Raw genomic sequence first — 57,671 nt, 5'->3', positions numbered from 1 at the left:
TCCCGCTTCACCTCGACCGGGTCGTCCCAGGGTCAAGGATCGGTCAACACGCAGAGGCCCCGGGGAACGTCGTTCAGAATGACAGCCGTTTTGACGGCCTCTCCTAGTGCTGTGACCGGAAACCTTCACCGGTCTCGCGTGTAGCCGCTGGCGTCGTTTGGATGTGTCCTACATGTCCGGCCGACGCGAGGAGGCGCGGTGGGAGAACCGGTCCGAGTACGAAGACTGATGGACGCCGAAGGGCAGAAACTCCAGCAGATCGTCCGCCGGGGCAGCACCAGTTCGGTCCGCTACCGGCGGGCGATGATCGTGCTGGCCTCGGCCGGGGGCAACACCGTCCCGGTGATCGCCCGCCTGGTGGCCGCTGATGAGGACACCGTCCGCGATGTCATCCACCGGTTCAACGAGATCGGGCTGGCCTGCCTGGACCCTCGGTGGGCGGGAGGCCGTCCCCGCCTGCTCAGCGATGACGAGGAAGCCTTCGTCATCCAGATGGCCACCACCCGCCCGGCCAAGCTCGGGCAGCCCTTCACCCGCTGGTCGATCCGCAAACTGGCCGCCTACCTGCACCGCCTGCCCTCCCGGCCGCTGGTCATCGGCCGGGAGGCCTTACGCACCCTGCTCGCCCGCCGGGGGATCACCTTCCAGCGCACCAAGACCTGGAAGGAATCCCCCGACCCAGGCTTCGACGCCAAGCTGGACCGGATCGAGTACGCCCTGACCCAGCGTCCGGAGCGGACTTTCGCCTTCGATGAGTTCGGCCCGCTGGGTATCCGCCCCACCGCCGGATCCGGGTGGGCCGAGCAGGGCCGGCCGGGCCGGTTGCCGGCCACCTACCGCCGCACCCAGGGGATCACCTATTTCCACGGCTGCTACTCCGTCGGCGATGACCTGCTCTGGGGCGTCAACCGGCGCCGCAAAGGCATCGACCACACCTGGGCGGCGCTCAGGTCGATCCGCGCGGCCCGGCCGGACGGCGCCCCCATCTACGTCATCTTGGACAACCTGTCGGCGCACAAGAACTGGCGCATCCGCACCTGGGCGAGGAAGCACAAGGTCGAGTTGTGTTTCACCCCGACCTACGCCTCCTGGGCCAACCCGATCGAGGCACACTTCGGGCCGCTGCGCCAGTTCACGATCGCCAACTCTGATCATCCCAACCACACCGTCCAGACCCGGGTTCTGCACGCATATCTGCGCTGGCGCAACCTCAACGCCCGCCATCCGGACGTGCTGGCCGCCCAAAGCCGTGAACGCGCCCGCGTCCGCAGCGAGAAAGGCATCAGGTGGGGCGGCCGACCGCTGTCACCTGCGGCCTGACCACCGTCCAACCCGGCAAACGTTTCCGGTCACAGCACTAGGTGTCACCGCGGTTCGTTACCACGGTTCGTCACCACGAACGTCGTACCTTCGAGCGTCTCGCCAACTGGAGTCGCCGCCCACTCAGCCAGTTGCTCAGGTTTTCTGCAACTGCGCTCCAGTACCTCTGCCAGCTCGGACATGCTAGGCGGGATGGCTCGGACACAGCGAAGGAGCGGCTCCCCTGTAGCTGGCCCGTCCTCGTTATCCGGGTCGTCAAGCACCCAGCGCCCCACGTCCAACCTCCATTCGTCGGTGTCGTCGTCACCGGGCATCGGGGTGAAGATGTTGAGGAAATGGCGTTCCGGATCGTCCAGTGGTTCGTAGTCCACAAACAGAGACCAGTCGATGACGAAATTGACCCCGGGGTGGCCGGCGCGACGATAGGCGCCGTAGAGGATTCGCAGATCATCGACTGCTCGCTTAAGGCCTCTTCCGTAAACCTTGCCTTCGAGGTGATCGAAACGGGAGTGCTCCGCTCCCAGGCAGTAAGGGTCGCCCAAGTAGATGTTTCCGCGGCTGCTGTCGAATGTGACGAACGGGTTTTCCGACTCGCATTTGCGGATGTCTTCTGGCGCCGATGGCTCCGGGTCCTCTGACGGGTCGATGAGTGAAGCGGCCTCAGCGTTGAGTTCGGCCCGGACCGCCGTCTGCACGGGCGAGGGCACAGACAGCATCGCCCTGTCCAGGTCAGTCAGCGCGTCGTGAAGCAGCAGCTTCACATACTCGTACCAGAGGCTGTGCGAGCCTTCAAGTAGGTGCTTTCGTGCGTCTTCATCGACGAGAGTGGTGATGTGGTCGGTAGGGTAAAACTCTTTTCGGCCTTTGCGGTCGTCGCTCACGACGATAGGGACTGTTGCGTAGGCGGAGATCCTGTTGAGTGCGCTCACCAGCGGCGTAGCGAGGCCAGCGTTCTCCACACTGGTGACCGTCACGGACCGCACACCACTTGGCGAACGATAGGTAGCTAGAATCTGAATTTTCCCACGATTCGCGTGCTGTGAGTAAATAGCCATAACAGCCATGCCCTTTCGGCCGAAGGACACGGCAAGTCCCAATCGGCCTGCAAAAAGAGAGAGTGCGACACCAATCGCATATGACAGACCGGCGCCTCGAAGCGTTTCGGCGGTGGCTCAGATCCGATTCCGAGCTCCATGCCTGTCTGGAAGGTACGCGGCATTGATGCCGAGGGCAACCGGATCGGACCAGAACATTGGTTCGCTCTGTGAGTCAGTACCATCCACCACCCCGCCCCGCCTCAGTTCGGCCATCTGGACTTCGCCCTTGGCGTAGCTTCTGGAGGAAGACGCCAGATCGCCGCAGCGCCCTCATAATAAAGCTGCCGTGCAAGGTATCCCCTGCTTCGACGACCAGACTGAGTTACTCACCGACCAGGGCTGGAAGAAGTTCCCACAGGTGATAGGAAACGAACGAGTCCTTACCCTCAACGGCGATGCCGCCGAGTGGGGACCCGTGACCGGGATGAGCTAGGCTCAGTTCGATGGCTACCTGAATCTGCATGACGGAGACAGAGTCAACTTCTGTGTCACGGACAACCACCGGTTTCTGGTCCGCAGCCTCAAGAAGGAATACAAGCGATATAGCCGAATCACCACCGGGCAGGGGCAGGACATCAAGGCGGCACGCGCTCGCGGCGTCTCCGCCAGCGAGTTAGCCAAGCAGTATGGCGTGAGCACAGCCCTCATCTACATGATTTCGCGAGGGAGCCGCGACCATGCGATGGTCGACGAACTGGGCGGACCGCGCTGGCGGCTGATCGAGTACAAGGACCTGCCCAACTCTTTCATTACCCGACGCACGAACACCTGGGGAGGCGGCTCCAACCCCGACACGGTCGCTTTTGCCCAATCGTCATGCCCAGGCCGGAAGGCGATCACCTATACATTCGGCTTCGAGGACTGGGCGCGATTCCTCGGCTGGTACGTGTCCGAAGGATGGACTTCTGTCTCCACAAACTCAAACTCGTATCGGATCGGCATCGCCCAGATGCAGGGAGACAAGTACGAGGAGATCGCCGCCCTGCTAACCCGCATGGGCATCACCTTCAGCCGCTTACGCCACCAGCTCAGGTTCAGCCACTACACGATGGGTGAATGGTTACGCGAGCACTGTGGTGTCGGGTCGGGCAACAAGCGCGTCCTACCTGCATTAAGGAAGCCCTACCCGAGAGCATTGAGGCGTTCCTCGACGCGTTCGGCAAGGGCGACGGCGCCCAGCACACCCACGAGGACAGCCGCCGCTATGTGACCTCAAGCGTGCAACTCGCCGACGACCTGCACGAGGTGTTGTGCAAGCTGGGGCGCGGCCGGAAGATGCGCGTCATGCACGAAGAGGGCAGCAAGTCGGTAGGCCCACAGGGAACACCGTTTCGGCGACGAAGAAGTACGTGGATGATCAACGACCCAGGTGTGCCCGTCGACAGCGACGTCCTGAAGAAGAAAGTGGTCAAGCACCACTACAAAGGCGTGATCTACTCCGTGTTCACCCCCCACCAGACCATCATGGTCCGCCGCAAGGGCTGCGCCATGTGGAGCGGAAACAGCGCAAATCCCCTCTTGGCAGTCGAGTAGATCACGGCCCCCAGACTCCCAATGCCCGGTCTGGGCGGCGGGGTCCGCCTGCGCGTGCTGCGTAAGAGCCTGTCCAATGACGACAACCGAGCGATCAAGGCCCTGCTCAGGCAGGGCGGTACCAGCTGAGCATCTGCTTTCCGCGCCGTTCCGTGCTTTGCCTGGATGTGACCGGGCGGAACACCAGGTCCCGCGCGAATGCGTGTTGCGCCAACAATCACAATGCACTGCTAAGGGGGCTAGCACCCCCTCGCGCGCCTTGGAAGCCTCGCAGATCAGCCGGCGGCGCTGAAAGCGGACGCCCCACCACTCCTAGTTTTCGAAGGCGACCCGGACCTGAAGATCCTGCAGATCATCAGGTAAGTCGCCCACGAATTAGATCTGCATCCACGGGTCCTCATCGAGGCGGACGATACCGACTATCACCGGCGACAGGTTCCGGTTTCGGACGATCGGCCCGTTCCAGATGGCCCCTGGCCTCCTCTGTTCGCGCCAGCCGCAGTTCACGGGGTGCTGGCTGCGATGCGGTACCAGCCGGGTGTGGCGGTCTGTGGGCTTCCGCCGGGGATCCAGGACCGTACCTGTGAGCGGGTAAGCCGCCCCGGGTCGCTGCCTCTACGGCCGACGGCTCTGTAGACATCCTTGCCGGTGTTCTCGACCCAGATGAGCGACCTCTGCTCGGCAGTGAGCCACCGTTCGAGCCACTCCGCGTCGACAAGAAGTTCGTTCTGCCCAACGTTGCCCGTATGACGAAGGGTCGCGATGAGCTGGCCCGCGTCGTCGGACCAGCCGTTGCGTCCATTCCAGTGGAGTTCGCCGGGCGCAACCCTGAAGAACTCAGGAGCGGGCATGTAGAGGGAGAAGCCCTTCTGGTTCCCCGGGGCATATTCGTACTCCCCGTGGAGCTGCCAGGAGGCGGGCTGGGTGGGGACGGATAGTGGTTCGTGCCGTTCATGGCGTATCAGGTTGAGGCCCACTCCGTGGTGGTGGCCGTAGGGAAATTCGCCGACGTACCCGTAATGCACCTCGGGGTTGCGAGCAATGCTCTCGCCGAGAAGATCGCGACTTTCGAGTTCGCTGATGGCCGCAGCAAGGTCCTTGGTCTCGACCATGTGGGTGCAAAGGTGGGTCCATACGCCCCTGGTGGGCTCCGTGGTGCCGGAGCCGTTCTTCCAGTCGTACGTGCCGGCTAGGACGATGTGAGGGCGCCCCCCGAAGGCGGCTCCGTTGATTGCGACGTCTGGTAGGTCGGTGTCGTCAGCGATCCACTCGGCGTCGGTCTTCGCGAAGGTGGATGCCCAGTCGTAGGCCGGTACCCATGGGCGCGGAGTCTGGTCAGCGGGGGCGTACTCGACGACGGTCGGGTCGACCTGCCGGGAGATGTCGGTCTGCGGGCCGGGGACGGCAGGCGGCGGCGGATCCCAGCTGTCGGGGGTTTTGGGGACGTGGTCGGAGACGATGCCGATGAGGCGGTTGAGCGCAATCCACTGGTACTTCTTGCCAATGCGTTCGATCCATGCAGGCTTGGGGCGCCCGCTGCCGAACTTGCTGAGGACATGCGCGTCGAAGGATGCGTGAAGTTCGGGCTGGTACCCGAGGCGGATGACTTCGGCAACGACCCATCGCGCGGCGGAGGGGAGGTCGATGCCGGGGCGATCTTCGAGTTCGAGGCTGAGTTGGTAGATGAAGAAGTCATCGCCCGTGGCTGACATGACCAGCTTCGGGTAGCTGCTGTTGTCGTACGCGGCAGTGTCTGTGTCGGTGGGCCAGGTCAGGGGCCAGTCACTCGTGTAGGGGGGTCGGAACTGATCGACGGTGACGCCAGGCGGGAGAGCTTCGCGGTCGTTCGCGGCTTCGAGGATGCTGCGGGCGGCATCACGTACGGCGGCGTTCGGGGTAACGGCCGATGGCACGGAAAAGATCTTCTTCCACACCGCTTCGGCCGCGGCAACCCAGTCACTTTGGGCACCGTTCGCGAGGAGGGCCGCGTACGCGGTCTCGAAGGCTCGCCCGACGACCCACTCGTCGTCGACCACGGCGAACCGGTCCAGCAGCCCGGCCACCAGCCCCGGGTGACGGGTGAGGAGGCGGACGGCGGCGATGGTTGCCGGGTCCCGGACGCGGCGGTCGCTGGCGCTGGTGGCCCACAGCAGCGTGGTCGCCCATAGGCGGGTGGTTTCTTCACCGACTCGGTCTAGCGGTTTCTCCCTAGCCCACCGGGTAAGCCGGTCGACAGCTCCGCCGGTGTCGTGCGTAATGTGGAACCAGCCAGGCAGGAACGAGTCCCGGGCCCCCATGTTCCAGCGGGTGAGGAACCCGTGGAGCCAGTCGGCGTTCAATGGGTGATCGGGGCGGGCGGCCAGGCGGAACAGCATCGTCAGCGCCTCGGAACACACACCAGCCCGGCGGAGCGCGTCAATGACGATCTTGCGGGTGACATCAATGATTGAACCGATGTCGCGCCATCCGATCCCGGCGATGACAGCTGCGGCGATGGCATCGTCGTCACCGATCTCAGTACGGAACTCGGTGAGCTCAAGCCCGAACCGCTCCGCGACCACGACGGAAGTTGCTTCAAGAAGGCCGATGTCGATCGTGCGGCCGAGGCCGATGACCGTGCCGAGACGGCCGCCGAGCTCGGCTGTGATGCCTGCGGCGTCTCTGACGTCAGAAAGGGCACCAGAGACGATGAGGTGGTGTCCGATGCGCTCAAACGTGATGGTGATGATGTCCTTGCCGTAGGGGCTGCCGTCGAGAACGACGTCCTCTTCGACGAGCCCTTGGGCGATGAGTGCGTCAAGGAGCGACTTCTCGGCGCTCCGGTCGGACCACATCGGTGTCAGCAGGGCTTGAGCCTTGGTACGAGTAAGCGACGGGTTGCCGCTGTCAGCGATGGCTGCGGCCAGGGCGTACATGGCCTCGTGCACGAGGCGGTCAGACGGTGGGGCGTCGATCCGGTCGCTGACGATGTCGTTCGCATTGCTGAGGACCATCCGACTCAGCTCGTCGAGACCCATGGCGGCCTGGTCAAGGGACAGCCGGGTGCTGTACTTGAGCGCTTCGCAGACCAGACGCAGGTAGAGCGGATTGTCGAACTCACCATGGATGGGCGGTGACGTTGGTGGTTCGAGGCCGTAGTGCGTGGCGTACTCGCTCACCGCTTCGAACTCGACCCCTTCAAATCCGGTGTGCTCGAACTGCGGCAGGGCGAGCCCGGGCGGGAGGACCTGGCTGACGTAGTGCGTGCGGGAGGTGAGAAGGAGTCGGACGTTCGGGTATCGGCGGACGGTGGTGATAAGCCGTTCAAGGTTGTCGCGCCATGTAGACCGCGGCCGGGTGTCGTTGAGCGCGTCGACGACGAGAAGCGTCGAAACGCCTGCGGTGCGTCCGCTCTCGTCGAGGAGCGCGATGATCTCCTCGCCCGTGAGGTCGGAAGGCATCTTCAGCACGTCACGCAGGTGAGTCAGTGGGTCGCGGTCGGTGAACCAGCGGCCGTGCATCATTACGCTGGGGCGGCCCTGGCCAAGGCGCCGGGCAACCACATCGATGGCGAGGTAGGTCTTCCCGATACCAGCCGTACCAGTCATAAGTGCCGCCGGGGCAGCGGCGAGCCGACCAGCCTGGCCAACGAAGAGTCCAGTAGCGTCAGAGAGCTTCTCACTCAGTTCTCGGAGGGCATCGACGGCTGCCGCCGGGAACGATATCTGGTACCCCGCCTGCCACTGTCTCCAGCTCGGGCTGTCCCAGTTCTCTTCGGGGTATTTGGCGTCTATCGCCGCGACTTCGACAGTTACTTGGTCGCTCACGATTCTCGAAGCCTCATCGAGTGCTCTAGCCAGACCGCCGAGGTCAACGGTCACGCGCGTAGCCTGCCAGGTGGCTACCGCGTCAGTGACCTTGGTGACGGCCGAGCGGACTGCGTTCAGGTCCGCGGCGAGTACATGGTCCTCGGCGTAGCGCAAGCGGCCGGCGGAGTCGTTAACTTTGCCGATCTGGTCGTTGACGAGCGTCCACCACTCGTTGTCGGCACAGAGTGCTGCGATGGAGCTGACGGCGGGAACCACAATGTGCAACTCGGGCTTGTACCGGGGTCGGGCGGCGTCGATCGCCTCCTGTAGCCGGTCTTCCCACCATTGGGGGGCGAGGATGTCGATGTCGAACCAGTACCGACGCTGAATGCCGGTGGGGTCAAGGCGTTCGAGTCGGGCGATGATGTTCGTCGCCCACTCCAGCTCAAACTCCACTGTCATACCGCGCTCTGTGGCCATGGCCTTCCAGGCATCGAGCCAGCCTCCCTCTTCCTCGATCTTCTCCAGGAGCGACTTGCCGCGGCCACCGGTTCGGCCGGTCGGGTCAGCGGGGATGGCAATCGTGTACTTGGTCAGGTTCGGATGGTTGTTCAGGGCAGCTCTGACGGACTTGTCGAGCTGGGCCCTGTCGACGTCGGCGTGGGCGGTCCAGAACTTGGCCTGCCAGCCGTGTTCAGTGCTGTCGGGCAGTGTCCAATAGCACTCGACGCCACCGTCGCCGCCGGCTCCGTGTAGTGAGACGAACTTGGCGTCAGCCGTGGGCGGCTCCTGCGCAACCTGCTGGCAGATGAACTGCTCGTACCCGTCGCGTTGCCCGCCAGGGCCGAGTGACCGAATCCGCTCGAATTCGATATCGGGAATGTTCACGGGAGTGCCCTTCGGGTGCGGCAGTCGGAATCCAGGAGGAACGCTATCGGCCCGCTCCGACAATCGTGGCCGGTCCCTGATGCACTAGATAGCATCAAATTGCACATACAAGCCTAATTATGGACAAATCAACCGGAACAACGTGTTGTTCCTCACGCAGTACCGACAGCCCTGTGCAGGCCAGCCGTTTTGTCGGCCCCTAGGCGTAGCCTCTAACATCATGACGCGGATATTGGGCAGCCGACGGACCACCCGACTGTTTGTCGGCGACACAGGCGGGCTGATGAACGACATCGTCCAGGCCGCTCGTCGCGAGAAGCTCACCAGCCTGCTCGCCGCTTTGCATCTGGAATCGGCCCTGCTTTATATTCCCAGGCACGTACTGATCGAAGTAGAACGCGACTTGGCCGAGTACGCCCTGAAGCCCCGCAAGCCGGTAAACCCAGAGAGCGCCATGAAGTGGTGGCGTGACTCGTACGCCCCATACATGCGAGTCGTGGACGTGCCGGACGACTGGGGAGCCGACGACCCGCGCGTCGAGGCTGTCGGCAACCGACATGACCCCAACGCGCCACCGGAGAAATTCTCCGACGCACCGACCGCCCGCCTAGCACTTGCCCTAGCCGAATGTTTTGTCATCTGCCGAGATGACGATCTCACCGATTACTCGTTCGGCCGGCACGAACATCTGGAGCTTCTGCATGCCGCCGCCAACGAGGGAGAGAAGCAATACGTTGACATGATGGCGGGGCTGCCGCTGATCATCGGCGGCTCGCTAGCAAAGGTTGGCGTTGACGGGTTCCGCCGCTTGTCACCAGTCGCCCAGATCTGTACGGCGATTGGGGCGGGAGCCCTCGCTTATCTATGGCAGCGCAACGGCCGAGCACGACGTCAGATCAAGCGGGTCGGCACCGAATTTAGTGGCCTACTCCAAACTGTCGGGCCGCCGCTCATGCAGATCCAGGCCAGACTGGCTGAGAATCAGGCCGTCTGGGAGCGGCACTCGGTGCGGCGAGATGGCCCGGCAAGCGTCAGCGAACAAGCGGCACGCATTCTGGCGTACGCACCTCATAGCGGAATGTTGGCAGTCGAGATCGCGAAAGAGCTGCAGGCGCCGGGTTCGCTGGCGGCCCGGACAACAGCAGTGCGGGCAACTCTAGAGAAAAGCGGTGCATTCACGCAGGTCAGCCGCGGCCGGTGGCAGCTGGGCGAACCAGTTATCGAGAATCGACCGACTCTGAAACCACAACTGATGGCCGACTGGGTGAAGCGCGCACATGAAGAGGTGGCCCTACATCAGTCGGAGAAGAAGACACGCTGACCGTAACCATGCCCGCCCTTCCGCAGCAAAGTATGACCGCGTTCGCGTCGCCGGGCGCAGGAATTTCGTTCAACGCTCAGCGAGCCTGGTCGCCCGTACCCGCAGATAGTCACGTAACGTTAATCTGACCACGACAAAGCTTCCCCCCGCCGCCGTGAGCATGAACAACCACGCGACTCCCCAAGGCAACGTCGCGATGGCCTCTGGGACTCCGTTCAGCACAATGCCCGCCCCGACGACTAGAAGGCCTCTCGCGTCTACGCGCGCAGCATATCGAGACTCCTGAACAGTGGGCTTCTTGAGTTCGTCTACCTCCTCGCGCAGGTCGAGGCGTAAGGCGTCAAGAGCAGATCTTGTACTGCTATGCATGGCGTGGTGTGTCCCGTCAACCCAATCCAACTTCTTATCGAGGTGCTTCACGTAGGTGGTGAGGAGGGCGAGGCGCTCTTCAAGCGAAGCGTCATCCACCGGAGCGAAGTTGAAACCGAAACCCACCTTCCCGCTGAAGTTCACCTGAAGCGCCGGCAACGCGCCATCCATTGCCCCAGTCACCGTGCGACGAAGCGCCGGAATGTACCGCGCAAGCCATCTGCGCATACTCTCCAGCAGCTCCTTCCCTCTCGCCTTGCAGGTACTCAGGAAAACGTCAGTTCCGGCAGGGGCGGTGATCCCCAGTCCTATGAGGGCGATGATGACGCCAGATACCTTACTGGCGTTGGTAACTACGGTTTCGCTGGTGAGCCAGAGGAGGATGTTCACACCTACTTCAACGCACGAACAACCGGGAGGTTCCAGCGCGCATGCACTGTATTTCTCAGGCAATTGTTCCGAGTTGCGCGTCTGAGCTCGGCCCGGGCATGTCGACCGGAGCTTGGGTCAGCTCGCATCCAGAAGGGATGCGAGCAGCTCATCAATTATCAGCCCACTCGCATCGGATGCTGATGTCGTCACCAGTGTCGCTGAAGGTGTAGCCGTGCAGTCCAAGGTTCCGTTCGCATGAGGTGATAGCTGTGCCGAACACTCCCGAGTAGCCCTTACTGTCCCAACGCCACGGATGGTTCTCACTGCCCGGCGGATGAGAGAGGTCCGGACCAGTCAAGATCAGAGGCATGTTCGGAAGCAGCCTTCCATCGGAGAGTTGAACGTCTTTTGAACGCTCGACGAGTCCACGCAGGCCGGAAATCTCCTCAGGTGACAGTTCCTCCTTGAGGGTCGCGAAAAGCAGAAGGCAGCGCACGTCTTTGTCAGACAGCTTTTTCTGAAGGAATTCCAGGTTGGCGATGTCATTTGCATCGATCCGATTTGCTGTCTTCACTTCGCCGAGCACCACAGTCCAGTCTCGATCGGGCAGGTGGGCCGCGACGTCAACTTCGATCTTGCGTCCGTCGATCGATACTTCGAGTCCGAGCATGTGAGGCAATGGAGGCTCTTCGGCGTGCCTAAGTTGTCTCAGCAGCGAGGTGGCCGCCAGCGCAGGAAGCAGGGCTTGGACCTGGTCGGCACGTAGATGCGCAGCGAGTCGGTAACGCCACTCAGGTTGGGTGAGCGAATGCGAGAGAGCAAGGTTGAACGTCTGCCCGCAGAACTCACAGATCATCGTCGCGGCGAGGTCGTCGGCCGAAGCGTGACGTTCGACCCGGCAGTGACTGCAGTGGATCTTCAGGGTTGGAACAAATATCCCACTATGGAATAAATAGTTCACCTGCCTTCTAGCGTATTCCTTCGGCTTCACATTCCGCTCGAAGAACGGATCAGGCCACGCACCTCTGTTGTCATCGACAACTTGGAGGAGGTGCGGGAGCCCGACGCCAGCGACTCTTTCCGCTGCGAGTTCAACTGCGGCACGCGTGCCCGGTTGGTTGAAAACACCACTGAATGGTCCACCGAACTTTTCGGCCGCCCGGGACTGAAACTTGCCGATGTCTGACTGTGACGTCGTCACGGCATCGTCATCAAAGAGAAGCCGCATCACATCTTGGTTATATCCGAACGGGACGGGCACGTGGTCAAGATCCGCGTCGATCCCGAGCGCCAGGCCAGCATGTGTCACGCGCGCGTGATCGATCCCCTGCGCGACGGCGGTGTGACGAAGTAGCGCGGAGTGACGTCGGTAGGGCGGGATGGAGGCGGTGAACCGTGGATCCTGCCCTACCACACTGTGTAATTCGATGTCCGCAGCGACCACCCCACGAAAGTAGGCGTCGGGTTGATCGCCGATTGGAAGCGTCGGCAAGGTGACGTCAACCCATTGGGCGCCCGGTCGGAAGTCGGCACGCACAGAACGAGTGAAGGGTGTTCGGAGCCCTGGGAAGATATAGCGCGTCCATATTCCGCGCTCCATCGGCCTTACCTTCAGGCCATCTCGTTCTGCTGCCGAACGGATCGCCTTCGAAGTCGCCTCAGTCGCGTCCTCAAGTCCCCACACACGAACAACCTGCTGGGCGGTTCCTTCGCCACTGCTCCCGCGTATCTCAGTGCCCGCGAGCGCGGACGATAGAAGGAAGCTCAGCAGCTCCTCGGTCCCTTCGGAGGGGACTGCAATGATCTTCGTACCGTAGGTACGCATGTTCCAGAATTCGACGACGTCCGCAGGCAGACCGGGTCGGATGATGTAGACGCCGGCGTAGCCGTCGAGGTGGGTTCGCGGATTGGTTCGCACATAGAGCGAACTGGCTGTAAGTGCACCGACAGTCGACCTCCTCATATCCGAACGAGAAAGAATCTGAGAGTACGGCGCGACCCGCGGTCTGGCCTCGTCGAGGGTCGGGGAGAGAGGCCGGCCAAGCCGATCCCCCAGGCCCCAAATTGCCGCTAGTACCAGTTCTGCGGGATCGTCACGGTCCCACATCGGCTGGACAAAATCGGTCGACGCGTCGATGAAGGACCGGGTCGGAAGAAGGCCCATCCTGATGCCGTCCTCCTCAGCAAACGGCCCCCAAGAGCCGCCCCAACGCCACATCCACCCTGGCTTTTTTAAGAGGTCACCGACAGGCCCGTCGTGTGCATCGGCGTAGAGGGAGTCGACGTCATACTGGCGACCGAGCCGTTCCAGCTCATCTGTTGGAGTACCGATATCGAAGATCGGCATATGGCGGCCACCCCACACACCGCTAAGGTTTCCAATGGCGTCGCGGACTTCCTCGACAGAGGATGTATCGACGAGGATACCGACACGCCACGGGCGGATCATCGCTCGCCCTCGCGCTTCCGCCATCTCTTGTGCCACGTTCTGATCGTAGAGGTGGTCATGGCCGAACAGTCGACGCTTCAGCCGAGATGCGGTCCGGCACGACTCCGGACCTGTGCACCTTCGTGATGCCTGCTCCAGTGGGCTGGCGGTTCTACCTCACGACCTGGATATCTGGCCAACGAAGACGGCCGGAAGCGCGGATCGAGTTTCGGTAAGCTATGGTGGGTGGCTGATCGTTGCTCGTCGGTTGCTCATTGGTATTCGGTACGGGGCAACACCTGGCGTCATCATCGGGAATTTTGACAGCGGCAAATCCGGGCGGTCTAATAGAAATAGGCACTCTGCGGCACCGAACGGCAGTAAAGCTGCGAACTTCTAATCCGTAGGTTCAGGGTTCGAATCCCTGGCCGATCGTCCATCGGCGACAACCGCAGCGCGCCGAAGGTGTTCGTGACCGCAAGGCAGGCCAAGCGAATGCCGCGCGCGGCCCCTCCCCGTGATGGCCGAAGGTCGCATCACGCCACGCGAAGCCCTGCAGGGCTATGGACTGGACGGATGGCATTGTCGGCAAGCGACACGGTCGTGATCTACGGAGCCGGGCCCGTGGAGCTGATGGCGGCCTACTCCGCCACGCTCATGAGCGCGAGGGAGGTCAGTGGTCGCCGACCGCCACCCCGACCGACTCGCCAAAGCCGAGGAGATCGGCGCGATCACGATCGACGACTCCAAGGGGTCACCGGTCGACCAGGTCATGGAACTCACCGACGGCCCGGGCGCCGACCCGCGAGCCGAGAGCCATCCGATCTCGGTGCGGCCCGCGCCTGAGTGAGGGGCGGCGCCTTTCTTCGGTGACTCCCGGAATCACCGTGATGATGCGGTGCCGCAGGTGTTTCGATACGGCGTCCCCTCGGTGTAGCGTCGCCATTCCACCTGGGTGAGGTCACGCCCGAGAGCCCGGCAGATGCGGGTGGCCGCCTCCTGGGGGTCGGTGTTCCACAACCGCACGGTGGCGTCGGCGCCGGCGGTGGCGAGCGTGCGCGCGTCAGGACTGAAGGCGATCGCTCGTACCGGTTCGGTGTGACCGACGAGGTGAGCCGTAAGTCTGCCATCGCGGACGTCCCACAAGGTGACGGTGTGGTCGCCGCTCGTGAAGGCGAGGGTGCGGCCGTCAGGGGCGAAGGCGACGCCGGTGGTGAGAGCGTCGGCGTGACCGGGGAGCACGGCCAGGCGGGCGCGCCGGCGCACATCCCACAAGGTCACGGTCTTGTCGGCGTCGGAGGTGGCCAGGGTGCGGCCGTCGGGGCTGAACGCCACGGTTCTCACCCACGCGGTGTGGGCGGCCAGTGGCGCGCCCAGTGGTCTGCCTGTCGCGGTGTCCCAGAGGATCGCGGCCTGGTCGTGGCCGCCTGTGGCGAGGGTGCGGCCGTCGGGGCTGAACGCCACGCCGTTGACGGGCCCTTTGTGGCCGTGGAGGACGGCCGAGCGGGTGCGCCGGGCCACGTCCCACAGAGTCGCCGTCGTGTCCACGCTGCCGGTGGCCAGGGTGCGGCCGTCGGGGCTGAAGGCGACGTCGAGCACGGCGCCGTCGTGTCCGGTGAGTTCCGCGGACGTGTCCTTCTCCAGGTCCCACAAGGTGATGGTGCCGGCCGATGTGTCCGGGGGCGATCCGGTCTTTCCCTGCGCCAGGGCGAGGGTGCGGCCGTCGGGACTGAAGGCGAGGGCGTAGACGTCCGAGGACGTGTCCGTGTGCAGGGCGTACAGGGTTCGATCCCGCGTGTCCCACACCATCGTTCGATGCGCGTCGGCGGCGGCCAGCAGGCGGCCGTCGGGGCTGAAGGCGACGTCGTTGACCGGTGTGGCGTGACCGGCCGGCGATGCCTGCGCGGTGTCCCACAGGATGATGGCCCCGTCTTCTCCCGCCGAGGCCATCATGGACGTCCGGGGATTGATGTCCAGCGCGTAGACGTTGATCTTGTGTCCGGTGAGACGTCCGCGCAGGACACGGCGCTCGACGTCCCACAGCAGGATCGCCGGGTCGTGTCCCGAGGTGGCGAGCGTCCGGCCGTCCGGGCTGAACTTGAGGGTGATGACCTCCCCGGGCCGCTGATGGCTGAAGGTCGCCACGCGAGCGCGCCGGACGACATCCCAGAGGATCACCGTCGTGTTCCCGCCGGCGCCGGCCAGCGTGCGGCCGTCGGGGCTGAAGGCGACGGCACTGGCGGTTTCGGCGAGCCCGCTCAGGGTGGCCAGCCGGACACGCCGCCTGAGATCCCACAGGATCACCTGCCTGTCGTCGCCTGCCGTGGCCATGGTGCGGCCGTCGGGGCTGAAAGCCACGCCGCGCACCTTCCCGGTGTGCGCGCTGAGCGTCGCCAGGCGGGTGTGCCGGAGCGCGTCCCAGAGGATGACGGTCCGGTCGTCGCTCGCGGTGGCCACGGTGTGGCCGTCGGGGCTGAAAGCGATCTCCCTGACCTGCTCGGTGTGCCCGTCCAGGGTGGCGACGGGTACGCGCGCCGCGGTGTCCCAGAGCACGATGTGGCCGTCCTCCCCGCCGGTGGCCAGCAACTTCCCGTCCGGGCTGAGAGCCGCGGCCTTCAGCCAGGTGTCGTGCCCGCGAAGTGTGGCCAGCCGGGCCCGGCGGCGGACATCCCACACCGCCACCGTTCTGTCCTTGCCGACGCTGAAGAGGATGCGGCCGTCGGGGCTGAAGAGCACCTGGGAGACGGCGCCGATGTGGCCGGTGAGCATGCCCTGGTGTGCTCGCAGAGCTGAGGCGCTCAGCAGGGCGCCGCGCGCCTCGACGGTCGGCGCGACGGAGAAGGCGTGCGCGGCCAGCAGCATGGCGGTGTCGGGCTCGGTATCGGCGACGGTGAACGTTTGGGCGGCGAGCTGGCGCGACAGCGCGATCCGGTGGGCGGCTTCGGCGTCCTGCCACTGCTGGACGGCTGTCAAGCCGGTACCGGTGCTGACGAGCAGCAGGAGCGCGAGGCCGAGCGCCAGGTAGCGGAGTTGGCGGCTACGGCGAAGGACCCCGGCGTGCTCGGTCTTCTCCCGGTGGATGGAGGTGTCCAGGAAGTCGCGTTCGAGTCTGTTCAGGGTGTCACGGCGGTCGTCGTCACCGGCCCATTCCCGGGCGATGGCCAGGCGGGCGCCGCGGTACAACGTCCCGGGGTCGTGGTCGAGTGCCGCCCAGGACTGTGCCGCCTCGGTGAGCTGGCGGCGCACGCGCAGGGCCTCCCGGTCCGCCGTCAGCCACTGATGCAGCCGGGGCCAGCCCCGGATCAACGCCTCGTGGGCGATTTCCACGGTGTTGTCGCCGAGGGTGATGAGCCGGGCCTCGGCGAACAGGCCGAGAACGGCCTGGGTATCGGGGTGGTTGATGTCCAATTCGTCCTGGGTGATCCGGCGAGCGGTGTCGTCGGTGCCCTCTCCCAGCGCGGTCAGCCGGATGAACATGTCCTTGGCACATGATCGCTGGGCCGGGGAGAGATCGGAGTAGAGCGTCTCGGCGGTTTTCACCAGGGCCCCATGGATGCCGCCCGCCTCCAGGTACCCCGCGAGGGTGAGCGTGTTGCCGCGGCGCCGGTGCCACGTCTCCACCAGGGCATGGGAGACAAGAGGCAGGGCGCCCGGCTGCCCGACGGCGTCGGCGACGATCGCGGCGAGCAGGGCGCCCTCGACACTGCAGCCGGCGGCACGGGCGGGTTGTGTGACGGCCTGGCGCAGTTCCTCGGTCGTCATGGGAGCCAGGAGGATCTGCGCGTCCGTCAGCGCCGCCGCGAGATCAGGATGGTCGGCGCAGTGCGCGTAGAAGTCGGCGCGTACGCCGAGAACCACTCGTGTCAGGCCGCCGGTCTCCTGGGCCGCGGCCAGCAGAGCGCTGATGAACCGGCCCCGTTCGTGGGCGTCGTGGCAGAGGGTGAAAACCTCTTCGAACTGGTCGACCACGAGAAGAACCGGAGCGGGCGGTGGCCGGTCCGGCGTCTCCTGCTCGGTCGGGCCGGGGAGGCCGGACGGGTCGTCGAGCAGCGCGGTGTGGATCTCGGCCGCCGACCGACGGCTGACGGCGGCGAGCCGGTCGGCGTACTCGCGCAGCGGATGTGCCCCCGGGGTCATCAGCACCGTCCGCCATCCCCCGCCGCCTTCCGGGTCGCCGGCTCGGGCCCTCGGGATCAAACCCGCCCGCAACAACGAGGACTTTCCCAGCCCGGACGTTCCGAATACCGCCAGAAAACGCTGCCGGGTCAGTCGCGCGATGAGTTCGTCGACGATCCGTTCACGGCCGTGAAATCGCTCGGCGTCCTCAGTCTGAAAGGCGGCCAATCCCAGATAGGGACTTTTTCCGCCCGAAGCATCGCCGGCGTCCCCGGCAGTGAGGCGCGTGTCTTCCACGGTCTCCGTGGCCTGACGCCAGCGCGCCTCCCATTGCGCGCTGTCACCGCCGCATGCCTGAACGTAGGCCAATGTCACCGCGAGGCTCGGCAGCCTCTCCCCTCGGGCTGCCTGAGCGAGCGTGCTGGCGGAGTAGTGCGCGCGTCGCGCCAGATCGCGATAGCCCGGGTTGCCCACGCTTTGGCGTAACCGGCGAAGTTCCCACGCGAACCGCTGAACAGCGCCTTCCGCTGGATCCACCGGCCGCTCAGGACGCGGCAACTCCACCTCCGGGCGCATTGCGACGGTTGTGCACGGTTGATTATGCATTGCGCGCCCCGACGCCTCACAACTCGGCGGCTGTTAGACCGGTAACCGCTTGAGTTCCGGAGTCCCGTCGGGGGGCTCGTGTGTAACGAAGGGACGAGAAATGACGTTGGGTCGTAGGTTTCTGTCGACCGCCGCGGCGATGGTCGTCGTGGGTGGACTCTCGGTCACCTTGTCCGCGGGTCCGGTGAACGCGGACGCGGCGAACTGCACCAATGGAGCCAACGGCTTCACCAGCATCCCCTACAACAAGTCCGGGATCATCGAGACCAGCAAAGACCTCGGTGGCGGGCGGACGGTGGAACTCCACGTGGCGACGATCAACGGGGCCCCGCACAGGTGGGCCAGGATCAGCGGGGCCACCAAGGCCGGGGATCTGGTCTGGATGGACTACACCACGACCTGGGGGAACGGCTGGATTCAGTGCGGCCCCTTCACCGTGCAGAGCAACGGGTCACCCAACACCAGCGCAGCGCACAAGGTGACCCGGACGTCCGGCGAGCAGTTCCGCGCCTGCGGGCGGCGGTTCGATGGAAACTCCATCTGCGGGCCCTGGCTGTAGCACCTGGCGAAAGCCGCTCTCGGTCCTCTACCTGTCCTGAGGCGCGGCCGCACGCCCGGCGGTGACCGGACTCGCTGGAGGAGACACCTGCTCCTTACCGGTTCTTCCGTGAGTATCCCGGCGTTCAGGGGGCGCCCCCGCGTTCCCTGAACGTCCACCGGGACGGCCGGTCGGCTCGTCGGTACAGCCGTCATCGGTGAGATTGATCTTGTTCTTGGTCAGACCGAGCCGGCCGGACAACGGTTCGAATCATCGTGCCGCCGGCGTGGATCTGGATGGATCTCGTCCGCGCCGTGCCGGCGGGGTTTCTGACAGATGAGCAGGCTGCGGCCTCTGGGAACGTCCATGCTGCGGCCGAACTTTAGGAGAGAACGTGGGCTCAAAGGCGTCGAAGAAGACCCAGGCGAGAGGAACGATGTTCCACAGAATCCTGCGGGGATTGGCAGCGGCGATCGTCTTAGGTGGACTGCTGTCCGCCACTCCGGCCAACGCCGCTCCCCCTGCCCCGGTAGCCACGTCATCGACATCGACCGGCTCAACGGGCATACCGTCCCTCCTGAGCCGGCAGGCGCGCTCGGATGCGGAGTTGCGCGAGCAGATCGCACTTCAGATGGAGATCGCCCCAGGGGGCGAACAGACGAGCCTCAACGAGGTTTCGTATGACGGTGGGAAGTTCGTAGTGACTTACGCTCTGCCTGGGCAGCGTGCCCTCGGCGTCGCCGACTGCCCGGCCAACTGGTTCTGCTTCTACCAGGACAGTAACTTCGGCTATCCGCGAGGCAAGCTTTCGGACTGCTACACGCAGGAGCTCGCACAATACGGCTGGGCCAACCGCATATCCTCGGTCGACAACAGCACTTTCAACAGCGTCGAATACTGGGAAAGGCTGAACCCCACGACGACCTTGTACCTCTTCACCAACTACAACCCTGGGGCGCTCGCCAGTCTCGGCGACTACAACGACAGGGCGGATGTCGTGCACCGCAACTGCTGAACTCGCTGCGCACGTACCGAAGATGCTTCCGAAGCCCCGGGAAATCCAGCCCCCGGGGCTTCACCCGTCCTCCGCGCGAACGCCGGCAGCACACCAGCGACCCGGCACGCCACGTGCACCTCGGTCGCGCCGAACCTCCCGGCGACGACGGGTGCTGGCTTCGATCCGCCGCTCGCTGGCCGGGAGCTTCTCCAGCCATTCGGCGGCAGGTGCGGGTTTCGTAGGTGGTCGTCGGCGTATCCCAGCAGCGTCCGCACACCCTGGACCGGGACCATGTACCGGCCCTGCGGCCAGGGCCAGCACGGCAGGGCCATGCACCGATGCGATCGAGCGTCCGCCGGATCTGGCCGACTTCGCTCCCGCGCCGCCACACAGGACTCGTCGTCGCGGATGCCACCTTGGACCGGGATTCCCCGGACCCCTAACAGGTGCCAGCACCCTGTGGGGCACCGGTCGCCGCTGCCTATGGTTCGAGTGATCCTCTCGCAGCCAGGAGCGCGTGATGACTCAGGACAACCGACCGCAGTCGTGGCGGCCGACCGCCGCCGAGCGGAGCGCATGGACCCGCGACGCCTTCCGTGCCGCCGCCGGCCTGATCGTGGGCCCCGGCGGCTTCTTCCTCTACCTCGCCGGAGAGTACTTCTACGACCGGCGGCACCTGCTGTTCGGAACCGGCGGGACTCCCCAGCGGGCGATGAACCCGGAGGGCGAGTCGATCGCCCTGCGTGGCGGATTCGCCAACCTCGACGCCGTCCCGCTGCTCGGCGGACGAGGCCAGGGCACGCAGGTGCTCTCCATCACGCCGAGCCTGACCCCCTCCACCCGGGCGATGGGCCTGCGCGACGGCGACCCGGTCTCGTTGGCGCTGTCGAGCCGTACGGTCAGCTCGACGAGGAGCGGGTTGATCGTGCCGGGGCGGATCGGGACCACGACACGCGTCACCGTCCCGAGCGACGACTACTCGGTCGCCGCCCTGGGCACCAGAGCCTCGGCGCTGTTCACCAGCAAGGATCCCGTCATCGGCACCGGGACGGGCACGGTGATCGGGAGCGGCGTCGTCGTTCCGGGAGCGCGGCAGGTGAACCTGCCGCTGGCCGGGCGGACGCCGTTCCCGTCGCCGCAGCGGCCGGACACGCTGGTCGCGCCTCGGTGCCCGTGGTGCGGGGAGAGGGTGACCGGTTCGGCGTTCGTCGCGATGGCCGACTGCCCGAACCGAGCGGGGACGGCGCAGGCCCTTCGGGCGCTCAACGTCTACCGGCCTCCCGCCGTCGCCACGGTCACCCGCCGGTACTGCTCGGTCTGCCACCGCTATACGTCCAAGCCCGAGGATCACAGCCTGTGGTGCCGGTTCATGACCTTCATCGGCGACTTGTGAGGCTCGCGGGTCGCGACCGCCCCGGTGTCAGGTGCGGCTCGGGACCGCGTCGAGCAGGGCCTCGTAGGCCTCCGGCGCCGTCGTCTCGCAGCCCAGCCGGTGCCCCGTCAGCTCACCGTGGTCGTCGCTCGACCCGGTCACGACCAGGCCGAGGTCCTTCGCCAGGCCGCGTAGTTCCTCGCGCGCCGTCGTCGTGTGGTCGCGGTGGTCGACCTCGATCCCGGTCAGCCCGGCCGCCGCCATGTCGGCGATCCACTCGTCGGGAACCACCCGGCCGCGCTTGGCCGACCGCGGATGGGCCAGCACCGCCACGCCTCCGGCGGCGCGGGTGAGTTCGACGGCGCGGACCGGGTCGAGGGCGTAGCGGGCCACGTGGGCGCGTCCGCCCGATCCGATCCAGCGGTTGGAGAAGGCCTCTTCGATGTCGGCGACGGCGCCCACGGCGAGCATCGCGCGGGCCACGTGGGGGCGGCCGACGACGCCGCCGCCCGCGATCCGCTCGACCATCTCCATGGTGATCGGAACCCCAAGGTCGATCAGCCGGGCCACCATCTCGGCGGCCCGGCCGTCTCTGGCCTCGCGGATCAGCGCCGTCTCCCGGGCCAGGCCCGGGTGGTCGGGGTCGAACAGGTAGGCGAGCATGTGGATGCTCATCCCGTCGCGGCGGCACGACAACTCCATGCCGGGCACCAGGGTCAGGCCGTCGGGCAGGTTCGCCAGGGCCTCGGCGTGGCCGCCGACACCGTCGTGGTCGGTGAGGGCCAGCACGTCGAGACCGGCCTCGCGGGCCCGCCACACCACCTCGGCGGGGCGGCTGGTCCCGTCGGAGGCGGTGCTGTGGCTGTGGAGGTCGATCCGCACCCGCTCAGCTTTCCACGGGCTCCCGCTGCGCCGCCACGAAGGCGTCGATGACGTCGTCGGGCAGTTTCCCGCGTGCGGGGACGTCCAGGCCCTGGGCCTTGGCCCAGTCGCGGACGTCGGTGTTGGTGAAGCCCTGCAGCTTGCTCGGTTCGGCCGGCTTGCGGCCCCGTCCGGCCTGCTTGACCTCACGGCCCTTCTCGATCGCCAGCTCGATCAGGCCGACGGCCTCGGCGAGGCGTTCGTGGTTGGCCTCGGACAGGTCGATCGCGAACAGCTTGTCGAGCAGGCGGAACTCCCGCCGCGAGACGTCTTCCCCTTCGGACGCGTCGAGATCATCGATCAGGACGACCTTCTCGGCCACGTGGCTACTCCCCCGGTCTTCACTTTTACGGAAGCCGACAGCCTATTCGATCTGCTGCCACCACCCGTCCACAAGCGGAGGCTCGTCGACCGCGAACCGCTCGCCGGGCCTGGGCACGGCCAGGTGGACGCCCCGGCCCTTCGCCTCGCGCCACAACCGGTCGACCGGCTCGCCCCACGAGTGGAAGGCCAGCGTGAACGTGCACCAGTGGACCGGCACCAGCAGCCCGGCGTTCAGGTCGAGGTGGGCGCGGACCGCCTCCTCGGGCGTCATGTGGATGTCGGGCCAGCTCTCGCTGTAGGCGCCGATCTGCACCAGCGCCACGTCGAACGGGCCGTGGCGGCGGCCGATCTCGGCGTACCCCTCGAAGTAGCCGGAGTCGCCGGTGTAGAAGACCTTGCGGCGTTCGCCGGCCACCACCCACGAGCCCCACAGCGTGGTGTTACGGGTGAAGGAGCGGCCGGAGAAGTGGCGGGCCTCGGTGACCGTGAGGGTGAGGCCGCGGAGGGTGACGCTCTCGTTCCAGTCGAGCTCGACGATCCGCGACTCGGGCACGCCCCACCGCTCCAGGTGGGCGCCGACGCCGAGGGGGACGACGAAGGGCGCGTCCTGGAAGCCGGTGAGGGCCTGGACGGTCCGCATGTCGAGGTGGTCGTAGTGGTCGTGGGAGATCACGATGGCGTCGAGCCGGGGCAGCATGTCGATCGGCTGCGGCGGCCTGTGGTTGCGCCGGGGGCCGGCGAACGGCACCGGCGAGCATCGATCGCTCCACACCGGGTCGAACAGGACCCGGCGGCCCTCGATCTCGGCCAGCACGGTCGCGTGGCCGTACCAGATGATGTCGAGGTCGCTGATCGGGTCGGGCGCGGGCGTGACCACGGGGATGACGCCGCGCGGGCGGCGCTGCTCGCGGCCGAAGAGAAGGTCGCGGAGGATCTTGGTGGTCTCCTCGCGCGGGGTGACGACCGCGGGCGCCGAGTTGGCGAACGCGGTGCCGCGGAACTGCGGGGAACGGCGGACCCTGTCGGCGCGCGCGCCTGTGGGGTCGGCGCCCATCGCCTCGGGGACGTCGCGCAGCTTCCACGCGACTCCAGCGGCCAGTGCCCCCGCGACAAGCCATCCGGTTTTTCGCATACGAGGAATGGTGTCACAGCACCTTGATCAGCCGGTCGGGAGACACCGTGTCGCGGCGCGAGTGGCTACAGTGCCAAGGGATGAACCAGGAAAAATCCCGCCACGTCATGTCGACGGCGCCCTACGCGTGCAGTTGCGGGGCCGACCTGCCCGACCAGGTGTCGGCCGAACTCCACGCCTCCGAGGCCAATCTGTGTACGGTCTGCCTCGGCACCCTCGAAGAGGAGCCCTTCCCCGGCTGGCGGCGGCGCTGCCTCGCCTGCGCCGGAACCGGCCGCCGCGGCCCGCAGCTCGTGTGGGAGCTGGCGCACGCCGAGGCCGAGACCGCCATCCCGGTCCGGGTCGTCCTGGCGCTGCTGCCCGGACGGCCGTTCCGCCTGTCCGAACTCGCCGACCTGGTGCGCGAACGCCTCAACCTGCCGCCGGGCCGGTTGCCGGTCGGCCCCCGGGTCCGGGACATCCTGCTCCAGCTCCAGCAGGAGGGCGAGGTCGCCCTGATCTCGGCCCCTGAGCAGCTCCTGGACGATTCGGGAGCGGTCCTCTACGACGACCCATACTGGGTGAAGACCGTCCGATAGGGTACCTATCGTGCGTGATCATGGAGAGGACCCGCGCCCGTCGCGGGGCGCCGTCCGCGAGGTCCACCGGATCGACCGGGCGGCCCGCATGGAGTACTCGCCCGACCTCGACGGCATGGCCGACCCGGGTGAGGTCGTCTGGACGTGGGTCCCCTACGAGGAGGACCCGTCCCGAGGCAAGGACCGCCCCCTGCTCGTCGTGGGGCGCCACGGCCGCCGCCTGCTCGGCATGATGCTCTCCAGCAAGGGCGACGACTCCCCGGACTGGCTGCCGCTGGGCGTGTGGGGCGGGGATTCCCGGCCGTCTTACCTGCGCCTGGACCGGGTCTTCGAGATGAACGAGGACGACATCCGGCGGGAGGGGGCGGTGCTGGATCCTATGCGGTTCGCGCGGGTGGCGGCGGCGCTGAAGAAGACGTGGAGCTGGGCGGCCGACGGCTGACCATCGGCCCCCCTGGACGTGCCCGTTCACGGGGCGCGATGTGGTGCCGGTGGTGAGCACGGAAGGGCACGCCGGGACCACGCTTCGCTTCAACGGCCCAGTGCTGGCCAGGGGCTACAGCTGACGCCCCTTCGGGCGGCTGTCATGAGCCGTTCCTCATTCCCCCTCGGGGCGCCAACCGGGCCGACGTGTAAGCAGTGGAGCAGGAAAGCCCGGCGAGTTCTACGCGCAGCGCAGGCGCGGCGCTAGTCAGGGATCTCCGGGCCGGCGGACCAGCCTGCGGACCGGCGGCGGCAACCACCCGAGACGCCTTCGGCGCCATGACTCGAACGCGGCCCCGAGCCCCACGTCGAGGTCGGCGACCAGCCGGCCGACCTGCGCCAGGTCCGTGCGCCGCCACCCGCGGAGTCTGAGGGCGAGGCGTTCCTCCACAGCGTGGGCCACCTTGGGAAGGGGTCTGCGGGCCTCCCACGCGACAGCGAACAGGTTCGCCGCCGCGCCCACCGGCCGGCCTTCGCCATGCCGCGTCAACAGGTGGTCGACCGAGCCGGTGAAAGCGGCGTGGACGGCGCCTGGCGCGGATCGCAGGGCTCTGACCGCCATGCTCGGTGGCAGGGTCAGCAACAACGCGGGCAGCCTGAAGCGCAGGTATTCGCGCGCCGGCCGGTAGTCGTGCTCGTAACCGGTGATCAAGTCGTCCAGGGCGGAGTAGCGGGCCGAGTCACGGCCGGGCGTGCAGTACACGCGCTCCCGCTCCAGAACCCGGTGCATGATGGCCCTCGGCCAGGAGGAGCGGGGGGAGGCCGAGGCCGCCCGGGCGGCCTACCAGCTCGTCATCGAGTCCGGGCATCCTGACTACGCTCCGGCTGCGGCCCTGAACCTTGGCTGCCTGCTCGAAGTTCACGGGGAACTGGAGGGCGCGCGGGCGGCCTACCAGGCGGCCGTCGACTTCGATCATCCCGAGGAGTCGCCGTTGGCGGAGTTCGACCTGGGCTGCCTGCTCGGGAGGATGGGCGACGTCGAAGGGGAGGTCGCGGCGTACCGGCGGGTGATCGAATCAGGGCATGCCGGACACGGGCCGAAGGCGGCCTACAACCTGGGGTACGTGCTGCGCGAGCAGGGCGATCACGACGGTGCGCGGGCGGCCTACCAGATCTCCATCGACTCCGGGCACCCCCGGTGGGCGCCGGTCGCCGCCTTCAACCTTGGGGTGATGCTCAGTGATCTGGACGACCGGGCCGGCGCGGAGGCGGCGTACCGTTTCGCCGTCGAGTCGGGGCACCCGCACTACGCGCCCGACGCCGGCTACAACCTGGGACTCTGCTACGAGAGATGGGGCGATGTCCATGCCGCGCGGGCGGCCTATCAGGCCGTCGTCGACTCCGGGCACCCGAAGGCGGATGACGCCAGGGAGGCGATGGACGATCTGCCCCGGTTGTGATCATCACTCGGCCGGGGAGGGCGGCCGACGGCTACTCGTACGGCCGGGAGCGCCTGCGCGGCGCCGTCTCCCCCGGCGCCGACGACGATCGGATCGCCACGGCGGCCAGCGGCCGCTCCTCCGGCTCCACCGGAGGCTCCGGCGGGGGCGGCGTCGATCTGCGGTGGCGGCCCACCGAGAAGGCGAGCTTGCGCACGTGGAACCCGCCGAAGATGAGGCTCACCCCCACCGCCACCACCAGCACCCCCGTCGCCATCGCCGCGACCGGGTCCACCCCGCCCGCGTGGCTCGTGGTCGCGCTGACCGCGTCGGGCCGTAACGCCAGTGTCACGTCGGCCGGTTCGACGGTCAGGTCGGGCTTGACCATCCGGGGGATGCCGTAGCCGACGACCTTGCTCTCGTCGCGGACCTTTCGCTTCAGCCAGACCTTGTCGACGTTCGCCTCGATCGTGTGGATCTTGTCGCCGTCGACCCTCTCGACGATGCCCACGTGGTCGATGCCCTTGATGTCGTCGCCACCCGCCCAGTCGAAGAAGACCAGGGCTCCCGGCTCGGGTTCGTCCGTCCACGCCTGGCGCTGTTCGAACCAGCGCGCGTGGGAGGGCGTCCAGGCGAAGGCGCCGACGTAGTCGGTGACTCCGGCCTTGTCCGCGGCCCAGGCGATGAACATGTCACACCACGCGGCGTTGCGGTACTGGGGATCCTTGACGGTCTCGGCGTACCACGCGCCGTATTTGGTGTGCTGTCCGGGCTTCTCCCGGTATCCGAGCTCTCGGGTGACGACGGCTAAAAGGTCGTTGGTGATCGTCTCTGGGGAACGTTCCACCCGCTCTGTCCTCCATGCCTCCCGATACCTGGACTGTAATTCGGAAATCGGGAGTACGCCCCCGATTCACCAGAAAGGGCGAGCAATACCCCCCAACCGTAACTGTGCGGATGATCTCCTCCCGTATGATCACGTTCAGTTCGTTTTGGGAGGGTCGTGAACCACCGTGTCCTGTTCGCGGCGGCCGGGATCGCCGTGGTGGGCGCGGTGACCTGGGGTTTCGCGCTGCCGTCCGAGGAGGTCCCGGAACCGGTGGCCCAGGTCGGGACCGTGCCACCGCCGGCCTCCCCGCGGGCGACGCTGCCGTACATCCCGCCGCCCGCCCCGACGCCGCCGCCGAGCACGCCGAAGAAGGTCAAGGTGCCGGAGAAGGGCTCGGGGAAGTACCGCGTCGCCGTCGGCGAGGCCGAACCCCGCGCGGGCAGGGCGCAGGTGATCAGGTACATGGTCGAGGTCGAGAAGGGGCTCCCCTTCGACGTGGACGAGTTCGCGACGGCCGTCCACGAGATCCTGAACGACCCCCGGGGCTGGGGGCGGTTCGAGCGGGTCTCCAACGGCTCGGCCCGGCTCCGGGTCACGCTCGCCACTCCCGGTACGACCAACCGCGAGTGCCTCCCGCTGCGCACGTTCGGCCAGCTCTCCTGCTGGAACGGCCGCCGGGCGGTGATCAACGCGCGCCGCTGGGCCTACGGCGCCGACACGTACAAGGACCTGGAGCTCTACCGGAAGTACGTCATCAGCCACGAGGTCGGCCACGGCCTCGGGCACGGCCACCGCGACTGCCCCGGCCGGGGGCGCGCGGCCCCGGTGATGGTCCAGCAGACGATCTCCCTGCGCGGCTGCAAGCCCAACCCGTGGCCGAACCCCGGGCGCGAGCCCTGATGAACGTTTCGCGGGCGACCTCGGACGCTGACAGCGGAGCTTGACGGCCCGTCCACAACCCCCTGACACTGAGCCCCCCGCGGGCCGATCAAGAACGCTCCCGGCGGTCTGCGCCCAACAGACGAGCGGGAGGATCTGCGATGAAGCGTGTCCGGTTACTGCTGGTGACGGTGCTCACCGTCGCCCTGCTGGGGGTCACGCCGGCCCTCGGCCAGGGCAGGCCCGACTGGGTGCACACCTGGACGTCGATGCCGCAGCTCACCGAGCCGCACAACCTGCCCCCGGCGCCGTTCACCCAGGACAACCTGGTCATGGACGACACGACCCTGCGGCAGACGGTCCGGGTCACGACCGGCGGCCGGCAGGTGCGGCTGCGGTTCTCCAACGCCTTCGGCGGAGTCGCGCTGCCCATCACCAAGGCCGCCGTCGCGCTTCCGGCGGACGGCCGGGCGGGCGTGGCGGCGATCCGGCCGGGGTCCTCGCGGCCGGTCACCTTCCAGGGGCGCGCGTCGGTGAGCGTGCCGGTCGGCGCGCAGGCGGTCTCCGACCCGCTGAACTTCGCGGTCGCCCCCGGGACCAACCTCACGGTCACCCTCTACCTGGCCGACGGCCAGGCGAGCAACCTCGTGACCTCCCATCCCGGCTCCCGCACGACCTCGCACCTGCTCGCCGGCGACCATGTCGCCGACGCCGACCTGCCGGGGGCCACCCCGACCGACCACTGGTACTTCCTCAGCGGCGTCGAGACCGTCTCCGACGCCAGGGCCCTCGTCATCGTCGGCGACTCGCTGACCGACGGCCGCGGCTCCACGACGAACGGCAACGACCGCTGGCCCGACGTGCTGGCCGACCGGCTGCGCGGCACCCCCGTGCTGAACCAGGCGGCGGGCGGCAACCGGGTGCTCAACGACGGCCTCGGCCCGAACCTGCTGGCCCGCCTGGACCGCGACGTGCTGGCCGTCAGCGGCGCGGCGTGGCTGCTGGTCTTCGAGGGCGTGAACGACATCGGCACCGCCGAGGCGGCCGAGGCCGCCCAGAACCAGGTCGGCGCCGACCTGATCGCCGCCTACGAGCAGATCGCCGTCCGGGCCCGCGCCCAGGACCTGCGCGTGTACGGCGCCACGATCACCCCGTTCGGCGGCAACACCGGCTACGACGACCCGGCCGGCCTGCGCGAGGCCACCCGGCAGCGGGTGAACCACTGGATCCGCACGAGCGGCGTGTTCGACGCCGTGCTCGACTTCGACCGGGTGACCCGCGACCCGGCCGACCCCCGCCGCATGCTGCCCGCCTACGACACGGGCGACCACCTGCACTTCAACCCGGCGGGTTACCGCGCCATCGCCGACGCGGTCCCGGCCCGGCTGTTCCGCTAGGCCGACTCGCGGACGACCAGTTCCGGTTCGAAGATGACCGACTTCGGGCGCCGGGACGGGTCTTCGATCTGGGCCAGCAGGAGCCGGGACATCTCCGCCGACATGTCCTCGACCGGGTGCCTTATGGTCGTCAGCGGCGGGCGGCAGGCCAGGGCGGCCGTGCTGTCGTCGAAGCCGACGACCTTGAGGTCGGCGGGGATGCGCAGGCCGCGGGCGGCGGCCACCTCCAGGGCGCCCTGGGCCATCAGGTCGTTGGCGACGAACAGGCCGTCGATGTGGGGGTGCTCGTCCAGCAGCCGGGTCATCGCCGCCGCACCGCTCTCCTTGGTGAAGTTGCCCGCGACGCTGGGCACGTAGGCGTGGCCGTGGCGGGCCATCGCCTCGCGGAAGCCCGACAGGCGTTCCATCGAGGCGAGCACGTCGAGAGGGCCTGAGATGGTGGCGACCCGTTCGCACCCGCGCGCGACCAGGTGGTCGGCGGCCATACGCGCGCCGGCGCCGTGGGCGAGGTCGACGTACGAGATGGGAATCGGCTGGTCGGGGCGGGCGAACAGGACGACGGGGGTGCCCGACTCGGCCAGCATCGCCGGGAGGGGGTCGTCGGCGTGGGTGGTGACCAGGATCGCGCCGTCGACGTGGCCCTGCCGGACGTAGTCGACGACCTGGGCCCGCGCGTCGGCGGCCTCGGCCAGCATCAGCACGAGGTGCACGCCGAGCGGGCGCAGGTGGCCGCTGATGCCCTCGACGACGCGGCCGAAGAAGGGGTCGGTGAAGACGCGGGCGAAGAACTGGCCCGCCCCCGAGACGATCAGCGCGATCGAGCCCGTCTTGCCGGTGACGAGCTGGCGGGCGGCCCGGTTCGGCACGTAGCCGACCTCGGCGATGGCCCGGCGGACCACCTCCTGGATCGACGGGTCGACGTTGCGGATGCCGTTGATCACGCGGGAGACCGTCGCGCGGGAGACCCCGGCGGCCCGTGCCACGTCTTCCAGCGTGGGCGAAGCCACCCGATCTTCCCTCATATCCGCCACTTTAGCGGAGAGCGCTCTCCATCAGAGGGGTAAGAGGCGCACGGCGTCCAAGGCGAGGGTGAGGTCCACGATGTCGCGCGGGCGCGACAGGGAGCGGCCGGTGAGCTGCTCGATGCGGCGGATCCGGTTGATGATCGTGTTGCGGTGGCAGTAGAGCCGCCCGGCCGCGCGGGCGGCCGAGCCCTCGCAGAGCAACCAGGTCTCCAGCGTCGTCAGCAGCACGTCGCGGTCGGCGCCCTCCAGCGCCAGCAGCGGTCCCAGCACTCCCCCGACCAGGTGGCCCGACAACTCGGGCTGGCAGATGACCAGCACGGTGGCGAGCCGCTGGTCGAGGCGGGCGATCTCGGGGCCGGCGTCGGCGCAGGTGCGCATCGCGAGCTCGGCCAGGCGGTGGGCGTCGCCGAGGTCGACCAGGCTCTCCACCACCGGGCTCACCCCGGCCACGCCGCTGACGACCAGGCGCAGCGCCTGGGTCAGGTCGTCGAGCGAGGCGTCGCCCAGGGCGACCACGCCGACCTCGTGGCCGGTCCGCATGCGCCACATGAAGCGCATCTGGCCGATCTTCTCGGGCAGCCGCGTGCCCTCGTGGTCGTGGCGGATCGGGAAACGCACCGTCACCACCGCGAAGCGGGCCCGTTCGGGCAGGTCGAGCGCGGCCGAGGCGCCGCGCACCACGCCCGCGTCGGCGGTGCCGTCGAGGAGGGCGTCGAGCAACGCGTTCACGCGTTCGTGGTTGCGGCCGAGCAGCTCCTGCTCCCTTCTCCGGTAGGTGTTGCCGGCGACCAGCGCCTGCCGGTCGATGGCGTGCCAGACGTGGCCGGCCACCCGGACCAGCACGCCGATGCGTTCGGGCTGCTCCCGCTCGACGTACTCGACGATGGCCGACCACATCACCTGGGCGGCCAGCCGGTACATGCGCATCAGGGAGTCGACCGGGAGGCCCTGTTCGGCCCGGCGGCGGGCCATCGACTCGGTGAACGGCAGGTCGCGGCGTTCGTGCCGGTCCTGCAGGATCGTGGTGATGCCGATCCGCAGGCCCTCGCGGGTGCTCTGCCAGTGGTCGTCGGCCGGCACGAACGTGCAGTAGGCCTCGTCGCCGCCGCGGACCCGGGTCACCAGTTCGTCGGTCAGCTCGGGGAGCCGGGCCAGGAGGGCCCCGGCCGCGCCGCGCAGCAGCTCACGGACCTCCGCGTCGTGGTTGGACTGCGTAAGGGAGCGCATCTCCCCAACCTGCCACCCGACCCATTCCGGAACAAGGTTCGGTTTCGTTTCGTGACACGCCGTTGTGCGGGTGCACAACCGGGTCCCGTCATGAGTGGGCAGGGGTCGCGACTTCACCGGACGCTCTGGACGGCCGTGCGAGCGCGGGGTTTGGTGTGCACCACCGACGCTCTTGGAGGAATCACGTAATGGCCGATCTCGCTGTCAGCGATCTGGTGGTGGGCTACGGGCCGGTGCGGGCGCTGCGCGGGGTGTCCATGCGGGTGCCGTCCGGGTCGATCGTCGCCGTGCTGGGCGCGAACGGCGCGGGCAAGTCGACCCTGCTGCGGGCGATCTCCGGCACGCTCCGCTTCCACCGGGGCGCCTGCCAGGGTGCCGTGACGCTGGGCGACCAGCGGCTGACCGGGCTCGACGCCGCCTCGGTGGTGGCGCGCGGGGTCGTGCAGGTGCCCGAAGGGCGGCGGGTGTTCGCCCGGATGACCGTCGAGGAGAACCTGCGGGCGGGCGGCCTGGGCCGGTCGCGTCGTGCGAACGCCAAGGCGCACGACCAGGTGGTCGAGCTCTTCCCCGTGCTGAGGGATCGCGCCCGCCAGCGGGCCGGGCTGCTGTCCGGCGGCGAGCAGCAGATGCTCGCGATCGGGCGGGCGCTGATGGCCGGGCCGACGACGCTGCTGCTCGACGAACCCACCCTCGGGCTGGCCCCGCTGATGGCCGCCCGCATCGCCGAGACGATCAAGGAGATCAACAGTTTGGGCACCTCGGTCCTGCTCGTGGAGCAGAACGTGGCGATGGCCCTGTCGCTGGCGTCGCACGCCTACGTCCTGGAGGTCGGCGAGGTCGCCCTGGAGGGCACCGCCGCCGAGTTGCGGGACAGCGACGAGGTGCGCCGCCGCTACCTCGGCGTCGCCGACGCCGTGGAGGGCACCCTTGAGACACGCACCCTCTCGAGGTGGTCGTAGCATGACGACGGCATACCAACCGGACGGTATGGAACCGCTCGAAGTCCGCGACGTGACCGTCCGGTTCGCCGGGCTCACCGCCCTCGACGGCGTCAGCTTCACCGTGGCTCCCGGGACCGTGCACGCCGTCATCGGGCCCAACGGGGCCGGCAAGTCGACGTGCTTCAACGTGTTGTCGGGGGTCTACAAGGCGACCTCCGGCTCGGTCAGGTTCGGCGGCGCCGAGCTCACCACGCTCCGGCCGCACCGGATCGCGGCGCTGGGCGTGGCCCGCACGTTCCAGAACATCGCGTTGTCGCCCCGGCTGCCGGTGCACGACAACCTGATGCTGGGCCGGCACCGGCTGACGTCCTCGGGGTTCGTCTCGGCCGGGCTGCGGCTGCCGCGCGCCCGGCGCGAACAGCGACGGCACGTCGCGCGGGTGGCGGAGATCGCCGAGTTCGTCGGGCTGACCGGCAAGCTGGCGTTCCCGGTGGGGCTGCTGCCCTACGGCGTCCAGAAGCGGGTGGAACTGGCCCGCGCCCTGTGCATGGAACCCCGGCTGCTGCTCCTGGACGAGCCGGTGGCCGGGATGAACAGCGGTGAGCGCCAGGAGATGGCCGAGCTCATCCTGTCGGTGCGCGACAGCCTCGGCATCTCGATCGTCCTGGTCGAGCACGACATGGGCATGGTCATGCGGCTGGCCGACCGGGTGACCGTCCTGGACTTCGGCAGGCGCATCGCCGACGGGACCCCCGCCGAGGTGCAGGCCGACCCCGCCGTCATCGGCGCCTACCTCGGGACGGAGGGCACGTGACCACGTTCGTGGAGCTGCTGGTCAACGGCATCTCGATCGGAGCCGTGTACGCGCTCATCGCGCTCGGCTTCGTCATCATCTTCAAGGCGACCGAGGTGGTGAACTTCGCGCACGCCTCGCTGCTGCTGGCGGGCGGCTATCTGGTGGCGCGGTTGTGGCCCGTGGTCGGCTTCTGGGCGGCGCTGCTGATCGGCGTCGCGGCGGCGGCGCTGGTCGCCGCGGCCATCGAGTTCCTGGTCATCCGGCGGGCCAACGTGGCCTCCCACAGCGTGCTGGCGATCGTCACGATCGGCGTCGACATCGTCATCACGACCGAGCTGACCCGGCAGATCGGCACCGACGTGCTGGCCATGGGCGACCCGTGGGGCAGCGAGGTGGTGCGGTTCGGCGGGGTGACGCTGGCGGAGACCCGGATCGTGGCGCTCGTGACGGCGGCGGCGCTGATCACCGCGTTCCTGCTGGCGTTCAAGTACACCGGCTGGGGCGTCGCGATGCGGGCCGCCGCCGAGGACGCCGAAACGGCCGCGCTGATGGGGGTGCGGCTCGGCCGGGTCTCGATGAGCGCGTGGGCCGTGGCGGGCGGCCTGGCGGCGGTGGCCGCGCTGTTCCTGTGCGTCTTCCCCACCCCCGGCCTCGACCGCAGCACCTCGCTGGTGGCGCTGAAGGCGTTCCCGGCCGCGATCCTCGGCGGGCTCGACTCGACCACCGGCGCGCTGGTCGGCGGCCTGGTCATCGGCGTGACCGAGTCGATGATGAGCGGCTACCAGAACGACATGGCCTTCCTCGGCCGCGGCATCGGCGACGTGGCGCCGTTCCTGGTGATGCTCGTGATCCTGCTCATCCGGCCCGCCGGGCTGTTCGGGACGAAGGAGCTGGCCCGTGTATAGGTACCTCGCCTGGACCGGTGTCGCGGCGGTGCTCTGCCTGGTGCCGTTCTACCTCGACGGCTTCTGGCTGCAGACCGGGCTGTTCGCGATGTCGGCCGCGATCGGGGCGATCGGCATCAACCTGCTCACCGGGGCGACGGGCCAGCTCTCGATGGGCCACGCGTTCTTCCTCGCGGTCGGGGCCTACGCGTACGTGTTCTTCTCCGCCGAGCCGACCGCGCGGCTGGGCGGGCTGGGCCTGCCGACGGGGCTGGCGGCGGTGCTGGCGGTCGTCGTGGCGGGGGTCGCGGGCGGGTTGTTCAGCCCCATCGCGGGCCGGCTCAAGGGCGCTTACCTGGGCATCGCCACGTTCGCGCTGATCTTCGGGGGCCAGCACGTGCTGTTCAACGCCGAGCACCTGACCGGCGGCTTCAACGGCCGGGCGGTGCCGGAGCTCTCCCTGTTCGGCTTCTCCTTCGGCGACACCCCGGAGCTGATCGTGCTCCAGGTGCCGTTCGGGACGCTGGAGCGCCTGTGGTTCCTCGGGCTGATCCTGGTGGCGCTGTCGATGGTCTTCGCCCAGGGCGTCCTGAAAGGGCGGCCCGGCCGGGCCATGAACACCATCCGCGACCACGAGATCGCGGCGGGCGTGATGGGGGTGCCGGTCGCGCGGTACCGGGCCGGGGTCTTCGTGCTCTCCAGCATGTACGGCGGCCTCGCCGGCGTCCTGCTGGCACTGGTCTTCCAGCGGACGGTGCCCGAGTACTTCGGCGTGCTGCTGTCGCTCGACTACCTGGCCATGATCGTCATCGGCGGCCTGGGCTCGGTCGGCGGCGCGGTCGTGGGCGCCCTGTTCGTCTCCCTGCTGCCGCAACTGCTCACCAAGTACAGCGACTCGATCCCGCTGGTGGCCGCCCCGGGGACGCCGGGGGGCGTCTCCCCCGCCGAGGCGGCCCGCATCCTCTACGGCGCGGCCGTCGTGACGGTCGTGCTCTTCCTGCCGGGCGGCCTGCTCGGGCTGATCCGGAAGATCCGCCTGAGACCGCCGCGCCTGCGGCTGCCCCTCTCCTCCCCCTCCCCCTCACCAGAAACCAGGAGTCCGCATGTCCCTTAACCGGAAGGCCGCGATCGTCATCGCGGCCCTGGCGCTCGCCGCGTCGGCCTGCGCCAGCGACAAGGCCACCGGCGGGGCGGCCCCGGCCACCGCGACCGGCGGCGACGGGGTGAAGACCGGTCCCGGCGTGACCGAGACGACCGTCACGCTGTCTCTGCTCACCGACCTGACCGGGCCCTACGCCTCGCTCGGCAAGAGCGTCACGCAGGCCCAGCAGATGTACTTCGAGCAGCTCAACGCCGCCGGGGGCGTCTGCGGCCGGACCATCGAGACGGTGGTCCGCGACCACGGCTACGACGTCCAGAAGGCGATGGCGGCCTACGCGGAGGTCGCGCCGCGCACCGCCGCGATCCCGCAGTTCATCGGGTCGCCGATGGTGACGGCGCTGAAGGAGAAGATCACCGCCGACAAGATCCTCACGCTCCCGAACGCGTGGGCGACCAGCCTGCTCGGCAGCGACGCGATCCAGGTCACCGGCACGACCTACGACGTCGACATGATCAACGCCGTCGACTTCCTGACGAAGGAGAAGGGCATCAAGTCCGGCGACAAGATCGGGCACCTCTACTTCGAGGGCGACTACGGCGAGAGCGCGCTCAACGGCTCGAAGTTCGCCTCGCAGAAGGTCGGCCTCGAACTGGTCGAGCAGAAGATCAAGGCCACCGACCAGGACATGACCGCGCAGGCCACCGCCTTCAAGAAGGCCGGTGTGAACGCGATCCTGGTCTCGGTCGGCCCCCGCCAGGCCGCCTCGCTGGTCGGCGTGGCGCTCGCCTCCGGCCTCGACGTGCCGTTCGTGGGCAGCAACTCCGCCTACAGCCCCCTGCTCCTGGACACGCCCGCCGCGCCCGCGCTGCTCAAGGACTACTACGTGGCCACGGCCGGGGCGCCGATCTCGGCGCCGCTGCCTGTCTACCAGAAGCTCATCAAGGACTACGAGGCCAAGTTCCCCGGCCAGCCCCTCGACAGCGGCGTGGCCTCCGGCTACACGCAGGCCGTCATCATCGGCGACGCCCTGAAGGCCGCCTGCGCGGCCAAGGACCTGAGCCGCGAGGGCATCATCACGGCCCACCGGTCGCAGAACGCCTGGGAGGGCGGCTTCGGCGGCACCCCGATGGACTTCTCCGTGTACGACAAGCCGGCCTCGCTCTCGACGTACATCGTCAAGCCCGACAAGGAGGCGATCGGCGGAGCGGTGATCTTCAAGGAGCACACGATCTCCGACCTGGCCAAGGAGTACCAGGTCCCGCCGCCCGCGTAAGTCAGCCCGCGTAGGTCAGCCCGCGTAGGTCAGCCCGCGTAGGTCAGCCCGCGTAGGTCAGCCGCCCTCCTCCGCCACGAGGTCGCGGGCCAGCTCCGGGACGGGCTCCCCGGTGAGCTCCCGCCACCGGTCGCCGATCTCGCCGGGCCCGGCCGGGGCGACGCAGCGCACGACCCAGTCGAGCGCGGCCTCCGCGTCGCCCCGGATCTCGGCGACCCGGACGAGCTGGCGGTAGGTGGCGGTCGTCATCCGCCGGTCGCCGAGAGGCCCGTTGGCGTCCAGCGACCGGCGCAACCACCGGTCGGCCTCGTCGAGCCGCCCCCGTTCGCAGGCCACCCGGCCGAGCCCGTGGCAGCTCCCGGCCATCACGGGCCGGTAGTCGATCTCCTCGCCGGTGGCCAGCGCGGTGCGGTACCACGTCTCGGCCTCCTCCCACTCTCCCCGCTCCTCCGCCACCCGGCCGAGCTGGTGCTGGACGGCGGCGAGCTGCGCGCCGGCGGGCCGCTGCGGGAGCGCGGCGAGCAGGTCGCGGTAGCCGCGGCCCGCCTCGTCCAGGCGGCCCGCGGCGAGGTGGCGTTCGGCGTCCCCGGCCACCAGGGAGAACCACAGTTCCCCGGCGGGGCCGTCGAGGGCCGGGGCGATGCCGCCCGCGAACTCCAGGGCGCGGCGGCCCCGGGCGGTCCACATCCGCCCCTCCTCGTCGAGGTCGCCGGACCATCGGGTGGTGAGCACCGTCGCGATGCGCTGCGCGGTCCGCCACTGTCGGCCGTCGAGGGCCGCGCCGAACACCCCGGCCAGGCTGTCGTACTGGACGCGCAGCACGCGGGCGGCCAGTTCGGCGTCGCCCTCGGTGAGCTGGTGGTGCAGCCGTCCGGCGAACTCGGCGGTGGCCTCCATGAGGGCGAACCGGGTGGTGGCGTACTCCTGGTCGAAACCGCGCTGACCGGCGGCCCGCCACTCCTCGACGAGGTGGGGGCGCAGGGCCGGGTGGAGGGCGTACATGCCGAGCGCCATGGCCAGGGCCGGGCCGGTGCCCAGGCCGTCGGCGGTCTCGGTGCTGACGCGCACGCGGGTGAGCAGCCCGGTCGCGACGGCGCGGTCGAGCTCCGCGCGCCAGGCCGCCGGCCCGAGGCCGCGGAAGGCGTCGGGGGCCGACCAGAACCGCGACACCACGGCGAGGACGTCGGTGATCACGACCCCGGGGAACAGGGCCACGGCGCCCAGCCGCCGCCGCTCGTCGGCCGACAGGTAGGTCAGGGCGTGGTGCACGCCCGCGCCGAGCAGGTCGCGGCCGAGGCCCCGGTGGCGGAGGGCGTCGAGCAGTTCCTCGGGCTCGGTGTCGGCCAGCCGGGGCAGGGTCAGCCGCATGGCCAGGGGGTGCCCGGCCAGGGCCGCCATCAGGTCGGAGAAGACCCACCGCCGGCGGCGCGGCGCCGCGCCCGGCACGGCCGCCAGCAGCCGGTCGGCGTAGCCGGTGGCGTCCTCGGCGTTCAGCCCGGCCACCTCGATCCTCGGCAGGTCGCCGAGCCGGGGCTCGGGGGTGCGGCTGGTGATCAGCACCGCGCCGCGCGCCGACGCGGCCACGTCGGCCACCAGGTCGCGCAGGGCGGCCGGTCCGTCGTCGTCGGGGGAGCCGAGGGAGCCGAGGGAGTCGAGGGTGTCGAGGCCGTCGAGGATCAGCAGCAGCCGCCGTTCGCCGAGGAGCCGCCGCACCAGGTCGCGGCGCCGGTCGCGGCCGGCGCGGGCGAACTCGGGTCCCAGGCGGGGCAGGCCGAGGGCGGCGACGATCGTGTCGGGGCCGGAGGCGGTGTGCCGGACCACGTCGGCGGGGTCGGCCCCGCCCGTGCGGGCCCACCAGCGGCCGAACGCCTCGGCCAGCTCGGTCTTGCCGATCCCGGGGGGACCGTGCAGCAGGGCGGCCCCACGGTGGTGGAGGTGGTCTTCCAGGTCGTGGAAGAGGTCGTCGCGGCCGACGAACGTCTCCCGCGAGGTGACGGGGTCGCCCTTGGGGTCGAGCAGGTCGGGGAAGCGCGCGTCGCGGCGGAGGTGGTGGACGGGGACCAGCCAGTCGTCGAGGCGCAGGGGCCCCCGGAGGCTGGGGCGCTCGGGCCGTCCGGCCAGGCGTTCGCGGCCGGCCGTCACGGCGGCGGTGACGGTGTCGCCGGCGATCAGGCGGTCGTACAGGCAGGCCAGGAACCCGGCGGCGGCGGCCGCGTCGAGGCGGTGGGGCAGGGCCACCACCGACCCGGCGGACCCGGCCAGCACGGCCGCGGCCTCGGGCGGGCACGCGCCGGCGATCACCAGCGGCACGTCGCACCCGCCGAGCGCCTCGGCGACCTCCTCGGGCGGTCCGGGCAGGCCGCCGCCGTCGAAGTGGACGACGTGGCAGCCGGCCGCCTCCTCGCGGAGCCGGGCCAGGGTGGGCGGGCGCAGGACGACGAGGTCGACGTCGCCGCCGAGCCGGTCGAGCAGCGGGCGGGTGACGATCGGATGGTCGCCCCGGGAGAGCACGGAGAGCACCCGCAGCCGTTCGCCGGGCACGGGCACCGGCTCGCCCGGCTCGGTTCCGGGCGTGGCACGCACCACCGCGACCTGGTCGAGGACCAGGAACCGGCCGCGCTCCGGGTCGCGCAGCAACTCCCACGGCAGGCCGGTCTCCCCCCGGATGACCAGCTCGACCGGGCCCTTCCCGGCCCGTGCCGCCTCGTAGGCGGCCCGCCGGTCCTCCGCCGCGAAGAGGGCCGTGAACAGCGCCTCGCCCCACGCGGCCATCTCGGCGGAGAGCTCGGCCGCCCGCGCGGCGCCGACGCCGTAGGGCACACGCCGATAGTCCTCCAGGTACCACCGGAGGTCGGGCGGGTCAGGCGGGCACGCGAAAGCCGCGTCGCCGACGTCGAACAACAACCGATCAACCACCGCGGCTCAGTTCGCGAACTTCCGGGCCGTCTCGCGCGCCCGCTCCGCGGCCTCGCCGGCCTGGGCGGGGGTGATGACCGAGCCCGTCATCCGGCTCAGGCGGGTCACCTGGTCGGCGTAGCGCAGGTGCTCGGCGGCGGCGTGCTCCCGGCACGGCAGGCAGGTCACGCTCTCGGGCCGGACCGACGTCTGCGCGTAGGGCACCCGGGCTCCGCAGCCCGTGGTCACGACCGTCGGCTCGTCGGGCACCAGGCCGGTCGACGACACGAGCAGGTTGCGGTAGGCCGCGCCCGCCTCCAGGATCTTCCGGTCAACGTGAATGTGAGACATCGCAAGTCCGATTAAACCGCCTCCCACCCCGAGTCGCCGAACCGGAACACGCGCAGGTCCTCCACCGGATAGGGGTCGCCGGGGCCGGTCGAGACGGTGATGCCGGGCAGCAGCGTGCCGATCTCGACGTCCCGCAGATCCCGGGCCGCCGCCATCAGGCCCTCCCGCGACGGGCACTCCATCCGCTCCAGCGCCGCCGCGAAGGCCGCCGCCGACGTCCAGCCGAACATCACCTGCGAGCTGGACGGGTCGGCGCCGGGCACGTGCCGCCGGACCGCGTCGGCGAACGTCCGCACGGCCGGGTCGGTCTCCCACGCGACCGGGTCCTTGTAGAAATTGGTCGTCAGCACGCCGCGCAGCGCCGAGGGCCCCAGCGCGGCGATCAGGGAGGGCGTGTTGGCGACGCCGTTGAGCAGGTGGAGCGGGTTCCAGGTCGTCATGGCGGCGTCGGCGGCCAGGGCCTGGGCGGCGAACTTGGGCGTGCCGACGTTGAGGAAGACCCCCGCCCCCGACTCGGCCAGGCTCGCCATCTGCGCCTGGACGTCGGCGTCCATCACCTCGTAGCTGCGCCGGGCCACCACCTGGACCCCCGTCCCGGCGACGGCCTCCTCGAAGGCGGTCAGCAGCTCGTGGCCGAAGTCGTCGTTCTGGTAGAGCACCGCGACCGTCGCGTGCGGGCGGGTCTCCAGCAGGTGGCGGGCGTAGACGCGGGCCTCGGCGGCGTAGGTGGGCTGGAAGCCGATCGTCCACGGATAGGCGGCGTCGCCCCATTCGGAGGCGCCCGAGGCGACGAAGAGCTGCGGCACTCCGCGCTGGTTGGCGTAGGCGCGCACGGCGGCCGTCGACGGCGTGCCGAGCGTCTGGAACAGCGCGAAGACGCGGTCGGAGTCGACCAGCCGCCGCGCCTCCTCGACCGCACGGGCGGGCTGGTAGCCGTCGTCGCGCACCAGGAACTCGACCTGGCGTCCGGCCACGCCGCCGCGCGCGTTCGCCCAGGCGAAGTAGGCCGAGACGCCCTGCGCGACCGCCGCGTAGGCCGAGGCGGGGCCGGACAGCGGATAGACGCCGCCCACGAGCACCTTCCCGGGGGTGAGGCCGTCGGCGCGCTGCCCGGCGCACTCGGCGGGGCTGCTCACGGTCACCTCCGCCGAGGTCAGCCGGCAGGCCGAGACCAGGAGGAGCGCCACCAGCACCAGTCGTCTCATCGCCGGTCCTTCCTGAGGAACGCCGGCGCTCGGCGCACCAGTCCGGTCACCCCGCTGGGCGCGACCGCCAGCACGAGGATGAGCGCCAGGCCGGAGACCAGCCCCGGCGCGGGGAGGAAGGTCACCACGACCGCCCCGATCACCGCGCCCGAGACGGTCCCGAGGCCGCCGATGACGATCCCGGCCAGCAGGGTGATCGACAGCGTGACGGTGAACGACTCGGCCGCCACGAACCCGGTCGTCCAGGTGAACAGGCAGCCGGCCAGGCCGGCGTACAGGGCCGAGCACGCGAAGGCGTGCGCCCGGATCGCCGCGGGCCGCATCCCGAGGAGCTCCGCCGCGCCGGCGTCGCCCCGCAGCGCCACCAGGGCCCGCCCCCAGCTCGACCGCACCACCGAGCGCATCAGCGTGAACGCGGCCGCCGCGACGGCGAGCACGAGCAGGTAGACCCACTGGTCGTCGGCGAGGCCGGTGAAGGAGGGCGCGGCCGGGGTGCGCACCGGCAGCCCCATCGCGCCGCCCGGGGCCAGCCGCCGGATCAGCGGCGGCACGGCCACCGCCACCGCGAACGTCACGACCGCCAGGTAGACCCCGCTCAGCCGGACCGCCGGCCGGCCGAAGGCGTGCCCGAGCCCGTAGGCGACCAGCCCGGCCACCGGCAGCGTCACCGGATAGGGCACGCCGGAGGAGAGCAGGATCGCGGCGGCGTAGGCGCCGACGCCGAAGAACGCCCCGTGCCCCAGCGAGATCAGCCCGCCGTGCCCGGCCACCAGGTCGAGCCCCAGCAGCGCCACGACGTAGACCAGCACCAGCGTCACCTGGTGCAGCGGGTAGGGCGGCACCAGGAACGGCACCGACACGGCACCGGCGACGGCCACGCCGAGCGACCACCGGGGGTAGGGCCAGGCCCGCCGCCGGTCGCCCGCGTACTGCCCGACGGCCGGGCGGCGGTGCCCGGTGCCCGGGTCGTGACCCGTGCTGACGCCCGCGCTCATGTCCGCACCCGCGCGAGCCCGCCGCCCCGGACGACCGGCAGCGCCAGCAGGACCGCGAGCGGCACCAGCACCCGCAGGTCGGCCCACAGGTAGGTGCCGGCCAGCGTCTCGGCCACCCCGATCAGCAGCCCGCCCGCGACGGCCGCGACGGGGTCGGCGAACCCGCCGGCGGCCGCGGCGGCCAGGGCCGCGACGAGCGCGCCGCCCATCATCCCGGGCTCCAGGAACACGACCGGCGCGACCAGCACGCCCGACACCGCCCCGGCCACGGCGGCCAGGCCCCAGCCGAGGGCGTGCACGCGGCCCACCCGGACGCCCGACAGGCGGGCCGCCCGGGGGTCGGCGGCGACCGCGCGCAGCGTCAGCCCGGCGCCGCTGTGCCGGATCACGAGGTAGAGCAGCGCCAGCACGGCCCCCACCACGGCCAGCGGTCCGGCGACGCCGAGCGGCCCGCCGGGGAAGGGGTTGGGGAAGGCGCGCAGCGCCGAGGTCCAGATCTGGTCGGCCAGGGCGTGCACCAGGACGTACAGGCCGATCGTCATGATCAGCGCCGCGTCGGCGGCCCGGCGCGTGACGAGCCGCTGCGCCAAAGCGCCCGCGGCGAAGGCGGCGGCCATGGTGAGCGGCAGCGCCAGCCAGTAGGACAGTCCGGCGTCGACGAGCTGCCAGGCCACGTAGGCCGACACCATCGCGAGCTCGCCCTGGGCGAAGTTGACCACGCCGGTGAACCGGTGGACGAGCACCAGCGCCAGCGCGAGCGCGGCGTAGACCGCGCCGGCGCCCAGCCCGTTGAAGACCTGCCCGATCATGCGACCAGCCGCCCGCCGTCGAGGGTGTGCACGCGGTGCGCGACCAGCGTGGCGGCCCGCGCGTTCTGCTCGGCGACCACGATCGTGCCGCCCTCGCGTCCGGCGATGGCCGCGAGGGTCTGGAACAACCGGCCGGTCACTCCGGGAGACAACCCCCGCGACGGCTCGTCGAGCAGCAGCACCCGGGGGCGTCCCATCAGCGCCCGCCCGATGGCGAGCATGCCCTGCTCGCCGCCGCTGAGCGTGCCGGCGGGCTGCCGCAGGTGGGCCTGGAGCACGGGGAAGTAGGTGAACACGCGCGCGAGGTCGTCGTCGATCCCCCGGCGCGGCCACCGCCGCGCGAACGCGCCCACCCGCAGGTTCTCCTCCACGGTCAGCGGCCCGAACACGCCGCGTTCCTCGGTCACGTGGCCGAGCCCCCGCCGTGCGATCTCCTCGGGCGCGAGCCCGAGCACCGGCGTCCCGCCGACCCGGACGACGCCCCGGGCCGCCACCAGCCCCGACAGCGCCCGCAGCAGGGTCGTCTTCCCTGCGCCGTTGGGTCCGAGCACGACGACGACCTCCCGCTCCCCCGCCACCAGGTCGACCCCGTGCAGCACCCGCACGGCCCCGTATCCGGCCCGCAGGCCGCCGACCTCCAGGCCGCTCATCGGGCCCCCAGGCAGGCCGCGATCACGGCCGGGTCGCGGCGCACCACGTGCGCCGGGCCGTCGGCGATCTTGTGGCCGAGGTCGAGGCAGACGATGCGCCCGCACAGGCCCAGCACGAACTCCATGTGGTGCTCGACCACCACGACGGTCATTCCCGTCGCCCGGTGCAGGTCCCTGATGAGGCCCGCCAGGGCCGCCGCCTCCTGCGGGCCGAGCCCGCCGGCCGGTTCGTCGAGCAGCAGCAGCGCCGGCTCGGCGGCGACCGCGCGGGCGATCTCCACCCGTTTCAGCACCCCGTAGGGCAGTCCGGCGGCCGGGTGGTCACCGAGGCCGAGCAGGCCGAACAGGTCGAGCACCCGGTCGGCGTGCGCGCGCAGCCGCCGTTCGCCGTCCCGGGCGAAGGCGGCCCGCCAGAAGCCGGCGGGCGCGAACCGGTACGCCCCTGTCATGACGTTCTCCCGGACCGACAACCCGGGGAACACCGCCGGGTGCTGGAAGGTGCGCGCGATGCCGCATCCGGCCACCTGGTGGGGCGGTCGCGCGAGCACGTCGTGCCCGGCGAAGCGGATGACGCCCTCGTCCGGGGCGCGGCGGCGGGTCACGCAGTCGAACAGGGTGCTCTTCCCGGCGCCGTTCGGGCCGATGAGGCCCACCACCTCACCGGGGGTCGCCGTCAGGCCGACGGCGTCGAGTGCGGTGACCCCGCCGTAGCGCACGGTCAGCCGGCCGATTTCCAACATGGGCACCATCGCCTTGTCGCATGCCGACGGAACGGTGCACGAGTCTTGGCAGCGGCGACCGGGTCGCGCATCGGTGAAATCACCAGTCTTGCCCTGCGCGCCGCAGGTGGCGAAAGGTGTCGCGACTTTTCCGGCATGTCCCTCTTTCAGCGATGTCATGTGGCCGTAACACTGAGGAGATGCCGGCAGCCCATCACGTCACATCCGTCCCCCTGCGGGGCCGTGCGGCCGAACTCGCCGCCTTGCGGGACGTGCCGGCCGCCGCGCGGGCCGGGTCGGGCGGCGCCCTCCTTCTCGTCGGCGCGGCGGGAACGGGCAAGTCGGCGCTGCTCGACCTCGCCGCCGCCGAGGCCGGCGACCTGCTGGTGCTCCGCGCGCGCGGGGTGGCGTGCGAACACGACCTGCCCTACGCCGGGCTGCACGGCCTGCTGCGCCCGCTGCGCGACCGGCTGGCGGCGCTGCCGAAGGCGCAGGGCGAGGCGCTGACCGAGGCCCTGGACCTGGGCACGCCGACGGGCCGCCTGGTCGTCCCGGCCGCCGTGCTCACGCTGCTGTCGCTGGCGGCGGCCGACCGCCCGGTCGTCGCGGTCGTGGACGACCTGCACCGGTTCGACGCGCCCAGCCGCGAGGCCCTGCTGTTCGCCGCCCGGCGCCTGGCCGGCGAACCGGTGGCCCTGCTGGCGGCCGCGCGCTCCGACGTCTGGGCGGGGGCGGTGCCGGTCCGGCAGCTCGACAACCTCGACGAACGGGCCGCCAGGGAGCTGATCGACGACCTGGTGCCCGGCGGGCTGCCCGACGACCTGCGGGCCGCGCTCGACCAGATCGCCCGGGGCAACCCGCTGGCGCTCACCGAACTGGCCGCGGCCCTCACGCCCGAACAGCTCGCCGGGACGGCCGCCCCTCCGGCGACCCTGCCGCGCCAGGGGCGGTTGTGGCGGGCGTACACCGACCAGATCGGCGACCTGCCCCGCCCGACGCGGGACCTGCTGCTCCTGCTGGCCGCCGATCCGCGCCTCGACACGGCCACGCTGGTGAAGGCGTTCGACGGCGACCCGTTCACCGCGCTGGAGGCAGCCGAGGAGGCCGGGATCGTCGAGGTGGCCGGTGACCGGTTCCGCTTCCGCGACCCGGCGGCCGGGCCGGTGGTCTACCACGACGCGTCGCTGCTGGCCCGGCGCGGCGCCCACCGGTCGCTCGCCGGGGCGCTGGCCCACCACCGGCTCCGGCGGGCCTGGCACCGGGCCGCCGCCCTCGACGGGCCGCCCGAGGACCTGGCCGACGAACTGGAGGCCGCCGCCACCGCGACCGGTTCGCCCTGCCCGTTCCCGGCGTTGTCGCTGGCCTACGAACGGGCCGCCGAACTGAGCACCCGCGGCGACGTCAAGGCGACCCGGCTGGCCGCCGCCGCCCAGTACGCCCGCCTCGAAGGCCGTCCCCACCGCGCGCACGCCCTGCTCGACCGGCTGCGCAGCGGCGCGGTCTCGGCCGAGCTGCGGCAGCAGGCCGAGAGCATCCGGGCCCGGCTGGAGTTACGCGGCGGCGAGACCAGCTTCGCCCGCGACGAGCTCCTCGCCGTCGCCGCCTCCCTGCTCGACCGCGACCGCACGATGGCGGTCCGGGCGCTGGTCCGGGCCGCCGAGGCCAGCTACCTGGCGGGCGACCACCACCGGTTCGTCGGCATCGCGCGCGACGCCCTGACGCTGCGGCGCGACGACGACCCGCCCGCGATCCGGCTGATGTTCGAGTATCTGACCGGCATGGCCGCCTCGTTCCGGGGCCGCCACGACGAGGCGGCCGGTCCGCTGCGCCGGGTCGTCGAGCTGGCGCCCCACGTGCACAGCCCGTCGGTGCTCGTGTGGGCGGCCGTGTCGAGCCTGATGCTGGGCGACGACGCGCAGGCCTTCCGGCTCTCCACCCGCGCGGTCGAGACGGCCCGCGCGCTGGGCGCGGTCGCGACCGTGCCACAGGTGCTGGAGTTCGCGATCAACAGCGAGTTCTGGCTCGGCCGGTTCGCCTCGGCCGCCGCCAACGCCTCGGAGGGCCTGCGGCTGGCGCAGGAGACCGGGCAGCGCGGCAGCGCCGGGCAGCATCTCGGCTGGTTGTCGATGATGGCGGCCGTCCAGGGAGACGAGGAGACCGTGCAGACCCGGGCGCGGGCCGCGATCGAGGTGGCCGGCGCCCACGGGGTGAGCATCGCCGGTGCCCTGGGCAACTGGGCGCTGGCCCAGATCGACCTCGCCTCGGGCCGCCCGGCCGCGGCGGTGCAGCGGCTGCGGCCGACCGCGCGGGCCGACGTGCGCAACACCCATCTGGTCGTCCAGGTGACCGCGACGCCGCACTTCGTCGAGGCCGCCGCGCGGACCGGCGACCGCGACCAGGCCGCCCGCGCCCTGCGCGTCTTCGAACGCTGGGCCGAGAGCACGGGCAGCCCCGACCGGCGGGCGCTCGCCGTGCGCTCCCGCGCCCTGCTCGCCCTGCCGGGCGAGGCCGACGACCTGTTCCGGGCCGCGCTCGACCTGCACCATCAGGGCTTCTCCGAGTTCGAGACGGCCAGGACCGAGTTGTTGTACGGCTCCGCCCTGCGCCGCGACCGCCGTCCGGGCGCCGCGCGGGAGCACCTGTACAGCGCCCTCGACACCTTCGAGCGTTACGGGGCCCGGTTGTGGGTCGACCAGGCCCGGAGCGAACTGCGCGCGGCCGGCGAGCCGGTGCGCACGACCCGGCCGAAGGCGGCCGAGGAGCTGACCGCCCAGCAGTTCCAGATCGCCCGCATGGTCGCCGACGGCGCGACCAACCGGGAGGTCGCGGCGCAGCTCTACCTGAGCCCCCGGACGGTCGAGCACCACCTGCGCAACATCTTCGCCAAGCTCGACATCCGGTCGCGGGTCGAGCTGGTGCGCCTGCTGGCCTGAACGGCCCGCGCGCGGCGACCAAGACGGGAGCGGGTGGGGGGCTCCTCCTTCGCGCACGGGCCGTCCGCTCAGGCGCCCGCGTCCAGCACGTAGTGGTGGTCGCGGGCCAGATGGAGGAAGCCGTCGGCGTCGAGGTGGCCGCGCTCGCCCGTGCGCAGCACCCCGCGCAGGTCGTCGCCCCGGGCCAGGTCGCGCGCCGAGCGGGCCGGGCCCATGCCGACCGTGTCGCCCTCGTAGACGACCTCGCCGCGCACGACCGACAACCGCCCGCCGGGCAGCGCCGGGCCCACCGAGCCGGGGCGGGCCTGGCCGGGCGGGGTGGCGGCGACTCCGTACAGGAGAGAGGCGAAGCCCTCCGGCGGGGCGCCGCCGACCATGGTGAGCGTGCGCAGGGAACGGTGCCGGACGGGCGCCCAGCCGAGCCGGTGCAGCAGCGCGAACACCCGCGGGGAGGCGGCGAACGACCCGCACGCCCACCGTTCGGCGGCGGCCCAGAACTCCGCGCCCGCGACCGAGCCCTCGGCGGCGACGACGGCCGCCCCGGCGGCGAGGTGGGCGTTGAGGAGCGCGAGCCCGGCGCCGGTGAACAGGGGCGGGCTGGTCAGCGTGGCCTCGCCGGAGCGGATGCGCAGCGCCCGCGCCACCGCCTCCCCCTCGGCCTGCACGGCCCGGCGGGACAGCCGCATCCCGCCGGGCCCGTCGAGGAGCACCACGGCCAGGTCCGGGTGGACCGGGGCGCCGGGGTCCGTGCGCACCCATGCCCGCCCGTCGGCGCGGTATCCGGGCGGCGGTGCCCCCGGCGCCCCGAGCAGGGCGGCCGGCGCGAACCGGGTCACGAGGTCGCCCGCGCGGGAGCGGACGAGCCGGGGATCGAGCGGCGCGACCGGACGCCCCGCGCGCAGGGCGGCCAGGTAGGTGACGATCACCTCGGCGGTCGCCGGCGCGGCCAGCATCAGCAGCCCGCCGGGCAGCCGCGCCAGCCGCAGCGCGGCCCGCTGGACGGCCCGCCGCAGCACGGGCCCGTAGAGGATCTCGTCGGTCCGTGCGTCGATCACCCGGGTGTCGCGCGCGCCGGGCGCGGGACCGTCCTGACCGGGCCCGCCCGGCCGCGCGGATGCCCGGCCGCGCGAAGGGGTCGGGGCGGGCCCGGACAGGAGTCGGGGGTGGGGAATCGCTGCGCAGATCCGCTGCGGAGGCATGGGGCGCTCCTCGGTCGGAGAGGGGGGCGTGCTCTCGGGCCGAGAGCGTAAGCCGGGCTTTTTCCGGGACGCCATGACATGTTCCAAATATTGGAACAAATGGCCTCTAAGCCGGCGGCGGCTCATCCGGCCAGCCGGGCCGTCCGCAGGGTGACCGTGAGTTCGTGACCGGCCCGCCGCACCGCGGCCTCCGCCGGGCCGGCCTGCAGGAGCGTGATCGGGCCGGACACGCCCACGGCCACCACGCCGAAGTTGGGCACGCCCAGAACCGGGACCGCGATGGCGCTGAGCCCCGGGACGTACTCCTCGACGCACCACGCCACCCCCTGCCGGCGGACCACGGCGAGCCGGCGTTCGAGCACGCCGGGGTCGGTGATGGTGCGGTCGGTGTGGCGGCGCAGCGGGACCCGCAGGTCGGGCGGGCCGCCCTGGTAGGCCAGCAGCACCTTCCCGGCCGCCGTGCAGTGGGCGGGCGCGAGTTCGGCGGTCCGCCACAGCGCCTTGGTGTGGGTGCGCGGGTAGAGCGTCATCACGTACTCCGCCTGACGGTCGGTCAGCACCGCGATGGAGACGATCTGGCGGGTGTTCTCGTACAGCTCCAGCAGGTGGGGCGTGGCCATGCGGCGCAGCCACTGGAAGTGGCGGGCCCGCTCGGGCTGCGCGTAGGGGCGCAGCGTGGCGGCGACGCGGTAGTCGGCTCCGGTACGGCCCACGAGGTCGTCGGCCTCCAGGGCGGCGAGCAGCCGGTGGACCGTGGACTTGGGCATCTGGACCTGGCGTGCCAGGGTGGTGAGGCTGACCGGCTCCGACGACGTGGCCAGAGTGCGCAGCACGATCATGGCTTTGGCCAGCGTGCCGATCCGTTCCATGACGGCTCCTTCAGCGCGTTAGACGTCCCCGAAAAAAACCGACCGGAATGTATTTTTATAGGGCCGACTCGGGGCGAACTGAAGGGGGGACAGCAGAACCTGTCGCTCAGGTGAGGGCCAGCGCCTCGGCCCGGCGGACGGTGGTGCGGGGCGAGGGTTCGGCCTGGATGCCGAACAGCACGACGCGCCACATCTCGCGCAGCCGCTCCTCGGTGTCGGCCCGGCCGAGCGTGTCGCTGACCTGGAAGACCCCGAAGAACGAGCTGACGACGACCCGCGCCGCCTTCTCGGCGGTGACGCCCTCGGCGAGCTCGCCGGCCCGCTCGGCCGGATCGAGCACCTGGGTGAACGCGGCCTCCCAGGCGCCGACGTTGCGGTCGAGGGCCAGCCGGGCCCCCGCGCGCATGACCGGTTCGTCGCGGAAGGCCCGGGTGATGGCGAAGGTCAGCGCGACCACCACCACGACCGGGTCGGACTCCTCGGCGCAGAAGCGTTTCACGAGGGCGGGCCAGCGTTCGAGCTGACGCTCGACGATCGCCTCGGCCACCGACTCCTTGTTCGGGTAGTGGAAGTAGATCGCGCCCTTGGTCACCCCGGCCCGCTCGTGGATCTCGGTCAGGCTGGTCCCGGCGTACCCGTTGGCCGCGAAGATCTCGGCGGCCGCGCGGAGCAGCCGTTCACGGGTCGCCAGTGCACGCTGCTGCACGGCCCTCGCCTCCTACGGGCCCCGACCCCACAGACGCGGCCCTTTCAGAGGTTAACACGGGAAGAATCTACCAAATCGGGTAACGGACCCACTACGGATAATCACCGTCTATTTCGGTGTTTTGTGGTCGGGTCATTCGAATGCAAACTCGCAATTGACACTCCGAAGATCGCCCCTGCATTATTGATCCGTTCGGCCAGCCCAATGAGGTTTCTCGCGCGGGCCCCCCTGAATTTCTTTCGCTTCGCCGCAGGAACAGGAGTCGAGTTGACCGTTGAGAACGAGCAATTGAGCCTGGGCACGGCGGCGGCCAGGAAACTGGCCACCACCACCAAAACCGTCCCCCAGATGCAGGGCATCAGCAGCAGATGGCTGCTGAAGGTGCTGCCCTGGGTCCAGGTCTCCGGCGGCGCCTACCGCGTCAACCGCCGCCTGTCCTACGCCGTCGGCGACGGCCGGGTCACCTTCACCGTCCAGTCGGGCCAGGTGCGGGTCATCCCCGCCGAGCTCACCGAACTCCCCCTCCTGCGCGGCTTCGACGACCCCGACACGCTGACCGCCCTGTCCGAGCGCTTCACCCAGCGCGACTTCTCCTCCGGAGACGTCATCGTGGAGGCCGGCCAGCCCGCCGACCAGGTCATATTGGTGGCCCACGGCAAGCTGACCAAGATCGGTACCGGCCCCTATGGCGACCAGGTCGCGCTGGGCCTGCTGGCCGACGGCGACCACATCGGCGACCAGTCCCTCCTGGCCTCCGGCACCTGGGACTACACGGTCAGGGCCACCACGGCGGGCACCGTGCTGACCCTCCCCCGCAGCGAGTTCGAGCGGCTCGTCGACCAGTCCGACGCGCTCCGCGCCCACGTCGAGTCCTACCAGGCCGGCTCGGGCCGCCCGCAGGACGAATACGGCGAGGCCGCGATCGAGGTCTCCTCCGGCCACCACGGCGAGCCCTCGCTGCCCGGCACGTTCGTCGACTACGAGACCTCCCCGCGCGAATACGAGCTGAGCGTCGCCCAGACGGTCCTGCGGGTGCACTCGCGGGTGGCCGACCTCTACAACGACCCGATGGACCAGATCGAGCAGCAGCTCCGCCTCACCATCGAGGCGCTGCGCGAACGCCAGGAACACGAGATCGTCAACAACCGCGAGTTCGGGCTGCTCGCCAACGCCGACCTCAAGCAGCGCACCCACACCCGGTCGGGCCCGCCGACCCCCGACGACGTCGACGAGCTGCTGTCGCTGGTGTGGCGGGAGCCGTCGTACATCCTGGCCCACCCGCTGGCCATCGCGGCCTTCGGGCGGGAGTGCAGCGCCCGCGGGGTCTACCCGACCAGCGTCGACGTCGGGGGGCACCACTTCCCGTCGTGGCGCGGGGTGCCGATCCTGCCCTGCAACAAGATCCCGGTGACCGACACCCGCACCTCCTCGATGATCGTGATGCGGCTCGGCGAGGAGAAGCAGGGGGTGGTCGGCCTCCACCAGGTCGGCATCCCCGACGAATACCAGCCGAGCCTGTCGGTGCGCTTCATGGGCATCGACGAGAAGGCCATCATCAAATATCTGGTGAGCGCCTACTATTCGGCCGCGATCCTCGTCCCCGACGCACTCGGAATTCTGGAGAACGTCGAAGTCGGTCATTAGAAAAAGGTTCCCCCAGGGCGGCCCACGCGTGAATTCCCGGGCCGCCCTTTTTGATTCCCACCAGTAAGGGAGTGGCGTGAACGATCAACTCAGCCTGGGCACGGCGGCGGCCAGGAAACTGGCGACCACCACCAAGACCGTCCCCCAGATGCAGGGCATCAGCAGCAGGTGGCTGCTGAAGGTGCTGCCGTGGGTCCAGGTCTCCGGCGGCGCCTACCGCGTCAACCGCCGCCTGTCCTACGCCGTCGGCGACGGCCGGGTCACCTTCACCGTCCAGTCGGGCCAGGTGCGGGTCATCCCCGCCGAGCTCACCGAACTCCCCCTCCTGCGCGGTTTCGACGACCCCGAGGCCCTTGAGGCGCTCGCGGGCCGGTTCGCCCAGCGCGACTTCGCCGCCGGCGACGTCATCGCCGGGCAGGGCGACCAGGCCGACGAGGTCATCCTGGTCGCGCACGGCAAGCTCACCAAGGTCGGCACCGGCGCCTACGGGGGCGAGACCGCGCTCGGCCTCCTCGCCGACGGCGACCACGTCGGCGACCACGCCCTGCTCGCCCCCGGCACGTGGGACTTCACCGTGAAGGCCACGACGGCGGGCACGGTGCTGACGCTGGGCCGGCGCGCGTTCGAGGAACTGGCCGACCGGTTCGAGACGCTGCGGGCCCACGTGGAGGCCTACCGCAGCAGTCCGGAACGACCGCAGGACCGGCACGGCCAGGCGGAGATCGCGCTCGCGGCGGGCCACCACGGCGAGGCGGCGCTGCCGGGCACGTTCGTCGACTACGAGACCTCCCCCCGTGAGTACGAGCTGAGCGTGGCGCAGACCGTGCTGCGGGTGCACACGCGCGTCGCCGACCTCTACAACGACCCCATGGACCAGGTCGAGCAGCAGCTCCGGCTCACCATCGAGGCGCTGCGCGAACGCCAGGAACACGAGATCGTCAACAACCGCGAGTTCGGCCTGCTCGCCAACGCCGACCTCAAGCAGCGGCTCCAGTCGCGGTCGGGCCCGCCGACCCCCGACGACATGGACGACCTGCTCTGCCGCCGCCGCAAGACGCAGTACTTCCTGGCCCACCCCCAGGCCATCGCCGCGTTCGGCCGCGAGTGCACCAAGAGGGGCGTCTACCCGACCACCGTGGAGGTCGAGGGGGCCCGCCTGACGGCCTGGCGGGGGGTGCCGATCCTGCCGTGCAACAAGATCCCCATCAGCGAGGCCCGCACCACCTCGATCATGGCGATGCGGCTCGGCGAGGAGAACCAGGGGGTGGTGGGCCTGCACCAGACCGGCATCCCCGACGAATACCAGCCCGGCCTGAACGTGCGGTTCATGGGCATCGACGAGCGGGCGGTGATCAACTATCTGGTCAGCGCCTACTACTCGGCGGCGATCCTGATCCCGGACGCGCTCGGTGTCCTGGAGAACGTGGAACTCGGCCATCGATGACGACGACCGAGACGGGGGCTCGCGACGTCGCGGAGGTGCTCGCCTGGAGCCGCGACCTGGTGCAGCCGGCGATCCGGGAGGCGGCGGCCACCCTGCCGGCCTCGATGCGGCACATCTCCGGCTACCACATGGGCTGGTGGGACGAGCGGGGCCGCCCGATCACCATCGGCTCCGGCAAGTCGGTGCGGCCCGCGCTGGCCCTGCTCGCCGCCGAGGCGGTCGGCGGGACGGCCGAGGGGGCGCTGCCGGCCGCGGTGGCGGTCGAGCTCGTCCACGACTTCTCCCTGCTGCACGACGACGTGATGGACGGCGACGCCACCCGGCGCCACCGCCCCACGGCGTGGCGGGTGTTCGGGGTGAGCCAGGCGATCCTGGCCGGTGACGCGCTGGTGTCGCTGGCGTTCGCCCGGCTGGCCGAGAGCGGCCATCCGCTGGCCCACGAGGCGGCGCGGCTGCTGAACGCGACGGTGCTCGACCTGCTCGACGGGCAGAGCGCCGACGTCGGGTTCGAGGACCGGTCCGACGTGACGCTGCCCGAGTGCATCCGGATGGCGGGGTCGAAGACCGGCGCGCTGATCGCGTGCGCCTGCGCGCTCGGGGCCCTCTACGGGGGAGCCGACGCACGGGCGATCGAGCACCTGCGGACCTTCGGCGCCGAACTGGGGCTGGCCTTCCAGCTCGCCGACGACCTGCTGGGCATCTGGGGCGACCCCGAGGTGACCGGCAAGCCGGTGTTCTCCGACCTGGCCAACCGGAAGAAGTCGCTGCCGGTGGTGGCCGCGCTCACCTCCGCGACCGGGGAGGCCGCGGAGCTGGCCGAGATCTACCGCTCGGGCACGGTGTTGTCCGACGCCGAGCTGGCCAGGGCCGCCGACCTGGTGGAGCGGGCCGGGGGCCGCGACTGGTGCCGCGAGACCGCCGACGGCCTGCTCGCGCGGGCCCCCGCCCACCTGGCGGAGGCGGGTTGCGCGGCCCGCCCGGCGGCCGAGCTCACGGCGCTGTCGACGCTGATGGCCCGGCGCACCCTCTGAGACGGCGGTGCCGGGCGGTGACGAGGACGCCCGGCACCCGCTTCCTCACGTGTACGTGTCGAACGCCAGCTTGACCGCCACGATCAGCCCCGCCACCGCGGTCAGCACCCGCAACGATGTTCCGGGCAGCCGCCGGGCGATCAGCGGCCCGATCCAGCCGCCGACGACCATGCCGGCCGCCAGCGGCACCACCACGTCCCACCGCACCGGCCCGAACAGGGCGAACCCGAGGGCCGCCACGCCGTTGGAGGACATCGCGATCACGTTCTTGACCGCGTTGACGCGGGCCGGGCTCTGGTCGAGGGCCGCCGTCAGGACGGCGAACATGATCACCCCGCCGGCCGCCCCGAAGTAGCCGGTGTAGATCGCGACGGCGTACACGCCCAGATAGAAGGCCCACCCGCGCAGCGCCGCGGATCTCGGGGCCCGCAGCAGCACCAGCGACGCGCCCGCGACCAGCACGGGCGCGACCAGTTCGAACGCCCTCGGCGGGGTCAGCAGCAGCAGCGCGGCCCCGGTGGCGCCGCCGAGCGCGGTCACCGCGCACAGGCGCAGCACCAGCGGCGCCTGCCCCTTGAGCTCGGGCCGCGAGGCGGCGGCCGATCCGAGCCCGGTGAACGTGAGCGACACCGTGTTCGTGACGTTGGCGGCCAGCGGCGCCAGCCCGAAGGCGAGCAGGGCCGGGTAGGACACGATCGACGCCAGGGACACGACCGTGCTCACGATCCCCGTCGCCACCCCCACGAGGGCAAGGACGAGGATCTCCACGCACCGAACTCAACCACAAGATCGTTTCAGTACGCGGCCGGGGCGGACGGCACCGCCTTCGGGGTCACCCGGTGGTCGCTGAGGTGCAGGTCGCCGCCGAGATCGGGGCGCAGCTTGTCGAGCGTCTCCCGGGTCCCGAGCACGGTCCAGAGCCGGCCCACGAGATGAGGGTTGTACTCGGGCGCCTGGTCCATCCAGGCGTCCTTGCCCTTCTCGGTGGCGAAGGTGTTGACGAAGAAGTCCCCGGCCTCGGTCGAGCAGGCGCCGGTGCGCAGCTCCTCGGCGTCGACCTGGATCTTCACGTCGCACCCGACCTTGGCGGCCAGTTCCTCGACGGTCGGGGCGGGCCCGGCCTCGACCGGGGCGGCGGCCGCCGCCGGAGCCGGGTCGGACACCTGGTAGGCCCCCTCTCCGGGGGCCGGAGAGCCGCCCGAGCAGGCGGACAGCGACACGACGGCCAGAGCGGCGGCGGCGAGGGCGGCATGGCGCGAAACAGTCAGCACGCCCGGGGATACGCGGCGTGGACGGAGGAGGTTCAATCCGGTGAACCGAAGTGACCCCTGGGGCGTCATGTCTGGCAAGGGAGGCCCGTATGGACGTCCTGGACAACCTCCTCGACGGAGATCTCCGGCTGGAGCTCGTCCTCGTGGAGGCCCTCCATTGGGAAGCCGATCGGCTGGCCGCCCCGGCCGATCGCGAAAGGCACCACTGAAACTGCGGTCCCGCCCCTCGATCAGGTGAGGGGCGGGGCTCGTGCATGCGGGCCCCTTTTGCGGGAAGTTCCGCACCATTCGCTTTGAGGGAGGTCGTCGTCGATGGCGCAGCATGCCGATGTCGTCGTGGTGGGGGGAGGCGTCGTCGGTCTCACGACCGCGATCGCCCTGAACGAGGCCGGGCTCCGGGCGGTCGTGTGGACCGCCGAGGTCCCCCGGCTGACCACCTCCGCCGTCGCGGGCGCCCTGCTGGGCGGCCCGGTCATGACCGAGCCCCGCGACGACGCGGTGCGCTGGCAGCAGACGGGTCTGGAGATCTTCGGCGAGCTCGCCACCCACCCGCACACCGGCGTCACCGCCGCGCGCGGCCGGCTGGTCACCCGCCTCGACGGCGGCACCCCGCCGTGGGCCCGCGACCTGCCCGGCTTCGCCGAGTGCTCCCCCGAGGAACTGGCCGGGTTCAAGGCGGGCTTCTGGATCACCAGCCCGATCGCCGACATGCCCTGCTACCTCGACTACCTCGTCGACCGGTTGTGCCGGTCGGGCGGCGACATCGAAGTGTGCACCGTGGCCTCCCTGGAGCAGCCGACCTCCCACGCGCCGGTCGTGGTCAACTGCGCCGGCGTGGCCGGAGGCACGCTGGCCTGCGACGACTCGGTGACCCCGGTGCGCGGGCAGCACGTCGTCGTCGAGAACCCCGGCCTGACCGAGTTCTTCTACGAGGGCGGCGCCGACGACGACTGGACCGGCTTCTTCCCGCACGGCGACCGCGTCGTCCTCGGCGGCAACGCCCGCAAGGGCGACTGGAACCTCGAACCCGACGAGACGCAGACGGCCGACATCCTCCGGCGCTGCGCCGAGGTCGAGCCCCGCCTGGCCGACGCCCGCGTGGTCAAGGTGGACGTCGGCCTGCGGCCCGGCCGCCCGTCGATCCGCGTGGAGGAGCAGCAGGTCGAGCAGGGGCGGCTCATCCACAACTACGGGCACGGGGGCGTGGGGGTCAGCATGAGCTGGGGCTGCGCGCTCGACGTGGTGAAAATGGTGACTGCCTGAGGCGAGCGGAACACCTTCGCCCGTCTGCTACCGCACCCGTCAATTCGCGGCCGCACCGGCGCGAGTTTCCAGCTCGCCCTCAAAGGTGCAGGTCAGTAGCCGCCTTGACGTGTCGTGTCCGCTCTCCCTATTAGGTGGCGGAATTCGATCGCGCCAGCGACGATATACGCGGGGAAGTCGGAAACGGTCCCGATGGCGCGGGGATGGGTTCATGTCGATAGAGAGCACCCGGGGCGACTCCCGAACACCCTGGAGGGAACGCCTCTCCTGGCTCCGCGACGAACCCGAGGTGGGCATCGCCTTCCTGATCGCCGTGGCGGCGGCCGTCTACGACGTGTGGGACGCCGACGCCGACGTGATCGGCAAGGCGACGCTTCTCGTCCTCGCCCTGGTCGCCATCACGCTGGTCCGCAGCAGGCTGCGCACCGGCGAACTCGAGATCGAACTCCGCCGGACGTTGTCCGACTCCGGGGACGCCCTGCGGCAGGTGCCCGAGCGGCTCGCCGAGGTGACCGAGCTGCTGGAGAGGTCGCGGCAGGCGATCGACCAGATGTCGGTCGTCTCGCTGCTGCCCGGCGCGCAGGTGCGCACCGAGCTCGTGGCGGCGACCCAGCACACCAACATCTGGATCTTCAAGGGCGGCACCGGCACCTTCATCCGCGCCTTCACCCTGCCCGAGTGCGTGGAGAACTCCCGGGCCGCGCGCCGGCAGCTCCAGGTGCAGCTGGAGATCATCGACCCGGAGAACGACACGGCCTGCGCGGTGTACGCCCGGTTCCGCCAGTCGCTCGTCACCGGCCGCGCCGACCCCTGGACGGCCGACCGCACCCGCAAGGAGGCGTACGCGACCATCCTGGCCGCGAGCTGGTACCGGCGGCACAACGACTTCCTCACCGTCCGGGTCGGGTTGTCGTCGACGATGACGACCTGCCGGTGGGACATGTCGGCCTCGCGCGTCATCGTCACCCGGGAGGATCCCACCGCGCCGGCGCTGGTGGCCTACCAGGGCAAGCTCTACTACTCCTGGTGCGAGACCGAGCTGAACAGCAGCTACGCGCAGTCGAGGAGGCTGCCCGTGGAGAACGTTCTGATGGTGCCGCTGAGCGACGAGCCGACGGTCGAGGAGGTGCGCGAGCTGTTCGAGGTGCTGGGCTTGTCGCTCGACGCCCTCGACGACTCCGAGGTGGCCGACGTGACCCGCCGCGCGCTGCGGCCCGCGGAGCCCTACCGCTGAGAGGACCACAGAGGCGACATGCGCTACTCCGATCTACGGCACGAGATCGACCAGGGCACCGCCGCCTCGACGATTCCGGCGTGGGCCGAATCGGTGCTCCGGGCGGTCGCCGCCGGGGCGGTGCGCATCCCTGCGGTGCGCCATCCGCTCGGGTTCTTCTGCCTGCCCGTCGAACGCGACGGCGACCTGGGTGTCTGCCTGCACGTCTGGTCGCCGCAACTCAGCACCTCGGGCAGCAGCACCTCGCTGGTGCACTGCCACAGCTGGGACCTGCTGAGCTTCGTCCTGTACGGCCGGGTCTCCAACGTGCTCGGCCGGATCTCTGACGGGACCGTCCACCGGCTCTTCGAGGTGACCGGCCGCGGCGACGAGGACGCCGTCACGGCCACCGACCGGCTGGTCGACTACCGGCCCGAACGTCTGGAGCGGTTCGGCGCGGGCGAGAGCTACTCGCTCGCGGCGGGCCTCTTCCACAGCACGGTCATCGAGGGCTCGGGCGAGGCGGCGACGGTCGCGCTCGGGCGGATGATCCGCACGG

The 57,671-nt window shown here is 70.2% G+C and carries 49 protein-coding genes (1 of these 49 only partly in view); 25 read left to right on the top strand and 24 right to left on the bottom strand.

The genetic code is table 11. The features are described 5' to 3' along the window. Nucleotides 1–228 precede the first annotated feature (228 nt). On the top strand, nt 229–1,320 hold the full coding sequence (locus QSK34_RS07450) for an IS630 family transposase (RefSeq protein ID WP_502875400.1): 1,092 nt from the start codon (nt 229–231) through the stop codon (nt 1,318–1,320). Nucleotides 1,321–1,364: 44 nt separating this feature from the next. Here QSK34_RS07450 and QSK34_RS07445 read toward each other — a convergent pair whose 3' ends face one another. After that, the gene (locus tag QSK34_RS07445) at nt 1,365–2,294 is read right to left on the bottom strand and encodes a hypothetical protein (RefSeq protein WP_285581349.1); all 930 of its coding nucleotides are present in this window, start codon (nt 2,292–2,294) and stop codon (nt 1,365–1,367) included. A gap of 754 nt (nt 2,295–3,048) precedes the next feature. On the opposite strand from QSK34_RS07445, the gene QSK34_RS07440 reads away from it, so the two are divergent. Together QSK34_RS07440 and QSK34_RS07435 are read left to right on the top strand one after the other, a co-directional pair. Then, complete coding sequence (locus tag QSK34_RS07440; protein ID WP_285581347.1) at nt 3,049–3,627, top strand: hypothetical protein; 579 nt, start codon at nt 3,049–3,051, stop codon at nt 3,625–3,627. Nucleotides 3,628–3,635: 8 nt separating this feature from the next. Next, on the top strand, nt 3,636–3,950 hold the full coding sequence (locus QSK34_RS07435) for a hypothetical protein (protein ID WP_285581345.1): 315 nt from the start codon (nt 3,636–3,638) through the stop codon (nt 3,948–3,950). A gap of 503 nt (nt 3,951–4,453) precedes the next feature. Here the strand turns inward: QSK34_RS07435 and QSK34_RS07430 are convergent. Next, nucleotides 4,454–8,626: an NACHT domain-containing protein gene (locus tag QSK34_RS07430; protein ID WP_285581343.1), complete on the bottom strand. Its 4,173-nt coding sequence runs from the start codon at nt 8,624–8,626 to the stop codon at nt 4,454–4,456. A gap of 220 nt (nt 8,627–8,846) precedes the next feature. Between QSK34_RS07430 and QSK34_RS07425 the strand changes: the two genes are divergently transcribed. Next, nucleotides 8,847–9,947 carry a hypothetical protein gene (locus QSK34_RS07425; protein WP_285581340.1) on the top strand — a complete coding sequence of 367 codons (1,101 nt, stop codon included), beginning with the start codon at nt 8,847–8,849 and terminating at the stop codon, nt 9,945–9,947. Between the two features lie 69 nt (nt 9,948–10,016). On the opposite strand, the gene QSK34_RS07420 is transcribed toward QSK34_RS07425, so the two are convergent. After that, entirely contained in the window at nt 10,017–10,706 is a 690-nt protein-coding gene (locus tag QSK34_RS07420) for a hypothetical protein (RefSeq protein ID WP_285581338.1), read from the bottom strand. 151 nt (nt 10,707–10,857) lie between these two features. Further along, nucleotides 10,858–13,173 carry a hypothetical protein gene (locus tag QSK34_RS07415; RefSeq protein ID WP_285581336.1) on the bottom strand — a complete coding sequence of 772 codons (2,316 nt, stop codon included), beginning with the start codon at nt 13,171–13,173 and terminating at the stop codon, nt 10,858–10,860. A 619-nt stretch (nt 13,174–13,792) separates the two neighbouring features. Between QSK34_RS07415 and QSK34_RS07410 the strand changes: the two genes are divergently transcribed. Further along, a complete protein-coding gene (locus tag QSK34_RS07410) occupies nt 13,793–13,966 on the top strand; it encodes a hypothetical protein (RefSeq protein ID WP_285581334.1) in 174 nt (57 codons plus the stop codon). A 32-nt stretch (nt 13,967–13,998) separates the two neighbouring features. On the opposite strand, the gene QSK34_RS07405 is transcribed toward QSK34_RS07410, so the two are convergent. Beyond that, nucleotides 13,999–17,808 carry an nSTAND1 domain-containing NTPase gene (locus QSK34_RS07405; RefSeq protein WP_353051367.1) on the bottom strand — a complete coding sequence of 1,270 codons (3,810 nt, stop codon included), beginning with the start codon at nt 17,806–17,808 and terminating at the stop codon, nt 13,999–14,001. A 130-nt stretch (nt 17,809–17,938) separates the two neighbouring features. On the opposite strand from QSK34_RS07405, the gene QSK34_RS07400 reads away from it, so the two are divergent. From QSK34_RS07400 to QSK34_RS07390, 3 genes are all read left to right on the top strand, one after another. Continuing rightward, a complete protein-coding gene (locus tag QSK34_RS07400) occupies nt 17,939–18,397 on the top strand; it encodes a hypothetical protein (protein ID WP_063765593.1) in 459 nt (152 codons plus the stop codon). Nucleotides 18,398–18,770: 373 nt separating this feature from the next. After that, nucleotides 18,771–19,391 (top strand): peptidase inhibitor family I36 protein, encoded by a 621-nt coding sequence (locus tag QSK34_RS07395; protein WP_285581329.1) that lies wholly within the window; start codon nt 18,771–18,773, stop codon nt 19,389–19,391. 502 nt (nt 19,392–19,893) lie between these two features. Further along, entirely contained in the window at nt 19,894–20,766 is an 873-nt protein-coding gene (locus tag QSK34_RS07390) for a hypothetical protein (protein ID WP_285581327.1), read from the top strand. 27 nt (nt 20,767–20,793) lie between these two features. On the opposite strand, the gene QSK34_RS07385 is transcribed toward QSK34_RS07390, so the two are convergent. The 3 genes from QSK34_RS07385 to QSK34_RS07375 are packed head-to-tail and all read right to left on the bottom strand — an operon-like array spanning nt 20,794 to nt 23,122. After that, complete coding sequence (locus QSK34_RS07385) at nt 20,794–21,627, bottom strand: PHP domain-containing protein (RefSeq protein WP_161477941.1); 834 nt, start codon at nt 21,625–21,627, stop codon at nt 20,794–20,796. Between the two features lie 4 nt (nt 21,628–21,631). Further along, nucleotides 21,632–21,988, bottom strand: a complete 357-nt coding sequence (locus tag QSK34_RS07380) for an Lsr2 dimerization domain-containing protein (RefSeq protein WP_285581324.1) — start codon at nt 21,986–21,988, stop codon at nt 21,632–21,634. Nucleotides 21,989–22,030: 42 nt separating this feature from the next. Continuing rightward, a complete protein-coding gene (locus QSK34_RS07375; RefSeq protein WP_285581322.1) occupies nt 22,031–23,122 on the bottom strand; it encodes an MBL fold metallo-hydrolase in 1,092 nt (363 codons plus the stop codon). 80 nt (nt 23,123–23,202) lie between these two features. On the opposite strand from QSK34_RS07375, the gene QSK34_RS07370 reads away from it, so the two are divergent. Beyond that, nucleotides 23,203–23,700 carry a hypothetical protein gene (locus QSK34_RS07370; RefSeq protein WP_285581320.1) on the top strand — a complete coding sequence of 166 codons (498 nt, stop codon included), beginning with the start codon at nt 23,203–23,205 and terminating at the stop codon, nt 23,698–23,700. A gap of 10 nt (nt 23,701–23,710) precedes the next feature. Further along, a complete protein-coding gene (locus QSK34_RS07365; protein ID WP_285581319.1) occupies nt 23,711–24,142 on the top strand; it encodes a type II toxin-antitoxin system PemK/MazF family toxin in 432 nt (143 codons plus the stop codon). A gap of 249 nt (nt 24,143–24,391) precedes the next feature. Here the strand turns inward: QSK34_RS07365 and QSK34_RS07360 are convergent, their stop codons facing one another. Further along, complete coding sequence (locus QSK34_RS07360) at nt 24,392–24,913, bottom strand: hypothetical protein (protein ID WP_285581318.1); 522 nt, start codon at nt 24,911–24,913, stop codon at nt 24,392–24,394. Between QSK34_RS07360 and QSK34_RS07355 the strand changes: the two genes are divergently transcribed. Continuing rightward, a complete protein-coding gene (locus tag QSK34_RS07355) occupies nt 24,912–25,583 on the top strand; it encodes a tetratricopeptide repeat protein (protein WP_285581317.1) in 672 nt (223 codons plus the stop codon). The genes QSK34_RS07360 and QSK34_RS07355 overlap by 2 nt on opposite strands. 31 nt (nt 25,584–25,614) lie before the next feature. Here the strand turns inward: QSK34_RS07355 and QSK34_RS07350 are convergent, their stop codons facing one another. Further along, the gene (locus QSK34_RS07350) at nt 25,615–26,409 is read right to left on the bottom strand and encodes a CHAP domain-containing protein (protein WP_285581315.1); all 795 of its coding nucleotides are present in this window, start codon (nt 26,407–26,409) and stop codon (nt 25,615–25,617) included. 156 nt (nt 26,410–26,565) lie between these two features. On the opposite strand from QSK34_RS07350, the gene QSK34_RS07345 reads away from it, so the two are divergent. Both QSK34_RS07345 and QSK34_RS07340 read left to right on the top strand, forming a co-directional pair. Beyond that, the gene (locus QSK34_RS07345; protein WP_285581313.1) at nt 26,566–27,291 is read left to right on the top strand and encodes a DUF3152 domain-containing protein; all 726 of its coding nucleotides are present in this window, start codon (nt 26,566–26,568) and stop codon (nt 27,289–27,291) included. Nucleotides 27,292–27,431: 140 nt separating this feature from the next. Continuing rightward, a complete protein-coding gene (locus tag QSK34_RS07340) occupies nt 27,432–28,667 on the top strand; it encodes an SGNH/GDSL hydrolase family protein (protein WP_285581310.1) in 1,236 nt (411 codons plus the stop codon). Here the strand turns inward: QSK34_RS07340 and QSK34_RS07335 are convergent. Both QSK34_RS07335 and QSK34_RS07330 read right to left on the bottom strand, forming a co-directional pair. After that, a complete protein-coding gene (locus QSK34_RS07335; RefSeq protein ID WP_161477949.1) occupies nt 28,664–29,689 on the bottom strand; it encodes a LacI family DNA-binding transcriptional regulator in 1,026 nt (341 codons plus the stop codon). The genes QSK34_RS07340 and QSK34_RS07335 overlap by 4 nt on opposite strands. A 30-nt stretch (nt 29,690–29,719) precedes the next feature. Then, nucleotides 29,720–30,919, bottom strand: coding sequence for an RsbRD N-terminal domain-containing protein (locus QSK34_RS07330; protein WP_285581308.1), 1,200 nt, complete (start codon nt 30,917–30,919; stop codon nt 29,720–29,722). Between the two features lie 188 nt (nt 30,920–31,107). On the opposite strand from QSK34_RS07330, the gene QSK34_RS07325 reads away from it, so the two are divergent. The 5 genes from QSK34_RS07325 to QSK34_RS07305 are packed head-to-tail and all read left to right on the top strand — an operon-like array spanning nt 31,108 to nt 35,915. After that, complete coding sequence (locus tag QSK34_RS07325; protein WP_285581307.1) at nt 31,108–31,878, top strand: ABC transporter ATP-binding protein; 771 nt, start codon at nt 31,108–31,110, stop codon at nt 31,876–31,878. Between the two features lies 1 nt (nt 31,879). Beyond that, complete coding sequence (locus QSK34_RS07320; RefSeq protein ID WP_235965775.1) at nt 31,880–32,674, top strand: ABC transporter ATP-binding protein; 795 nt, start codon at nt 31,880–31,882, stop codon at nt 32,672–32,674. Further along, on the top strand, nt 32,671–33,561 hold the full coding sequence (locus QSK34_RS07315; protein ID WP_285581306.1) for a branched-chain amino acid ABC transporter permease: 891 nt from the start codon (nt 32,671–32,673) through the stop codon (nt 33,559–33,561). Before QSK34_RS07320 ends, QSK34_RS07315 begins: the two co-directional genes overlap by 4 nt. Continuing rightward, nucleotides 33,554–34,654, top strand: coding sequence for a branched-chain amino acid ABC transporter permease (locus QSK34_RS07310; RefSeq protein WP_285581303.1), 1,101 nt, complete (start codon nt 33,554–33,556; stop codon nt 34,652–34,654). The genes QSK34_RS07315 and QSK34_RS07310 overlap by 8 nt, the downstream gene beginning before the upstream one ends. Beyond that, the gene (locus QSK34_RS07305; protein WP_285581301.1) at nt 34,644–35,915 is read left to right on the top strand and encodes an ABC transporter substrate-binding protein; all 1,272 of its coding nucleotides are present in this window, start codon (nt 34,644–34,646) and stop codon (nt 35,913–35,915) included. Before QSK34_RS07310 ends, QSK34_RS07305 begins: the two co-directional genes overlap by 11 nt. Before the next feature lie 57 nt (nt 35,916–35,972). Here the strand turns inward: QSK34_RS07305 and QSK34_RS07300 are convergent, their stop codons facing one another. The 7 genes from QSK34_RS07300 to QSK34_RS07270 are packed head-to-tail and all read right to left on the bottom strand — an operon-like array spanning nt 35,973 to nt 43,560. Then, entirely contained in the window at nt 35,973–38,831 is a 2,859-nt protein-coding gene (locus tag QSK34_RS07300; RefSeq protein ID WP_285581299.1) for a tetratricopeptide repeat protein, read from the bottom strand. 6 nt (nt 38,832–38,837) lie between these two features. After that, nucleotides 38,838–39,161, bottom strand: coding sequence for a hypothetical protein (locus QSK34_RS07295; RefSeq protein ID WP_161477956.1), 324 nt, complete (start codon nt 39,159–39,161; stop codon nt 38,838–38,840). Between the two features lie 11 nt (nt 39,162–39,172). Further along, the gene (locus QSK34_RS07290; protein ID WP_285581296.1) at nt 39,173–40,366 is read right to left on the bottom strand and encodes an ABC transporter substrate-binding protein; all 1,194 of its coding nucleotides are present in this window, start codon (nt 40,364–40,366) and stop codon (nt 39,173–39,175) included. Continuing rightward, nucleotides 40,363–41,361, bottom strand: a complete 999-nt coding sequence (locus QSK34_RS07285; RefSeq protein WP_285581294.1) for a branched-chain amino acid ABC transporter permease — start codon at nt 41,359–41,361, stop codon at nt 40,363–40,365. Before QSK34_RS07285 ends, QSK34_RS07290 begins: the two co-directional genes overlap by 4 nt. Further along, nucleotides 41,358–42,170 carry a branched-chain amino acid ABC transporter permease gene (locus QSK34_RS07280; protein ID WP_285581292.1) on the bottom strand — a complete coding sequence of 271 codons (813 nt, stop codon included), beginning with the start codon at nt 42,168–42,170 and terminating at the stop codon, nt 41,358–41,360. Before QSK34_RS07280 ends, QSK34_RS07285 begins: the two co-directional genes overlap by 4 nt. Next, nucleotides 42,167–42,820, bottom strand: a complete 654-nt coding sequence (locus QSK34_RS07275) for an ABC transporter ATP-binding protein (RefSeq protein ID WP_285581290.1) — start codon at nt 42,818–42,820, stop codon at nt 42,167–42,169. Before QSK34_RS07275 ends, QSK34_RS07280 begins: the two co-directional genes overlap by 4 nt. Further along, the gene (locus QSK34_RS07270) at nt 42,817–43,560 is read right to left on the bottom strand and encodes an ABC transporter ATP-binding protein (protein ID WP_285581288.1); all 744 of its coding nucleotides are present in this window, start codon (nt 43,558–43,560) and stop codon (nt 42,817–42,819) included. The genes QSK34_RS07275 and QSK34_RS07270 overlap by 4 nt, the downstream gene beginning before the upstream one ends. A 179-nt stretch (nt 43,561–43,739) precedes the next feature. Between QSK34_RS07270 and QSK34_RS07265 the strand changes: the two genes are divergently transcribed. Then, complete coding sequence (locus QSK34_RS07265) at nt 43,740–46,472, top strand: helix-turn-helix transcriptional regulator (protein WP_285581286.1); 2,733 nt, start codon at nt 43,740–43,742, stop codon at nt 46,470–46,472. A gap of 68 nt (nt 46,473–46,540) precedes the next feature. Here QSK34_RS07265 and QSK34_RS07260 read toward each other — a convergent pair whose 3' ends face one another. The 3 genes from QSK34_RS07260 to QSK34_RS07250 all read right to left on the bottom strand — a co-directional run bounded on the left by QSK34_RS07260 (nt 46,541) and on the right by QSK34_RS07250 (nt 49,246). Further along, on the bottom strand, nt 46,541–47,527 hold the full coding sequence (locus tag QSK34_RS07260; RefSeq protein WP_285581284.1) for an acyl-CoA synthetase family protein: 987 nt from the start codon (nt 47,525–47,527) through the stop codon (nt 46,541–46,543). A gap of 266 nt (nt 47,528–47,793) precedes the next feature. Then, a complete protein-coding gene (locus tag QSK34_RS07255) occupies nt 47,794–48,540 on the bottom strand; it encodes an IclR family transcriptional regulator (RefSeq protein ID WP_285581281.1) in 747 nt (248 codons plus the stop codon). Between the two features lie 106 nt (nt 48,541–48,646). Then, the gene (locus QSK34_RS07250) at nt 48,647–49,246 is read right to left on the bottom strand and encodes a ScbR family autoregulator-binding transcription factor (protein WP_161477965.1); all 600 of its coding nucleotides are present in this window, start codon (nt 49,244–49,246) and stop codon (nt 48,647–48,649) included. A 267-nt stretch (nt 49,247–49,513) separates the two neighbouring features. On the opposite strand from QSK34_RS07250, the gene QSK34_RS07245 reads away from it, so the two are divergent. The 3 genes from QSK34_RS07245 (at nt 49,514) to QSK34_RS07235 (ending at nt 53,365) form a co-directional block, all read left to right on the top strand. Beyond that, a complete protein-coding gene (locus tag QSK34_RS07245) occupies nt 49,514–50,890 on the top strand; it encodes a family 2B encapsulin nanocompartment shell protein (protein WP_235965779.1) in 1,377 nt (458 codons plus the stop codon). A gap of 76 nt (nt 50,891–50,966) precedes the next feature. Next, nucleotides 50,967–52,334, top strand: coding sequence for a family 2B encapsulin nanocompartment shell protein (locus tag QSK34_RS07240; RefSeq protein WP_285581276.1), 1,368 nt, complete (start codon nt 50,967–50,969; stop codon nt 52,332–52,334). Further along, complete coding sequence (locus QSK34_RS07235; RefSeq protein ID WP_285581274.1) at nt 52,331–53,365, top strand: family 2 encapsulin nanocompartment cargo protein polyprenyl transferase; 1,035 nt, start codon at nt 52,331–52,333, stop codon at nt 53,363–53,365. The genes QSK34_RS07240 and QSK34_RS07235 overlap by 4 nt, the downstream gene beginning before the upstream one ends. A 45-nt stretch (nt 53,366–53,410) precedes the next feature. Here QSK34_RS07235 and QSK34_RS07230 read toward each other — a convergent pair whose 3' ends face one another. Together QSK34_RS07230 and QSK34_RS07225 are read right to left on the bottom strand one after the other, a co-directional pair. Next, on the bottom strand, nt 53,411–54,133 hold the full coding sequence (locus QSK34_RS07230; protein ID WP_285581272.1) for a sulfite exporter TauE/SafE family protein: 723 nt from the start codon (nt 54,131–54,133) through the stop codon (nt 53,411–53,413). Nucleotides 54,134–54,159: 26 nt separating this feature from the next. Next, nucleotides 54,160–54,636, bottom strand: a complete 477-nt coding sequence (locus QSK34_RS07225) for a hypothetical protein (protein ID WP_202609529.1) — start codon at nt 54,634–54,636, stop codon at nt 54,160–54,162. A 312-nt stretch (nt 54,637–54,948) separates the two neighbouring features. On the opposite strand from QSK34_RS07225, the gene QSK34_RS07220 reads away from it, so the two are divergent. The 3 genes from QSK34_RS07220 to QSK34_RS07210 all read left to right on the top strand — a co-directional run. Beyond that, nucleotides 54,949–55,899: an FAD-dependent oxidoreductase gene (locus tag QSK34_RS07220; RefSeq protein WP_285581269.1), complete on the top strand. Its 951-nt coding sequence runs from the start codon at nt 54,949–54,951 to the stop codon at nt 55,897–55,899. 211 nt (nt 55,900–56,110) lie between these two features. Next, entirely contained in the window at nt 56,111–57,133 is a 1,023-nt protein-coding gene (locus tag QSK34_RS07215) for a hypothetical protein (protein WP_285581267.1), read from the top strand. Nucleotides 57,134–57,151: 18 nt separating this feature from the next. Then, nucleotides 57,152–57,671: the 5' portion of a hypothetical protein gene (locus tag QSK34_RS07210; protein WP_285581265.1), read on the top strand. The gene runs 134 nt beyond the window's last position; the window shows 520 of its 654 coding nt (coding positions 1–520); it begins with the start codon at nt 57,152–57,154; its stop codon lies off the right edge, out of view.

Origin of the sequence: Herbidospora sp. NBRC 101105 (assembly GCF_030269205.1) — a bacterium.
GTDB classification, from domain to species: Bacteria; Actinomycetota; Actinomycetes; order Streptosporangiales; family Streptosporangiaceae; genus Herbidospora; species Herbidospora solisilvae.
This window is presented reverse-complemented; position numbering and strand designations above follow the sequence as displayed.

Coding starts and splice junctions, on each gene's coding strand:
- QSK34_RS07450 (WP_502875400.1), top strand. CDS start 229: ATGGACGCCGAAGGGCAGAAACTCCAGCAGATCGTCCGCCGGGGCAGC.
- QSK34_RS07425 (WP_285581340.1), top strand. CDS start 8,847: ATGACGCGGATATTGGGCAGCCGACGGACCACCCGACTGTTTGTCGGC.
- QSK34_RS07405 (WP_353051367.1), bottom strand. CDS start 17,808: ATGCGCCCGGAGGTGGAGTTGCCGCGTCCTGAGCGGCCGGTGGATCCA.
- QSK34_RS07400 (WP_063765593.1), top strand. CDS start 17,939: ATGACGTTGGGTCGTAGGTTTCTGTCGACCGCCGCGGCGATGGTCGTC.
- QSK34_RS07390 (WP_285581327.1), top strand. CDS start 19,894: ATGACTCAGGACAACCGACCGCAGTCGTGGCGGCCGACCGCCGCCGAG.
- QSK34_RS07375 (WP_285581322.1), bottom strand. CDS start 23,122: ATGCGAAAAACCGGATGGCTTGTCGCGGGGGCACTGGCCGCTGGAGTC.
- QSK34_RS07370 (WP_285581320.1), top strand. CDS start 23,203: ATGAACCAGGAAAAATCCCGCCACGTCATGTCGACGGCGCCCTACGCG.
- QSK34_RS07355 (WP_285581317.1), top strand. CDS start 24,912: ATGATGGCCCTCGGCCAGGAGGAGCGGGGGGAGGCCGAGGCCGCCCGG.
- QSK34_RS07360 (WP_285581318.1), bottom strand. CDS start 24,913: ATGCACCGGGTTCTGGAGCGGGAGCGCGTGTACTGCACGCCCGGCCGT.
- QSK34_RS07340 (WP_285581310.1), top strand. CDS start 27,432: ATGAAGCGTGTCCGGTTACTGCTGGTGACGGTGCTCACCGTCGCCCTG.
- QSK34_RS07335 (WP_161477949.1), bottom strand. CDS start 29,689: ATGAGGGAAGATCGGGTGGCTTCGCCCACGCTGGAAGACGTGGCACGG.
- QSK34_RS07330 (WP_285581308.1), bottom strand. CDS start 30,919: ATGCGCTCCCTTACGCAGTCCAACCACGACGCGGAGGTCCGTGAGCTG.
- QSK34_RS07325 (WP_285581307.1), top strand. CDS start 31,108: ATGGCCGATCTCGCTGTCAGCGATCTGGTGGTGGGCTACGGGCCGGTG.
- QSK34_RS07320 (WP_235965775.1), top strand. CDS start 31,880: ATGACGACGGCATACCAACCGGACGGTATGGAACCGCTCGAAGTCCGC.
- QSK34_RS07305 (WP_285581301.1), top strand. CDS start 34,644: ATGTCCCTTAACCGGAAGGCCGCGATCGTCATCGCGGCCCTGGCGCTC.
- QSK34_RS07295 (WP_161477956.1), bottom strand. CDS start 39,161: ATGTCTCACATTCACGTTGACCGGAAGATCCTGGAGGCGGGCGCGGCC.
- QSK34_RS07290 (WP_285581296.1), bottom strand. CDS start 40,366: ATGAGACGACTGGTGCTGGTGGCGCTCCTCCTGGTCTCGGCCTGCCGG.
- QSK34_RS07285 (WP_285581294.1), bottom strand. CDS start 41,361: ATGAGCGCGGGCGTCAGCACGGGTCACGACCCGGGCACCGGGCACCGC.
- QSK34_RS07280 (WP_285581292.1), bottom strand. CDS start 42,170: ATGATCGGGCAGGTCTTCAACGGGCTGGGCGCCGGCGCGGTCTACGCC.
- QSK34_RS07275 (WP_285581290.1), bottom strand. CDS start 42,820: ATGAGCGGCCTGGAGGTCGGCGGCCTGCGGGCCGGATACGGGGCCGTG.
- QSK34_RS07270 (WP_285581288.1), bottom strand. CDS start 43,560: ATGTTGGAAATCGGCCGGCTGACCGTGCGCTACGGCGGGGTCACCGCA.
- QSK34_RS07265 (WP_285581286.1), top strand. CDS start 43,740: ATGCCGGCAGCCCATCACGTCACATCCGTCCCCCTGCGGGGCCGTGCG.
- QSK34_RS07255 (WP_285581281.1), bottom strand. CDS start 48,540: ATGGAACGGATCGGCACGCTGGCCAAAGCCATGATCGTGCTGCGCACT.
- QSK34_RS07235 (WP_285581274.1), top strand. CDS start 52,331: ATGACGACGACCGAGACGGGGGCTCGCGACGTCGCGGAGGTGCTCGCC.
- QSK34_RS07220 (WP_285581269.1), top strand. CDS start 54,949: ATGGCGCAGCATGCCGATGTCGTCGTGGTGGGGGGAGGCGTCGTCGGT.
- QSK34_RS07215 (WP_285581267.1), top strand. CDS start 56,111: ATGTCGATAGAGAGCACCCGGGGCGACTCCCGAACACCCTGGAGGGAA.